Raw genomic sequence first — 57,671 nt, 5'->3', positions numbered from 1 at the left:
AATTAGAAAATTAAAATCATGAAAAAAAGCGCAACAATCTTCTATATGTCTTTTATCTTTTTATCCTGTCTAGGATTAAGCTCCTGCAAAAAGGATAACAGCAAAACAATACAAATTAATAGTGTATGGAGCAATGAAATTAATGTAGAAAGTAAACAGATACATGCTGCTTATTTTAACAGTTGGATACGATTACACGGAGAGGGATTAACAGGTCTTCAAAAGATTTATTTCAATGGAACTGATATTCCTTTTAACCCTAACTATGTTACTGATAATGATATTCTTGTCAAAGTGCCAGGCATTGCCACAGGAGTTGCAGTGCAAGATCAGCAGCAGCTAAATACGGTACGAATACTAACCTTGAATGGAGAAGCGATATACCATGATTTTATTTTTAAGGATCCGAATAAAATACCTAGTGTAGCGAGCGTTTCTAATACAATGCCTTATCCCGGAGAGGTAATCGAAGTTTCGGGGGGGAATTTAGATAATGTTACGAAAGTATATTTTCCAGGAAATATTGAAGCAGAAATAAAATCTGTTACGAGTAAAATAGTAAAGGTAGGGGTTCCTAATAATGTTGACCGAAACCTTAGTGGTGCAATGAAAGTCGTTGCGGACGGAGATGAGTTCCTATCTCCTCCTTATATGTTTTATCAAAAAGGTATTTTCTTAAAAACGTTTACCGAAGATGTGATGAGCGTTAATGGTAGCGCAAATATTAAGATTTATAGTACCCCTTCAAGCATTTCAACGATCACGAACTTATCCATTAATCCAGATGTTATTTTGGCAATACCGGAAGTTTCAAAAAACGTGGCGGTTTCCAGCGCTTGGACAGGTTACTTTAAATATAATCCTTCTGCTGCATTGCAAAAAATAATTAATGATCCATCAAGTGGAATTACAGGATCATCATCTTTACAAAATCTGGCATTTCAATTTGATTTATATATGAATCAATCATGGAGTTCAGGATATATTTCATTTTGTATAAATAAAAATGCAGGTGCAACAACAGCGGCTTATCGCTACAATATTTATTCATCGGCAACTACTGCATCATTTGATTTTAATGGGGGATGGAAAACCATAACAGTACCTTTTGGAAATTTTAAAAGTTTAGCTTTAGGATCATTGGCAGATTACATTGGTGTAATTACCAGTAATAATTATGAAGCATTGATAGGTTTTTCTAACTATAATCCTGAGAATGATGGTCACACTGCAAAAGCACTTAGTAACTTTCAAATGTTCATAGCAAACGTCCGTATTGTGCGTACCAAATAAATCATTAATTAAGCACTATTCATGCTGAAAAAATTAAAAAACAATGATAAGAATATTTATAACTGCAATATTTACAGTATTGCTTAACTCCTTCCTTTTTGCAAAAGTAAAATTGCCTAAACTGGTTAGTGATGGAATGGTACTACAAAGAGATACTCCAATAAAAATTTGGGGTTGGGCAGATAGAAGTGAAAAGATTGATGTCCGGTTTCAAGGAAAGCAATATAATGCCATTGCCAATAATCAAGGCGAATGGGAGATAACATTACCTGCCCAAAAGGCTGGTGGTCCCGTTCAGATCCAGATCAATAACATTATTGTAAAAGATATCCTATTTGGAGATGTATGGCTATGTTCAGGCCAGTCTAATATGGATTTGCCAATAAACCGGGTGTTGGATCTTTATAAAAAGGAAATTGAAAATGTAGAAAACAATCAGATCAGGTTATTTCTTGTACCCACAGCTTATGACTTTCAGAAAAAGCAAAGTGATTTGAAAAGTGGAGAATGGAAAGCTGTAACTCCGAAAAATGTATTGGATTTTTCTGCAACGGCTTATTTCTTCGCTCAATCTTTATATGAAAAGTATAAAGTTCCAATAGGCTTATTAAAATCCAGTCAGGGGGGCACGAGAATAGAATGTTGGGTAAGTGATGCTATCATCAGAAAATACCCTGCACCTTATGAAACATTTAAAACACTGAATAGACCAGGGTACATTGATAGTGTTCAGAACGTTGATAAAATGAATGTAGAGGGATGGAACAGGCTGTCTAAACAAAATGATGAAGGCATAAAAGGAGGGTGGAAAGGTAATGAAACAGATTTTACCGGTTGGACTAACTTTAAAGTTCCCGGTTTCTGGGCAGAAACAAATATCGGTGCAAAAAATGGTGTTTTCTGGTTGAAAAAGGAATTTGAAGTGAATGCTCCAATGATCGGTAAAGAAGGGATACTAAGGCTGGGCACAATCGTAGATAGTGATTCAGCCTTTGTGAATGGGACTTTTGTAGGAACAACTTATTATCAGTACCCTCCACGTATTTATAAAGTACCGGCTAATGTACTAAAGCCAGGGAAAAATATCCTGACAATCAGGATTGTAAACAGCAAAGGAAAAGGTGGGCTCACTGCAGGTAAGCAATATAGTTTAGAGGTAGAGGATAAGATCATTGATTTAAAGGGTGACTGGAAGTTGAAGATTGGTACACAGATGCAGGAAATGCCTAATACTACCACTTTTCAAAACGGACCGGTTGGATTATATAATTCAATGATATCACCACTTGAAAAATATTCGATAAAAGGATTTGTATGGTATCAGGGGGAATCCAATGCTGGAAATGCTAAAGCTTATGCACCAATTTTCAAAGATTTAATATCAAGCTGGAGAGTGAGCTTTAACAATGAAAATCTACCATTTTTATATGTTCAGCTTCCGAATTTTGGAAAAGCTCAAACAAGTCCAGCAGAAAAAAATTCCTGGGCGGATTTTAGAGAAATGCAAAGGAATGCACTGGAAATACCAAATACTGCTATGGCTGTTACGATTGATGTTGGAGAATGGAACGATATACATCCACTTAATAAAAAGACTGTAGGTTCCCGTTTGGCTTTATTGGCGCAAAAAGTAGCATATAATGAGAAGAATATAGTTAGTTCCGGACCATTGGTTGAAAAGATGGAAGTTAAGGATGGCAAATGTGTGTTGCAGTTCCAGCAAGTGGGTAAAGGATTGACATTTAAAGATGAATTGAAAGGATTTGTTATTGCCGGTGAAGATGGCGTGTTTAAGTGGGCTCAAGCTAAAGTTATAGCTACAAATAAAGTGTTGGTTTGGAGTGATGATGTTAAAAATCCGACAATGGTAAGGTATGCCTGGGCAGGAAATCCGGTAAGTGCGAACTTAAGGAATGATACTGGTTTACCTGCATCGCCATTTGAAATAAAAAACTAAATAATTTTTCAGAGATGATATTTAATTACTTGTCAAAAAGTACGCTGCTCTTGCTATGCCTATTATTTATGTGCTTATCGAGCTGTAAGGTCCTTCATTCGGATAAAGAAAAGGGACTAAAAGATTACTATAAAAACTACTTTCCTATAGGGGTTGCTATTAATGCAAATACGTTGAAGGATGTTAAGGAAGTAAATTTAATACGTAAAGAATTTAATAGTATAACTACTGAAAATGAGATGAAAATGTCATCCATAGCGCCAAAAAAAGATGTTTACAATTGGAAGAATGCAGATGCTCTTGTGAATTTTGCCGGGGAGAATAAAATGAAGGTCAGGGGGCATACCTTATTATGGCATAAGCAGACACCCGATTGGATGTTTCTTGATGACAAAGGCAAGCAAGTTACACGCGAAGTGTTGTTGAACAGGTTAAGGGACTACATCTTTACCGTTATGACCAGGTATAAGGGAAAAGTATATGCCTGGGATGTTGTTAATGAAGCTATTGATGATGACAAAAGTAATTTTTACAGAAAGTCTAAATGGTTAGATATTATTGGAGAAGATTATATCGAAAAAGCATTTGAATATGCACATGAGGCTGATCCTAAAGCATTATTGTTTTATAATGATTACAATACCGAGTACGCTGCCAAACGAGATAAAATCTATCAATTAATAAAGAAACTAAAAGAAAAAAATATTCCTATTAACGGATTAGGTCTACAAGCGCACTGGTCAATTTTCGAGCTATCAGAAACGCAACTAAGAAAATCAATAGAATTATTCTCTTCATTGGGTATACAATTGCATTTTACAGAGCTGGATGTCTCAATTTATAAATGGGAGCCCGATGAGCGGAAAAAAAGAGCTGACGAAAATGACAAGCTAACTCCTGAATTGGAGGAAAAACAGGCTGAAAAATATGCGATGTTCTTTAAGGTATTTAGGGAATATCAAAAAAATATAACCAGTGTAACTTTTTGGAATTTATCGGATAGATATAGTTGGCTGGATGATTTTCCCATAGCAGGAAGAAAAAATTATCCAACCATATTTGATGCCAATCTGATCCCGAAAAAATCGTACTATAAAATCAAACCTTAATTAATATGAATTTAAAAATCAGAATTCTTTTTGTGCTGTTCCTTTTATGTTTTTTCCAGAAGTTTAGTTATGCTGTTGGGTATGAGGAGCAAGATTATTTGTCGACCAAAAAAGCTGCTTCGGATTTTTCCCTATTTGAAAAAGGAAAAGTAGCTCCTGTTTTTTCTGGTTCTAAAGAAAATGAAGGCGTTAAAATCGCTTTAGAAAATTTACAAAAGGACCTTAAAAGAGTAACAAATGTTGAAACTAAACTATTATTCGATCAATCTACATATGAAAAAAATATAGTCATTGTAGGAACTATAGGGACTAGTCCAATAATTGATGAATTAATTAGAAATAAAAAAATTAATATTTCTGCAATAGAAGGGAAATGGGAAGGCGCTTTAACGCTAGTTGTAGAAAAGCCTTTTGAAGGAGTAGATAAAGCCTTAGTAATTGTTGGGAGTGATAGGAGAGGTACTATTTTTGGTATTTATGAATTGTCATCACAAATCGGGGTTTCGCCATGGTATTGGTGGGCTGATGTACCTATATCGAGAAAAAATGAATTGTATATCAAGAAGGGGCCTTTTGTCCAGTATCCTGAGGTAAAGTATAGAGGGATTTTTATCAATGATGAAGCACCTGCATTGACAAGATGGTCTAAAAAAACATTTGGAGGATTAAATTCGGGTTTATATCAAAATGTTTTTGAGTTATTGCTGCGTTTAAAAGCAAATTATATATGGCCTGCAATGTGGGGCAATGCATTTTATGTGGATGATCGAAAAAATGGAATGTTAGCCGATAAAATGGGAATTGTTATGGGTACTTCTCACCATGAACCCTTGACAAGAGCACAGGCTGAATGGAAAAAATATGATGGTAAAGAATGGGACTATAAGACCAATAAAGAGCAGCTACATAGTTTTTGGAATGATGCAATTAAAGAAAGAGGTAAATTTGATAATCTATTTACTATAGGTATGAGGGGCGATGGAGATGAGCCCATGAGTAAAGAAAATAATATTGGTTTACTAGAGAATATTGTAAAAGACCAAAGATCAATACTTGAAAAAAATATAAAAATGCCGGCTGCTGAGATTCCTCAAGTTTGGGCTTTGTATAAAGAAGTTCAGGAATATTACGATAGTGGAATGAAAGTTCCGGATGATGTAACATTATTATTCTGCGATGATAACTGGGGAAATTTAAGAAGATTGCCAGCCTTAAATGAAAGAGATCGTAAAGGCGGATATGGAATTTATTACCATTTTGATTATGTTGGGGTACCAAGAAACTATAAATGGATAAATACCAATCCAATTCCTAAAGTTTGGGAACAAATGAATTTAGCATACCGATATGGTGTAAATAAATTGTGGGTCGTAAATGTTGGAGATATTAAACCGATGGAGTTTCCAATTAGCTTTTTTATAGATATGGCTTGGGACCCCAAAAGATTTAATGAAAGTAATTTACAAGAATATACCAATAGCTGGTCTAAAAAGCAATTTGGAGAGAAATATGCCGTCGAAATTGGAGAAATTATAGCCAGGTATTTAAAGTTTAGCGGAAGGGTTAAGCCAGAGTTACTAAATGAAAAAACATATAGTTTGGCCAACTACAGGGAGTATGAAACCGTTGTAGAAGACTATAAGAATTTGTTAATCGCGGCAAATAGGTTAAGTGGTTTATTGCCCGCAAATTATAAAGATGCATATTTTCAGTTGGTATCGCATCCGATTATGGCAAGTGCTAATTTATATGAAATGTACTATGCTGTAGCAAAAAACAGATTATATGCAAATCAGGGGAGAGCATTAACCAACTTTTATTCACAAAAGGTAGAAGAACTATTTAAAAAAGACGCTGATATCTCCGGAATATATAATAAAGAGCTTTCGAATGGTAAATGGGATCACATGATGGATCAGGTTCATATAGGTTATACGACCTGGAACGATCCGAAAGAGAACATGATGCCAACAACTCAAAAGATAACGCTTCCTGAAACAGGAGAGTTGGGAGTTGCTATTGAAGGGTCTGAGAGATGGTGGCCAAATTCGGAAACAGAAGCTGTTTTGCCTGTTTTTAGTTCAATTTACCCTAAAGAATATTATATAGAGCTATTTAATAGAGGAAAAAAGCCAGTAAATTATGAGGTGAAAACGGCTCAAGATTTTATTAAAATAAGTAAAAATACAGGAATACTAAAGGATGAAGAAAGAATAGTAATTGCTGTGGATTGGGAAAAAGCTCCGGATGGGGAAACAAAAGTTCCTGTAACAATTGTATCAGATAAAAAGGTGATCACGGTTTATGCTACTGTTAAAAAGAGCTTCACAGCATTTCCGGTAAAATTTAACGGATATGTTGAAGATAACGGTAACGTGTCTATTGAAGCCTCCAATTATCAAAAGGCATTCAATACGCAAGGTATTGAGTGGAAAATTTTAAAAGATCATGGCCGTACAGGCTCAGCCATTTCTACTTATCCTGTTGATCTGGATAGATTAAGCCTGACCAAAAAATCTCCATATTTAGAATACGATATATACGTTACCTCAACAGGAAATTTTAAAGTAGATACTTATGTATCCCCAACTATAGACTTTAAAAATCACAAAGGGCTGCAATTTGCTATTTCTGTGAATGATGAGGATCCTAAAATTGTAAGCCTACATAGAGATAAATTTAACATTGCAGATCATACCAACCCGGAGTGGTCTAAATCTGTAGCTAATAACATTAAAATTTGTAACAGTACAATCAAAGTAAGTAAAGCCGGAGTCCAAAAATTAAAGATTTGGATGGTTGATCCTGGTGTTGTGTTTCAAAAAATTATCATAAACACCGGTCAAGAAAAAAATAGTTACCTGGGCGCACCTCCTACATTTGTGAATAAATAAGAGAAATATAAACTGGTTGCATTATACAGCCAGTTTTTTTATATTTAAGATATGGGATTTTTGATTCCAATACCAAAGTAAAACCAAATAGTAATGCATTTCATTTTCATGCGGCAGTTGATCAGGGGCTTTGTTTATTCCTTGATATTCTTACTGTTTTCTTTTAAAGGAAACTTATACGGACAGCAGAATAAACTGAAGTTTATTTCACTGAATGTTAAAAATGGATTGTCTTCAAATATTGTAAACGATATCGTGAAGGATAATTTAGGTTATTTATGGTTTGCTACTGAGGATGGATTAAATAGGTTTGATGGTCGGAACTTTTATGTATATAGGGCGAAGCAAAATGATATTGAGAGTTTACAATCAAATGAAATATCATGCATTTATAAGGATAAAAAAGGAGTATTATGGATTGGGACGTCTGGAGGGGGATTGTCCAGGTATGATCAGAATAAAGATAAGTTTTACAATTATTTTTATAATCCGAATAAATTAGAAGGGTTAAATAGTGCTATTCGTACGATCTGTGAAGATTATCTGGGGAAAATGTGGATAGCAAGTTTTGGCCGCCTACATGTATATGATACCAAAACAAATAAGCTGGAAAAGTTTTCTAATAAAGCGCTTTTTGGTGCCGAATTGAATAATCCTACAATAAATGTATTGTCTCTTTTCGAGGATAAGCACAAAAGAATGTGGATTGGAAGTAATGAAGGTCTTTTATTATACGATAGGGAGAGAAATACATTTAAGAAAATTGTAATCAATGGTGCCAATCCGAATAGAAAATATATTGTAAGGACGATTAATGAAGATTATACCGGCAATATTTGGATTGGTACAACTGAGGGGATCATTAAAATAGTCCCTTCCTTATCAGGTGAGAATTATCAAACCCGGTTTTTTTTGAGTAAAACAATTATTTTTACAATAAAGGTTGATAAAAATTTTTTGTGGGTAGGTACAGAAAATGGACTATATGTTTATAATGTTGATAACAATAGTCTCCAACATTATAAACCCAATTTAAGAGATAACTATAGTTTAACATCCGGGTCCATTAGATCCGTTTATTTAGATAAAGAGGGATTGGTATGGCTAGGCACTTATCGTGGAGGAATTAATGTCTATGATAAGAACTTAAGCCTTTTCAATATTGGAAAAATTCATTCTAAAGATGACCTCAGCTTGTCTGGCTCCATCATTACTTCATTTGCTGAAAACGATAATTCAACAGTATTTATTGGTACAGACAATGGAAGCCTGAATTTATTTGATAAAAATAAGGAAATGGTCTATCCAGTGGAACTTCCCAATCAGCAGAATCCAGCGCAGCATAAATTAACTATTTTAAGCCTCTTAAAAACCAAAAACAACAAACTTTGGATAGGAACTTTTTTAAATGGATTGCTCATTAAAGATCTTCAAACAAATAAGATTGAACAATTTTTAAAAGGAGAGAATCAAAATGATGAAGATAATAATGATGTTTTTTGTTTATTGGAAGATAGCAAAAACCGTATCTGGATTGGTACCAATGGAGGTGGTGTAAAGATCTATGATCAAAATGAAAAACATCTTTATAACTCTAAACAGTTTTTTAAAAATAAGGAGTTTGCATTTCACTGGTATGTGAGAGCAATAGTTGAGGACAAAAAAGGGAATATTTGGATTGCCTCTCAAGGTGTTGGGGTAGCAAAATATAACCCTGAAAGTCATTTGATTAAAATTTACAATAAAAACAACTCGAATTTAACGTCCAACTCTATACAGAGCCTTTATGTTGATTCAAAGAATAATCTATGGTTAGGAAGCGTAGGACAAGGTTTTTATCGTTTTAATGAAGAGCTGGATTCTTTTGAAAATTACTCGGAAAAAGAAGGACTGAGTAATCCTGAAGTTTATAAAGTTTTAGAAGATAATAATGGATTGATTTGGTTAAGTACCAATGTGGGGATTAGCAGTTTTTCACCTAAAAATAAAAAGATTAAAAACTATACTTACCATAATGGTTTACAAAATAACAACTTTGTTAGAGCTTCTGGGTTAAAAACTACTGATGGAACACTTTTCTTTGGAGGAATTGAAGGGTTTAATTATTTCAGCCCTTCTAATATTAAAACTAATTATAATATTCCTCCGATTGTTTTTACAGAACTAAAAGTCAATAATAAATCTATCATTGTCTCAGAAGATTCTACATTTTTAAAAAAGCATATATCAATCGCGGATAAAATAGATTTATCGTATAAACAAAACTTTTCTATTAGCTATGTGGCTTTAAATTTTACTAGTTCACAAGAAAATAAGTACGCTTATCAACTGGAAGGATATGATAAAGAATGGAATTATGTTGGCTCAGCCAAAGTTGCTTCTTATACCAATTTAAGCCCTGGAACATATACCTTCAAAGCAAAAGGAAGCAATAATGACGGGATATGGAATGAGCAGGGAAGTTCTATAAAGGTGGTTGTACATCCTCCTTTTTGGTTAAGTCCTATAGCTTATATCTTTTATGCTTTAAGCATAGTCGGATCGGTATTATTTATCAGGTATTTAGGGATAAAAAAGATAGAAAGAAAATACCAAAGGGAACAGGAGATTTTAAAAGCCAAGCAAGTATTTGAACAGGAGAAACATGAAGTACAAAGACAGTATGAATTAGATAAAATGAAGCTTAAGTTTTTAACAAATTTGAGTCATGAGTTTAGAACTCCAATTTCGTTAATAATGGCTCCGGTTGACAAAATATTAAATGGAGGTTCTATTGTAGATGTGATTGAACAAGCTTCTACCATAAAACGGAATACGAGAAGGCTACTAAATCTGGTGAATCAGTTATTGGATTTTAGAAAGATGGATGAGAAAGAGCTTACCCTTCATTTGCAAAAAGGAGAACTCGTTTCTTTTCTCCAGGAATTGATAGATTCATTTAAAGACCTATCAGATAAGAAGAAGGTTAGATTATACTATATAAGTGAATTGGAGGAGTTTTATACCTTTTTCGATACCGATAAGATGGAACGTATATTGTTTAATTTATTATCCAATGCATTTAAGTTTACGAATGAAGGTGGTTATGTAAAGGTGGAGTTAGAGCGAAGTAGAAAAACATATTCAGGTGGAGATAAACAGTGGTTTACGATAAAGGTAAAGGATAACGGAGTTGGTATTCCGGCCGAATACCATGAGAGCGTCTTTGCGAGATTTTTTCAGAATGAGGTGAATACATCTATTCTGAACCAAGGAAGTGGCATAGGCTTATCTATTACCAAAGAGTTTGTGGAGTTGCATGGGGGGACTATTACTATAGAAAGCGAAGTAGGTAAAGGAGCGACTTTTATTGTAGAGATTCCTTTAATAGCAGGAGAAGAAGAGATCGCAGAATTAAAAGAAGATTTAGGTACAGTCGCTACGGATGAAAAGATTACTATACCACAGGAGCTTGCAGATGAAAAAGTAAATGGCTTAGTTAAGGTATTAATTGTAGAGGATAATGAAGAGTTTAGATATTACTTAAAAGATAATTTACAAAACAGGTACAAGGTAATTGAAGCATCTAATGGTAAAGAGGGGTGGCAGCAAGCTTTGTACCATCATCCGGAAGTGATCATCAGCGATATTAGTATGCCATATATGAATGGGATAGAGTTAACTAATAAAATAAAGTCTGATAAACGAACCAATCATATCCCAGTAATACTTTTGACGGCCATAACAGGTGAGCAGGAGCAATTAGATGGCTTAGAAACCGGAGCAAATGATTACATGACTAAGCCCATTAATTTTGATATCTTGAATGTTAAAATACGTAATATTTTAAAACTGAATCAGAAATTTAGAGAAACCTATAGTAAACAGATTAAAGTTTTATCGCCGGAAATGGAGATTACATCTGATAATGAGAAGTTTTTAAATAAAGTTATCTTGTATATAGAGGATAATTTAACAGACCCTATGTTATCTGTTGAAAATCTAAGCAAAAGTATAGGTATGGGTAGGGGGACATTGTATCGTAAGATATTAGAAATTACAGGCTCTACTCCAATAGAGTTTATTCGTACTGTAAAATTGGAAAAGGCTTTAGTTTTATTAGAAAAAAGCGATATGAATATTGCGCAAATTGCTTATTGTGTAGGTTTTGCTACGCCTAATTATTTTTCTAAATCCTTCAAGGGAAAATATGATATGTTGCCTACTGAATATATCAGTTCGAAAAAGAAACAAACTTAAAGAAAATCAACTTTGCCGGTTTCCATTTTATAAATACCACCAACAATTTTAATCTCTCCTTTTGTTTCCATCTCCTTTAAGATAGGACTCTTTTCCCTGATATTCCGGATACTGAGCTTTACATTTTCGAGGCAAATGTGATGAACATAGGCTTCATTTTTAGTGTTTTTTTCTCCTTTGAATTGAGTATCGGAAATTACTACGGGACGGATTTTTGATAGTAAAGCTGTAATGTTTCCAAGCTTGACATCTTCAATTGCTGATTTTATCGCTCCGCAATGTTCGTGTCCCAATACAACAATGACCTTCGCACCTGATACCTTGCAGGCATACTCCAGGCTTCCTAAAATATCCTCGTTTACAATATTTCCGGCTACCCTGGCCACAAAAAGGTCTCCAATTCCCCGATGAAAGACATCTTCTACCGGTACACGGGAATCCAGGCATGATAGAATTACAGCTTTAGGGTATTGTCCTAGTGCTGCTTCACGAATTCTACCTGAATTATTACGAATTGTTAAGGCATCGGAAACAAAATCTTCATTTCCTTTTTTGAGGATGGTTAAGACCGTATCCGGGGTCAATGCCGCCTGTTGCTCAGCAGTTAAAACTTTTTCAGAAAGTACATCAGTACTGTCTATTTCAATTGTTTCACTAATTTCTCTCCTGCTACTTAGGGGAAGGGGTTTATTATGACATGCAACTAAACCAGTTACTCCGAAGATCAGAGAGGTCATAAGTAGTTTTGAAATGCTCATGATGTTATGGGTTAAAATTTATTTTATGAAGTTATTAACTGCATATAAGTAAAATGGTTTTTTATTTCTAATAAAATGTTACGTTATATTTATGTTTCCAGCACAATAATTGTAGTCGTAGTTTAATATTCAGTTTTTTACTTAAATTCAAATTGATGAACAAAAAATTACCACTACCCTTATGGACCATTCTATCCCCAATCGTAGCCTGGCTAGCCTATTTTGGTATTTCATTGGATTTGGGGATTTTATACACATTCTTTCTTGCTGCTGTACTTATTGCTGCAGTACTTGCTGCAGTGCATCATGCTGAAGTTATCGCTCACCGTGTTGGGGAGCCATTTGGTACTTTACTGCTCGCACTTGCAATTACGGTAATTGAGGTTGCACTAATTGTTTCGCTAATGCTAACCGGTGGCCCGGATACGGCTGCACTTGCCCGTGATACGGTTCTGGCTGCAGTGATGATTATTTTAACCGGAATTATTGGTTTGTGCTTATTGGTGGGGGGCGCTAAGTTTAAAGAACAGGTATTTAGTTTGCCGGGGGTAAGTGCAGCTGTGGTGACCCTTACAGCGATATTGGTGTTGACGTTAATTCTTCCAAATTATACGACAAGTAAGGTTGGCCCTGAATACACTCCGGCTCAGCTTATTTTTGTGGCTGTAGTGTGCCTGGTATTGTATGGTGCTTTTATAATGGTCCAGACCATCAGGCACCGCGATTTCTTTTTACCTCCGGGGGATGATGGGAATGAGGAGGTACATGCTGAGCCACCAACTACTAAAGTCGCATTATGGAGTACTTTTTTATTGATTTTATCTCTTGGGATTGTGGTGTTGCTTGCAAAGGCCCTGGCACCGGATATAGAAAATGCAGTAGTTAACTTAGGTGCGCCAAAATCATTGGTTGGGGTAATCATTGCTGCGGTAGTATTGTTACCTGAAGGGCTTGCGGCCTATCGTGCAGCGAGAAAGAACCGTTTACAAACCAGTCTGAACCTGGCTTTGGGGTCTGCATTGGCCAGTATAGGTTTGACTATTCCGGCCGTTGCAATTGTATCTATGGTAACAGGAATGACCATTACCCTGGGAATTGATATGAAGGCGACCGTATTGTTGCTCCTGGCACAGTTTACCATCATGCTTTCGCTGGCAACTGGTCGTACCAATATATTGCAGGGTATCGTACTGATGGTGATATTTATGGTTTATCTTTTCACCATTATAGCCCCTTAATTTATTACTTTACATAAACTGCAGCTTTTCTTCTTCCAGATCGAGATATTTCAAATGCTTACGGATAATTTCTTCATCTAGCACTGCTTCATCTCTGTTTTTGTTCATCAGCCATTGCCTTTGCTGGTTAAGGATATCAATGTATATCACCTTGCATTCTTCAGCCATGAATTCATCCTCGCCTATGGCACTATTTTGTTCCCATTTAAGCGCCATTTGCTGCAGTGCAGGTTGATGATTGAGCTGTTTACTATAATTGGTTCTTAAATGTAACAGGGCATGTTCGGCCAATTGCTTTTTTATGGTATGATACACTTGCTCTTCCGGCAAGGTTTCATCAAGATTGGGAATTTGTATTTTTCTGATTAAATATGGTAAGGTTAATCCTTGTAGCAATAAGGTTAACAGGATAACAATAAATGTAATAAAGAGAATGAGGTTGCGCTGTGGAAATGCAGAACCATCAGCCAATTGTACAGGAATCGATAATGCAGCAGCTAGAGATACCACTCCACGCATACCAGTCCAGCCAATAATTATAGGAACTTTGTAGCCTGGATTTCTTGCATCAGCAACGGTGATAAAATTACGCGCAATGAGGGTAACAATCACTGCACCATAAGCCGATAATATTCGTCCCAATATCAATACGACTGTAATTAGTACACCATAGCCAATTGCAGATGAAATGCTTACACCTTCCAGTCCTGCAGTAATTTGGGGCAGGTCCAATCCTATAAGCATAAATACTAATCCGTTCAATACGAAACAAAGGCTTTCCCAAACATTTACCCCACGCAGGCGCGAAGTACTGCTTAGAAATAGATGCCGCTTGTTGGAGAGCAGCAAGCCGCCACTTACGACAGCAAGTACACCTGAGCTGTATACCTCTTCAGCGGCAAGGTACATCAGATAAGGTGTGACAATTGTCAATACAATATCGGTATTGGCATCAGTGGGCAAATATTTATGTGCCTTCATAAAAATCCATCCAACAAGCAAACCGATAGCCACTCCACCAATCAGCATCCAGCTAAAGCTTAGTGCAGCTTCTTGCCAGATAAATTGACCTGTAGCCACAGCTATTAACGCAAAGCGAAAAATAATCAGTGACGAAGCGTCATTCAGCAAACTTTCACCCTCTAAAATAGAGGACAATCTTTTAGGTACTTTTACAAATTTCAATATGGCTCCCGCACTTACTGCATCTGGTGGAGATACTATGCCGCCAAGCAGGAAGCCTAAAGCCAGAGAAAAACCGGGTATAAAATGATTGGCCGCAAATGCTACCGATAGTGCGGTAAGAAATACTACGATAAAAGCAAAGCTCACGATGATGCGTCGCCAACGCCACATTTCTTTCCAGGAAACAGCCCAGGCAGCTTCATATAACAATGGCGGTAAAAAGATTAAGAAGATGAGTTCAGGGTCAATATGTAAAGCCGGTATGCCTGGAATAAGACTGATAGCCAATCCTGCCACTACCAGTAAAACCGGGTAGGCTACTTTTATTTTATTTGCCAACATGATCAGCAATACAATAGCTATAATTAAGCTCAGATAAAAAGGGAAATTTGCTATCATATTATATCTAAATATTTAAATAATATACAAAAGTATAGGCTGAAAATAGCTACCCATTTGTATTTTATTTTGAAATTTTCAATTGTCTGTCTGAAATTCGTAATTTGTATCTTACAAGCAAGACGAAAAAGCCTACATAAAATTTTACATTTTGAAACACGCAGAAAAACATTTGGAAAGCTCGGATTTCATCACAGATATGGTGATTGGAATGAGTGATGGATTAACGGTGCCATTTGCACTTGCAGCAGGTTTAAGCGGGGCTGTTAGTAGCAATACCATTGTAATCACTGCCGGAATCGCTGAGATTGTTGCCGGTTGCATTGCTATGGGATTGGGTGGCTATTTGGCCGGGAGAACGGAGTTGGAGCATTATGAGAGTGAATTGAAGCGGGAGTATCAGGAAGTACAGGATATGCCGGAGGAAGAGCGGGCGGAAGTAAAAGCTATTTTTGCAGATTATGGTATTGATGAAGCAGGGCAGGAGCTGATTGTGCAAGCCCTAAGCAAGGATAAAAAGAAGTGGGTAGATTTTATGATGAAATTTGAACTGGGCCTGGAGGAGCCTAATCCCAACCGGGCGAGAAATTCAGCCATCACCATTGGACTGGCTTATGTGGTAGGCGGAATGCTGCCTTTATCTGCCTATTTTTTTACTGACCATCCGCATAATGGATTAATGCTTTCGGCGGTGATCACTACAATTTGCTTGTTCGTATTCGGTTATTTTAAAAGCAAGGTTACCGGGCAGCCACCGTTGATGGGTGCTTTGAAAGTGACAGCTATAGGATTGATTGCTGCTGCTGCTGCCTTTGGGATTGCAAAAATAATTAGTTGAGATAAATTGAGTTTTTCAGGTCAAGTTCGCTTTATTTTACTTTTAAATTTAAGGTAATGATGTTAGAAACCAATCCTGTTGATCTGTTATAGTGTCCATATCTTAATTCCAACATGTTTAAATGTTGCCATCCAAAAACACCATGTGGTGGGGCAAGACGGATACCGGCTCCATAAAAATTACTATTTAGTGCCGACAGATCATAATCACTGGTAAAATATTCTGCAGAGGGAGCATGTTGCCCATAAGGAGCAAAATACCGGGTTCCGGTTTGTTTGTTGTAACGATAAAATGGGCTTATGGATATAAAGGAGGTTAATTTTACCGGAACTTCCAGTTCTGCTGTATGTGCCCTGATTCCCCAGTTATCTATATAGTAACGGTAATAACTGCGGATGATGATCTGGTCGGTTGCAAAATAATTTACCCTTGCAGCAATGGGTAATTTATAACGTTGATCAGGAAGGGTCTCTGCCCTTAAAGAGCCATCTGTAAAGTAAACACGCTGGTATTTGGTAGCTAGTAAGCCCTCCTGATAAGCGGGTTCAATTATGAGCTGTGCTTGTAATCTTTGATTAATAACCTGTGAAAGTGAGAAGGAAGCACTGAATGAATTTCTCGGACTAGAACCTTCGTCCTTAGGTGCTCTACCATTAGTAAGACTGGTGGCAGCCCTTAGTTCAATAGGTAGAATTACTTTCCAGGTATCCAAAAATGCCTGCAACTTAAGATCGAACTGTGTATTTTTATCTTTAGATAAACGGGTAAGGTTAAATCCTGCTCCTAACGAATGATAATCGTATTCAGTTGAAAAGGAGCCCGTAAAACCAAAGGCATTTCCTGTTTTCTCGTTACTGTGTGTCCAGTTTAAGGATGGATAAATGCGTGTATCGGACATGGATGCAGAAGAAATCGTACTTGGATCGATCTTGTCTGATGATGCGGAAGTATAATGATCTATCCCCAGTTCAAAGAAAAAGGTGTTTTTGTTCCCTGCTTTGTTAAATTTAGACAATTGCAAATCTATAGTATTTGCAAAATCAGTTAGTTTTTCAGTCCCAATGCCACCTGTAACAGCGGAGTTGTTACCATCCTGATGGTAATAGGCTGATACCAGGTTAATCTCATCAATTTTGAGTTTCCTGCTTTGGTAGTTACTGGTGTCGGAAGGAGTGGGTTTAATTTTAATTTGCCCATTGGCACCTAAAACGCCTAAGAATAGCATGAGTACATGCAGATAGATCTTTCTCATGATTTAATTAGTTACAACCACAGCCACCACCGCTTTTGCCGCCATTAGCACCAGAACCACCCTCACGATATAATTGGAAACTCTGTTCAAATTTCTGCACAGTTCTGGAGGATAGCGCCATTTCGGCATCATTTAGTCGGTTTTTTTGATAGGGTTTAACTGCAGTGCAAGCTTCGAATAGGCTAAGAACAAAAATGCTTGCACTCAGAAGTACAGATAGTTGAATGGACGTTTTCATATCAGTGTTTTACATTAATATTTTTGGAAGTATACAACTGGTCATTATCATCTATGATGATGCAGGCTATTTGTTCCAGTTGGTTAATCAGATCAAGACCTACCTCAACACCCATTACAATTATAGGTGTAGCGAGTGCATCAGCCAGTTCAGCACTGGGACAAATGATACTTACACTTTTAATTCCACTCACAGGTAAGCCTGTTTTTGGATCAATGGTATGTGAGTATTTCCGGCCCTTTATAGTTGCATATTTTTCATAATTTCCGGATGTGGCAATAGCCATATTGCTAATGTTTAATGCCGAAAAAGGGCGGTCGCTTTGATTTGGGTCTGCAATGCCTATTGTCCATGGTGTATCCGTCAATTGGCGGCCCCAGGTAATTAAGTCGCCGGCGGCATTCACTATTCCATGCTCAATTCCCAGGTTTTGCAGTATTTGTTTAGCTTTATCGGCTGCATATCCCTTTCCTATACCTCCAAATCCAATGCGCATTCCTTCGTTTTTTAGCATCACGGTTGAACTTTCAGTATCTATCATTACGTTCTGATAATTGATCAGGCTTACCGATTGTAATGCGGTTTCGAAATCGGGTAGAGAAGTCATGTTTACATCAAAGTTCCATAAGCTTTTATCAATGGAACCATAGGTAATGTCAAACGCACCCTGGGTAATGTCAGATATCTTTACTGAACGCTGAATGAGCTTTATGACTTCCATATCGACTTTTACCGGCTTTATCCCTGCATATTTATTGATCAGGCTGGTTTGACTGGCATCTTTAAAGGTGCTGAGTAATGTTTCAATCCGGCTAACCTCCGCTATGGCTGCATCAATTGCATTTTGTCCCGTAGCTTCATCGTCAGTAATTACGGTAAACTCAAAACGGTTGCCCATCAGTTTTAAAACACGATTATAAGTAGCCTTCGTTTTCATATGTGGCTTATTTACCAGACTGATAAGCGTTGATTTCCTGAACAAATTTTTCAGGTGTCATATTGCTGGGATATCCATCCCATGATTTTAATACTTTACCATTTTCATCTATCAGTAGGGTATATGGGAATTTACCATCAGGGTTGTATTTTTCTGCCAGAGCCTCATTTTGTTTAACCTGGTCAGCAGGTAATTGGTTTTTCTTTTGTCGTGGGAAATCTGCACGCACCAATACCAGGTGTTCTTTAGCATAGGTTTCAAAGGCTTCCGATTCCAGAATTTCTTTTCTTAAACGGATACAAGGGCCACACCAATCAGATCCTGAAAAATTGATCAGGATTTGATGATGTGAGGTTTTAGCTTGTAGCTGTGCTTCGTTGAAATTTATATTCCAGATTAAGGAGACAGGAATAAAGCTAAGTAATGCGATTAATAATAATTTCATCTTGTTAACTATAAATTCTTAATGAAGTGCCTGTTAGTTGCGTATGGTAAGTTGTTAAAGGTCTTGAAGTAGGGCCATTAGTTACCGTTCCGCTCTCTGAAAAAGTGGCACCATGATTGGCACAATAAAATCTGCTGGCACTACCCTGATAAATTAGTCCGTAGTTTTCATGAGTACAGGACCTTTGTACTGCAATGTAGGTTCCGGACATGGTACGGGCAACAATAACGCCATTAGCAGTCAAATATCCACCATTATTGTTCAGTGCTGCATTTGCTCCCGCTGTTAGATCTAAGCTGAAGTCTACATTCATTGGGCCTGAAGTACCATTTGATGGTGAGTTTGAACTTTTTGAACAACCTATACAATTGATTAAGGCAAAGGTTGTTGCTGATAATCCAATACTGGCTAAAAAATCTTTCCTATCCATATACTTGGTTGATGGTTAATGCAATAACGGATTGAATTCTGAAGAAATTATGAAGTTGATTGTTAAAATATGTTAAGTTTATTTTTATATTTCACGCTCAAAAAAAAACTATATTGGTTTCTTAAACTTTATATAAATCATGAAGACTTATTTAACGCTCTGTTTCTTATTTTACTCACTTCTTTCCTGCGCACAAAAACCAATCTATAATATAGATGCAGAAGAACTTAATCCGGTTACTAAAATGCCGAAAGGTTGGAGCTTTTCATTTAATGACAAGCAAAAGTTGGCTTACGCTGTGAAAATAGACAGCGCAGTTAAGCAGTCTGGCAAATATTCAATTTCTATTCTAAAATCAGGCAATCAATCTGAATTTGGCGTAATTGACTATGTAATTGACAAAACGTTCATCGGCAAAAGTATCGAGCTTAAGGGCTATATAAAAACTGAACAAGTAGACTCTGGCTATGCAGGTCTGTGGATGCGTATAGATGGTAAAGACGGTGTTGTTGCTTTCGATAATATGGCTAAGGAAATGAAAAATCTTAAGGGAACTAAAGATTGGAAAGCGTATTCAATAACTTTACCTTATGATAGTGAGGCGGCAAAGGAAATTCATATTGGAGGATTACTTGTAGGTAAGGGTAAGGCATGGTTTGACAGTTTTCAACTTTTTATTGACGGGAAAGCAATCAGCGAAGTGCCCATAAAGCAAATGGTTTTATCAAAAGCTGATTTAGATACCGCATTTAGTAAGTCATCTGGAATTATGCCTTTTAAAATTACACCCCAAATTATGAATAATTTAACGCTTGCCGGCCAGTTTTGGGGCTTTCTTAAATACCATCATCCATCAATTGCCAAAGGTGATTATAATTGGGATGCAGAATTATTTAGATTTTTGCCACAGGCTATTAAAGCAAAAGACAACACCGAGCTTAGCAAAGCATTAGAAGCTTATCTGGATAAGCTGACCATTCCTTTACCAAATAAGGAGAAACCATATACAGACAATAAGATTATTGCAATAAAACCCGATTATGGTCAGTTATTTGACAGTTCTGTTTTCTCAAAATCATTGACAGAGAAATTGCTTTCTGTTAGAAATTGCACAAGGACATCAACACATTATTACGTTTCCTTTATGGGAGTGGTTGGGAATCCTGAATTTAAAAATGAGAAGTCGTATGTAAAAATGGCTTATCCGGATGCCGGTTACAGGATACTAAGTTTATATCGTTATTGGGCGATGATCAATTACTTTTTCCCTTATAAAGATATAATTGGAACAAATTGGAATAATGAGCTAAAAGCCTCGATTCCTGATTTTGTGGAAGCTAAGGACACCCAGGCTTATGTTTTAGCAACTCTTAAAATAATAGCTAAGATAAACGATACTCATGCTAATATCTGGAGTTATAATGAAAGTTTAAGTCAATTTAAGGGAAAGTATAAACTTCCATTCAAAGCTGATTTTATTGAAAATAAATTAGTCGTTACTGGTTATTATGGAGATACGCTTAATGTAAAACAGAAATTTTTAATTGGCGATATTATTTCAAATATCAATGGTAAATCTGTAGATCAGTTGATAAAAGAATTTTTACCTTACACGCCAGCCTCAAATTACGACACCCAATTAAGGGACTTGCCAGAACGATTTTTACTTCGAGGGAATACAGACGTTTTTACAGTTGAACTAAATCGAATGGGGAAAAAGCTTATTGAAAAGTCAAATGGTCTTGATATAGCTTACTATCCGAAATTTAACCCTCTTTCAGAAACTAAGGCATTTAAGTTGTTAAATAATGAGATTGGATATATTTACCCGGGTAAATATAAAAACAGTGATCTGCCAGCGATAAAGGAGCTTTTTAAAAACACGAAAGGTATGATAATAGATATGCGTTGTTATCCTTCTGATTTTATGCCATTTACTTTCGGTAATTACATCAAATCATTATCGAGTCCTTTTGTGAAATTTACTAAGGGAGAATTATCTCAACCAGGGCGGTTTACCTATACTGAGCCCTTAAACAACGGAGCCTTAACTGGTGGCATTTATTCGGGTAAAGTAGTGGTAATTGTGAATTCGACTTCACAGAGCCAAGCTGAATACACAACAATGGCTTTTCAAAGCGCTCCTTATGTAAAAGTGATTGGTAGTACAACCGCAGGTGCAGATGGAAATGTATCAAGAATCGTATTACCGGGAGGCATTTCTACCATGATATCTGGTATAGGCGTATTTTATCCGGATGGTAGGCCAACACAGCGGGTAGGGGTCAAGATTGATTATGTTTTAAAACCAACGATAAAGGGCATTATAGAAGGTCGGGATGAATTGCTTGAAAAAGCAAAAGAAATGCTTGGCGATTTAAGCAAATGATTTGATAATGCTAAGAAAGGATTCTACATCGAGAGCAATACAGCCACATAATGACAGATGGCTGCTGCCAGTGACAGCGAATGCCAGATTGCATGGGAATAAGTTCGTTTGCCAAATGTATAAAAAACAGTCCCTGCCGAATACAAGCCTGCACCGATAAATAGCATAATCACTACCGATGCCGGGAGCACGGCAAAGAATTTTTTTCCACCGATTAGCATCATCCAGCCCATTAACAGGTAAATGACAGTGGATATGATGTTGAACTTGCCTGTATACCAAATCTTAAAAAATGCACCCAGAAGGGTTAATCCCCATAATACTGAAAGTAATGTAATTCCGAAAGTATTGTCCATGTAGATCAGTAAAAAGGGGGTGTAAGTCCCTGCAATCAGAAAGTAAATACTGATGTGATCCAAAATTTCGAAGAGTCTTTTTACCCTTAGTTCAATCGCCAGATGGTATACCGTAGAACAGGTGAATAACATGAGGAAACAAAATCCATATATTCCGGCACCAACTATGGCAGGTACATTGTTATGGGCCGTGGCGATGCCAACTAATACCGGTAAACCACTAATACCGAACAGTACACCAATACCATGAATTAATCCGTTGATGAGCTCCTGTTTTCTGGTAAATTTGGCCTTAATTTCCTTCATTATCTTAATAACAATTGAAATCTGTAAAGGTTAACCTTACGCAAAAAAATCAGTATCGAAGCTATTCATCGAACCTTTTCAAATACAAACCTGGGATTTTGATAATTGATTGGAACGTTCTTTTTGAAATAAGGCATGTTCATGTATATTTCAAGCGCACCTTCACCCATAATCAGTTTACCATCTTTTTTTAATAGGGCTATTGGGGTGATATGCCAGGTCTCTATCCCATAATGTTGAAAACGGTAAGTCCCCTTTAAAGTGTCTCCCTTTACTGCTCCTGTTACATCCCCGGAATCTTTATACGCTCCGTGGTAATTTATTTCAAATTGTCCGTAAAATTCTTTGTCTGTCAATTTTATTTTAAGGGTAGCCGTATCATCTTTATTGATACTGCGATATAATGTTTTAGCCGCATTGCTGTCTGCAGCATTATTGTCGCAACCGGATAGGATAAAAATCATTCCTGAAAACAGCAATTTTATAACTTTCATTGGGCTTTTTTCAAATATAGCTATAGGTAGGTGAAATCTTTTCTAATTTTGGCCCAAAGAAGATATTTATCATTATGCTTGGATTAAAATTATTGACAGACCCGCGTTGGGCAAACATTGCTGAATCAAATTTGGAGGAGATCTTGACCGATCATGCCTGGTGCGAACAAAAAGCAGCAACGAATGCCATTACCCTGATTGCCAATAATTCGGAACATATGGACTTGGTGGAAGCGCTTACCGCTATTGCCATTGAAGAAATGCAGCATTTCCAAATGGTGGTGGATATTATTAAGCAGCGGGGCTATACCCTTGGTCGTGAACGTAAAGATGATTACGTAGGCAAACTGGTTAAATTCAGCCGTAGAGATGGTAGCAGGAATTCAGCTTTTATTGATCGTCTTCTATTTGCAGCAATGATTGAAGCGAGAAGCTGCGAGCGATTCCGTGTATTGTCGCAAAATATCAAAGACCAGGAATTGGCAAAATTTTATCACGATTTAATGGTTTCAGAAGCAGGGCACTATACCATCTTTCTAAACTTTGCCCGTAAATATACCATTGATATTGATGTCGAAAAAAGATGGAAAGAATGGCTTGAATTTGAGGGAGAACTGATCCAAAGCTTTGGAAACAAAGAAGCAATTCACGGATAATTATAAAAAACAAACTATATCAGTTATATAAATGTTGTAATACTGAATTTAAACATAACTAAAATGAAAAAGATCTTTAGTATTACAGCATTAGTGGCCGTTTTTACATTTACCCTGAGTTCATGTGGTGGCGGTGGTAATGAAAACAAAACAGAAACACCAAGCACTCCTGTTGAGGAGATGGCTCCACCGGCAGAGGAAGCAATCAGCAATACTTTAACCTTGACAGCTCATGATGAGATGAAGTATGATCAAACAGAGTTAAAAGCGCTTGCAGGAAAACCAATTACATTAACATTTACGCATATTGGTACAATGGATAAAAACGCAATGGGTCATAATTTTATCCTCTTAAAACAAGGTACAAACATCGACGATTTTGCTAAAAAAGCTTTAACAGCAAAGGACAACGATTACATTCCTAAATCTGAAAGCGATAAAATTATTGCGCATACCAAACTACTTGGAGGCGGGCAATCAGACACAATTGAGTTTACTGTCCCTGAAAAAGGTACATATGATTATATCTGTTCTTTTCCTGGACACGTTGCTACAATGAGAGGTAAACTGATTGTAGAATAGGATTGATAGTGCAGACTATGTTCCCGATTTTAAATCTCCGGGAACATGGTTTGCGCTCTTTCACCAATTAAAGGCATTGGTTTTTTCTCTCCATTTAAAACGCCAATAAATCCAACGATCCAGATAATAAATAGACCTACATATACAATGTATGCAAGGTAAATAATACCAAACATGCCTGTCATGGCGATTAACATTCCCAGAAAAAAGCTGAGCGCAAAATAGATAACTGTTGAAATGATGGCGAATAGTAAAGTTTGTCTTAGATGATAACTACCAAAATCTGTTTTCTTATCCTTGTGAAGTGCAAAATAGGCGATTAACCATAAAATTATACCGAAATAGCTCAGTATAGCAGCTGTTTTCCCACTGTCTGAGGTTACAGGCGCTGGCGTTAAAGGATTGCTTGTTTCCATTTTGAAGATGTTTTAAGGGTGTAAAATATTGGTATACTGTAAAATACATTCCAATAATGATGCCACATAAATTCTAAATCAGTTATAGGAAGGAGCTTCTATTCCCATCCGTTTTAGTTTTTGGAACAGATGATGTGGATCGAATGGTTTTGAAAGATAGTCGTTCATCCCGGATTTTTTTACCCTATCTGCTACATTATGATTTACACTTGCTGTAAGGGCAATAATATGTATCCCGGCTTTTCTTTTGTTACTTAGACTGCGAATTGTCTCAGCTACCTCATAACCATCCATCTCAGGCATATAAAGATCCATCAGGATTACATCAAAATCTCCCTCTTCTAACTTTTGCAGGGCAAACAGGCCATTTTCAGCAATTGTAGGGACAATATTCCACTGTTCCAGTGTCTTTTTAATGACAAGAATATTTACTGGATTATCCTCTGCGACCAAAACTTTCAGATGTGCCAATTCGTTCTTTGTATCTACAGGTTTATGAATGATCGTTGCATCAGCAATGAAATACGGAAAGGTGATATCGAAAAAGAATTTCGCTCCTGTATTCACTGTGCTTACCACCTTAATATCACTATTAAACATCTTTAGAACTTTCTTAACAATAGGAAGTCCAAGACCGGTACCTCCATAATGGCGACTTGTACTTGTTGATGCCTGGATAAATGGTTCAAAGATATGTTGCTGTTTATCGGGCTCTACACCTATACCCGTATCTTCGATTGTAAACCGAATGGTGATCTGATCTTCAGTTGTATCAATGGTATGGGTAGACAAGGCTACATATCCGGTTTCTGTAAATTTAATAGCATTGTTTAATAGATTAAGCAATACCTGAGTTAAACGGGTAGGGTCACCTACTATAATTTTACCTTCCAGCTCCTCGGCAATCGTAAGTTTTAAATCCAGCATTTTTTCCTGAGCCTTTAATTTAAGGCTGGAGTGGTTATTCTTTAGCAAGGTGATGAGATCGAACGCGATGTGTTCCATTTCAACCTTATCGGAGTCAAATTTATTGAAATCAAGAATGTTATTCACAAGTAACAATAGGTTTTCGGCGGAGAATTTAAGCACAGAAAGGTTTTCTTCCTGATCTTCACGCGGGTCCTGGAGTAAGAGTGCATTGGATATACCAATCACGCCATTTAAGGGAGTACGTAATTCATGCGACATTGTTGAAAGAAACTCCATTCGCGCATTGGATACTTTTTTAAGGTCAGACAATGTTATACTAAGCTTTTCATTCAGCTCATTTAGCTCGTTTTTTGTTTTCGTTAGATTGATGAAGTTGCGGTTAAATGCTTTAAAGAAGTAATAATGGAGGTAGATGATCAATAGAAAATTATAGGCCGTAACAAAAAGATAAGTAGCCTGGTTAACTTCATGTGGACCTGAGCCTAAATAGAAATAGTTTTTACTGTCTATCCCCGTATATATGATTACTGGTAAGACATTAATTGCCGAATAGAACCATCCCCACTTTAAACCATGCATATAAAAGCTAAGTGCGCAGGCAAACCAGATAAATTGCAGGGTCTCTACGTTAATTCCTTGTACATATATGGATAAATTAGTCCAAACGGCCAATGTGAGTAAACAAAGTGATATATGTGAAGCTAATCTCCAGGCACGGGTATAATAAATGGCGGATATGAGTACTAAGCTGGCTATAAAAACCGTACTCACTCTTATCAGATGTGGGGTCTGGCCGCCTATAGAATAGGCAACAATTAATATACCTGTAAATGGTAAATATAAAATCAGGATATAAAGCAGCATTTTAACCCGAGCCTGATTTATAGGATCAGTTTCGGGTTTTGCTAATTTGATGACAAAATCTTCAATAGGTTGAAATAGATGAATCATGATTATTTTATTTAGCAAAAAAAAAAATTGGATGTGGGGCTTTTAGAAAAATGCTGGGTGGAACCTGAGTAGGATTAAGCTGGAAACGGGGTTTTTTAATGTTCCCGGATAACAATAACAAAAGTTAACGTTCAATGTTTTTTCTAATTAATAATAATAAAATCAGGCGTTAAAGAGTTTTTTACAATGCTGAGATTGTTATTCAGCATTTCTTGTAGCTAAAAATTCTTCAATTCTTTGAATGGTGTCCTCGAAAAATATCTGATAAGTGTCTTTTGTTACATAGCCAATATGGGGTGTGGCTAGTAAATTGGGTAAGTTCCGGAAAGGATGATTGGTTGGTAAAGGTTCTATATCATAGACGTCTAATGCTGCCCCGGCAATTTTTTTGTTCTGCAGCGTGTTGATCAGATCGGCTTCATTTACCAGCGGCCCTCGCGAAGTATTGATAAAATAGGCTGATGGTTTCATTAAAGAAAGCTCTTTTGAGGTAATGATATTTCTGGACCTCGCACTTAATATTAAATGTACGGTTACAAAATCAGCTGTTTTAAACAGTTCTTCTTTACCAACTAGTTTTACTCCATGTTCATGCGCCTTTTCTAAGGTCAGATTTTCACTCCAGGCAACCACCTCCATTTCAAAGGCTTTAGCATATCTGGCGATTACGCTGCCAATATTACCTAAACCTATAATTCCGATAGTTTTGCCTTTCAGATCAACACCAATTCCTTTTTGCCAATTCCCTTCCCTTAAAGAAGCAGATTCAGCAACAATGTGCCTTGATATGGCAAGCAGCAAAGCCCAGGTCAACTCTGGTGCTCCGCTTCCATGATAACCGGTCATTGAAATGGAAATGCCTGATTCTTCGGCAGCCTGTGTATCTATAGAAGCATTGCGTTGTCCGGTAGAGATAATTAGTTTAAGGTTAGGTAAACCAGAGAGAATTGCTCTGGTTAATGGGGTGCGTTCACGCATTACACAGATCACATGAAATGGCATTAACCGTTGTATAATTGCATCCTGATCTGTAATGTGGTCGTTAAAAGTAACCACCTGAGCTTTTTTGAGTATGGTAGACCAATCGCCAAATGAGAAGGCTACATTTTGATAATCATCTAATATTGCAATTTGAAGGGATGTATTCATTTGCTTTGTTTTTTACAAAGAAAACAAGTTGTGCCAGATTAAGTTTAGCAATAAATCAGTTATCTTTATCCTTACCAAATATTTTAATTCCTGAAATCTGTAACAAAATCCCAATTGATACTGAAAAAAATACAGAAGCATGCTTTTTTAAGCCTGATACTGCTTGTGCAGATCAGTCAGTTATTTGCCCAAAAAACGCTTGTATTTAAAAGGTTAAATGTGGATAATGGCCTGGCTCAAAATACCGCCATGAGTATTTTGCAGGATAAAAAAGGTCAAATCTGGATAGGCACATTTGATGGTTTGAGCAAGTTTAATGGAACTGAATTTAATACCTATAAAAATGATCCCGGAAACTCCGGAAGTTTAAGCAATAACCAGGTTAACAAATTGATAGAAGATAGGGAGGGCAACCTGTGGATTGGTACATTAAATGGTATAAACCGTTACAATAAGGCTACAAATCAGTTTGTACGCTATAAGCTCGAAGGATTATCAAAAAGATATGCGGTTTTTGATATGGTGCAGGATAAAACAGGTATGATTTGGGTGGGGACAAGTGCCGGTTTATTTATTTATAACCAGCACCATAAGAAAGAGCTGATCTATGCCAAAACCAATATATGTAGTGATAAAGTTCAATATTTATATTTTGATCAACAAGAGCATTTATGGATAGGTACAGCTAAAACTTTAAAAATTTACGATTTGAAAAACCGTAGATTTTTAGCAATTCCGCCAGCTTTAAAAGCATATCGTAAATTACCTGGCGCTGTTATTAGAAGCATCATTCAGGATCATTCTGGTAATTACTGGATCGCTACCGAATCGGAAGGTTTGTTCTTTTACAATGCCCAAACTCAAACTTGTATAAACTATAACAAGGATAATGGACTGCTGAGTAATACGGTAAGAGCATTGATAGAAATTGATAACAAGGTAATTTGGGTTGGAACTAAAAATGGATTGAATACAATTGGTCTAACCAATCATCAGATCAAGGCGTATAGGCATGATCCTGACTATCCAACTTCACTTAGCCAAAATTCTATACGCTGCATATTGAGAGATAAAGAAGGCAGCATATGGTTGGGTACTTATAATGGAGGGGTTAATGTGGTTTATAATCAGTCGGATAACTTTTACAATTTAGGCCGTAAACAAGGTCATAACAATGGATTGTCGTCCGAAATTGTAAATGCCATTATGGAGGATAATGACGGCTCATTATGGATAGGTACAGATAATGGATCTGCAGATTTGAATCATGTGGATAGCACATTTACAATTTATCATACCTATAGGAATGATAAAAAGAAGGCTGAGTTGTTAAACACCAGTGTTAAAGCCATTACAAGTCATGAGGATGATACAAAACTTTGGATAGGTACAGGAAGTGGCTTGAAAATATTTGATAAAAAAAATCACGCTTTTTATGATGTCAACCTCATCGCTAAACCATTGGTGCCCGGATTTATCCAAAATTATGTTTTATTGAGAGGTAAGGATGGATTGTGGGTGGGGACAAATTTCGATGGTTTGTATTATATCAAAAATGATAAAGTTGTTAAGCATTATCTGCCTTCTCCAAACTCCGGTAATTCAATTAATTCGGTCAACATAACTTCACTCTTATTGGATGGGGAGCGCTTGTGGATAGGTACCAAGTCTTCGGGAATCAGCTGTTTAAATATACATCATCAAACTTTTGAAACTTATCAGTTTGACGAGGCCCGAAGCAATGGCCTCACCAGCAGTTCTATTTTGAGTATTTATAAAGATGCTCAAAATAGGTTGTGGATAGGTACGGATGGTGGAGGAATCAATTATATGGACATTGCTGCGAAAAAATTCTATGCAATTACTGAATCCACAGGTATTTATAGCAATACCATTCATAAAATAGCTGAAGATAGTAGGGGGCGACTTTGGTTCAGTACAAATAAGGGAATATCTTGTATTGCATTTAAAAAATTTGAGCTGCCATTTAATGCCCGTCAATTAAACATTATTAATTATACTGTTCAGGATGGTTTACAAAGTAATCAGTTTTTGACCGGTGCGGGAACTAAAACTAAAAAGCAACAATTGATCTTTGGTGGTATTAATGGAGCAACCATTTTTGATCCTGATCACATCAAAACCAATCATGTAAAACCAGCTGTTATATTCACCGATTTTTTAATTTTAAATAAACCCGTTCAATTTGGTATTAAGGATTCACCTTTGGCGAAGCCGATTGAGGAGACGAAACAGATTACTTTAGCCTATAACCAGGCATTTTTTAGTATTGGATTTGCCGCTCTCAATTATATCAATCCGGAAAAAAATCAATTTGCGTTTAAGCTGGAGGGGTTTTCTGATGATGCCTGGCATTATGTGGTTAACCAGAGAATGGCCACCTATACCAATCTTGATCCGGGCACCTACCTGTTTAAAATAAAAGCTGCGAATAATGACGGAGTATGGAATGAAACACCGCGTACTTTAAAAATAGTGGTGTTGCCACCATGGTATAAAACCTGGTATGCCTATATAGGGTATGCCCTGATAATCCTTACTTTATTATACTTGTTTAACAATTATTCGAAAAAAACTGAACGCCTAAAAACACAGCTGGAGTTCGAATCTATTAGTCATTTAAAGGACCAGGAGCTGGCTCAAAAAAAGCTTAGCTTTTTTATGAACATATCTCATGAAATTAAAACACCTTTGACCCTCATCATGGCTCCGATAGAGCGGCTTGTTAAAGCTAGTGCCGGTGATAATAGAGTTCAGCATCAGCTGATGCTGATACAGCGCAATAGTGAACGACTCGTAAAACTGATCAACCAGCTGCTCGATATCCGGAAGTTTGACTCTGGTAACATGCATTTGGAGGCTGCAAAAGGGAATGTTGTTCATTTCCTTAAAGAGATTTCACTGGCATTTAGCGGGCTTTCCATTTCAAAGAATATTAACCTGGTTTTTAAAACCGAGACAGATGAATTGTGGGCCTGGTTTGATAAAGACAAACTGGAAAAAGTAGTTTATAATTTGCTATCCAACGCTATAAAATTTACGCCTGTTCATGGTAAAGTTACACTGTCTGTGAAACAGGAAGCTGACGAAAAGGGTGATCACATGGTTATTGCTGTTGAAGACAATGGATGTGGGATTGCTCCGGAAAACATGGATAAACTCTTTACTCAGTTTTATCATGATGAGCGGGACCAATCTAATGTACAGGGGACTGGTTTGGGATTGGCATTCTCTAAAGAATTGGTCGAATTGCACCATGGAAGTATAAAGATTGATAGCAGGCCGGAGCAGGGAGCTGAACGTGGGTACACCCGTGTTGAGGTAAGGATGCCTATAGGCAACGCATATTTTAAGTCGGAAGAAGTTATTGAAAATTTTAAGAGTAGCGAGGATATAACTGAATATTTACCGGCAAGACAATTGTTACCATCTCAATTTTCTTTGCGTAAAGCAGAGATATTAAAAAACGCAGGAAAGGAAAAGATCTCTATTTTGCTTGTGGAAGATAATGAAGAAGTCCTAAACTTTGTTAAAGAAGGATTTGAAGACGATTTTGAAGTTTATACTGCCGTTGATGGATTAGCGGGCTGGGATTTAGCTAAGGAGAAGATGCCCGATCTGATTATCAGTGATGTGATGATGCCAAAGATGGATGGGATAACACTTTGCAGGAATTTAAAATCGGATATTGTCACAAGCCACATTCCTGTAATACTTTTAACAGCCCGTACACCTTTGATCTTTAAGATGGAAGGACTGGAAACCGGGGCCGACGATTATGTAACAAAGCCCTTTAATTTTGGTATTCTGGAAGCCAGGGTTTGGAATTTAATTGAAAACCGGCAGAAATTAAGATCGAGGTATCAGAAAGAGATCATGCTTGAGCCTCAAAATATTGCAATCAGTGAGGCCGACGGACTGTTTTTAACTAAAGTTTTGGCATTCATTGAAAAACACATTGGAGATGAAACTTTGAGCGTTGAACAGCTTAGTGAGGCAGTGGCTATGCACAGGAATACTTTTACAAAGAAAATAAAAGCCTTAACCAATCAGACCGCTGTGGAGTTTGTCAGGAGCATTAAACTAAAGCGCGCTTCACAATTGTTGTCTAACGGAGAGTTGAATGTTAATGAAGTCGCCTATAGTGTTGGGTTTTCAGATGTAAATCATTTCAGGAAGTGCTTTAAAGAGCAATTTGGTTATACCCCAAAAGAGCAGGTTTAAGTGAAAAAGTGCATTACCCATGCATTTTTTTGTCAAAACCCATGGCTTTGTGTACCTGGAGGTGCCTAGTTTTGTAGGTAAGCCGCAAGGGATTTTGAGCTGCGGGTTAACCACCAAATATTAAACAACTATGAGCAAACTTTACTTAAGGGGTCTAACAGGCCTTTTCCTCTGTTTTATTTTTTACGGGCAAAATGCTTTTTCTCAGCAGACCAATCCTGTAGCTAAAACAAGCCAAAAAACAATTACCGGTGTGGTAAAGGATGATAAAGGCGAAACAATTCCAGGCGTAACAATTAAGGTCAAAGGAACGACAAAAGGAACAACTACTGATGGGGATGGAAAATATAAAATCGGTGTATCAGCCAGTGATGAGGTATTGATATTTAACGCCATTAGCTTTGACACTCAGGAAATAGCGATTGGTTCCAATAAGGTGATCAATGTAACCTTAAAAACCAAACTAAATGATTTAAGTGAAGTGGTCGTAATTGGGTATGGACAGGTTAACCGACGTGACCTTACGGGTTCTGTTGGAACTGTTAATATAAGCGACTTAAACAAAGCGCCCGTAAAATCATTTGACGATGCTCTGGCAGGTAGGATTGCCGGAGTTCAGGTAACTTCTCCTGATGGACAGCCTGGTGCCTCGCCCGAAATTATAATTCGTGGTGGTAATTCCGTTACTCAGGATAATTCGCCACTTTACGTTGTGGATGGTTTTCCAATAGAAAACTATACCAACAATGCCATCAATCCGGCAGATATTGAATCCATAGAAGTGTTAAAAGATGCATCTTCTACAGCAATATATGGTGCGCGTGGAGCCAATGGGGTAATCATCATTACTACGAAAAAAGGCAAGACCGGACCGCCTGTATTAACCTATAATGGTTATTACGGTTTACAAACAAATACTTCAAGAGTTAAAGTTATGGATCCCTATAACTTTGTAAAGTACCAACTGGAAATTGATAACGCAAAAGCTACTGGTTTATACCTAACGAATGGACAAACATTGGATAGTTATTTAGATCAGCCTGGATTGGATTGGCAGCAACAGGTTTTTCGCACAGCGCCCATGTCCAATCATAATATCTCTTTAAGAGGTGGTACAAAAGATACCAAATACACTGTTTCCGGATCTATATTTCAACAAAAGGGAACTATCATTGGCTCAGATTTTAAAAGGTATCAAGGCCGGATGAGTTTAGATCAGCAGATCACTAAAAAACTGAAAGGTGGGATAATGGCTAATTACAGCAGTATTATATCTAACGGGACTCAGGTTGGTGGTAACTCGCAAACAGCTTTTAATTATTTAATCAATGTTTGGCAGTACAGACCGGTAAATGGTACCGGTAACCTGGATGCTTTGTTGGAAGATGCGCAGGATGAGGATGTCATTACCGCTTCTAATTCTAATTATCAATGGAATCCAATTTTAACAGCTTACAATGAGATACGAGGTAAAATTGGGAATGTATTAACAACCAATGCTTATCTGGAATATAGTATCTTACCTAAGTTAAAGTTGAAAGTTACGGGTGGTTATAATAATAACTTTACTGAGGCTGATGTTTTTAATACTTCAAACTCTCGTTTAGGAAGTCCGGGCAGCAGTTTAGGCTCAGGTGGACCAAATGGTTCAGTCACCTATACTTCGCTTTCAAATTATGTCAATGAGAATACCTTAACTTACAGTAATGTCATCCATAAAGATCATGCTATAAATGTGTTGGCAGGTTTTACAATGCAGGGGAATAGTTCGAAGCTTTTTGGTTCCAGGGCCACATTGGTTCCAAACGAAAGTTTAGGTGTTGATGGTTTGGGACAGGGGACACCGTTCAATATCAAAACAACAAAATCAAAAAATACACTTGCATCTTTCCTTGGCAGGGTCAATTACAATTATAAATCGAAATATTTGGCAACAGCTAGTTTCCGTGCTGATGGTTCTTCAAAATTTGTCGGTGATAACATTTGGGGTTTCTTCCCTTCAGGATCATTGGCATGGCACATGAGTGAGGAAAACTTTCTTAAAAATAATAAGATCATATCTGATGTTAAAATCAGGACCAGCTATGGTGTAACTGGTAATAACCGGGTTGATGACCGGGCTGCATATGCCTTGTTGACTCAGGGAGGTGCTGATTCATATTCCTTTAACAGTACATTTTTAAGTGGTGCTTATGCCTCTTCTTTGGCAAATCCTGCATTGAAATGGGAAAGTACTGCTGAAACTGATATAGGTCTTGATTTGGGATTCTTTAATCAACGCATCACTTTAACAACAGATGTTTACAATAAGAAAACCACGGATTTGTTGTTAAACGCGCAATTACCGGGCACAAGTGGCTATGCTTCTGCATATGAGAATATTGGTGCCGTACAAAACAGAGGTCTTGAATTTACTTTGGGAACGACCAATATTACCGGAAAGAATTTTAACTGGTCAAGTAGTTTTAACATTGCATTTAACCGCAACAAAGTGCTGGCATTGGCTCAGGGGCAACAGACGTTATTAACAACAGTAAGATGGTATGCTACGGGCCTGGGACTAACCCCGGATTTTGCTGCACAAGTTGGACAACCGGTGGCGATGTTTTATGGTTATAAATGGGCTGGGGTGTACCAGTATAGTGATTTTGATGAAAATACACCCGGTGTTTTTACTTTGAAAGCAAATGTGCCGAATAATGGTAACCCACGTGCGAATATCAAACCCGGCGACATTAAATATGTGGACCTGACCGGAGATAATATTGTTGATGGTAATGATCTGACTGTTATTGGTAATCCCAATCCTAAGTTTACCGGCGGATTTTCTAACAACTTTAGTTACAAAGGTTTTGATTTGAATGTTTTCTTTCAGTTTGTTTATGGCAACCAGATTCAAAACATCAACAAATATTTAATGGAAGGTTCAACTGTATTTGGATCAAATCAGTACGCAACTTATCAGGATCGATGGACACCGACCAATCCAAGCAACACGTACTTTAGAACTGGAGGGGGCGGACCGGCTGTGTATTCATCGCGTTTGTTAGAAGATGGTTCTTATCTAAGGTTAAAAACAGTCAATCTGGGCTATACATTTGACCCAAAAATACTTAGGAATATCAAATTATCCAAAGTTCGTTGTTTTGTGTCTGCACAAAATTTACTCACATGGACAAAGTATTCCGGTCTTGATCCGGAGGTGTCATCCTATAGTTCTGCTTTAACACCGGGAATGGACTATTCGGCTTATCCAAAAGCCAAAGTGATCACCTTTGGTTTAGATGTGTCACTGTAGTCAATTTGTATTATCAAGGTTAATCTTAAAAGATCATGAAAAGAAATATTATTTTATTAAGCATATTGGTCTTTACAGGACTTACTTCCTGTAAAAAATATCTTACCCAGCTTCCTGAGGACAGTATTGCACCGCAAACATTTTATAATACTGAAGCACAGTTAAATTCTGCTTTAGCAAGTGTGTATTCAGAATTAGGAAATACCGATGAGTCTACTTACTCTCGTTTTCTTTCCCTGGAAGCCCCGGGAGCCAATGATGAGGATTATTTTAGAAGTTCAAATACCATTGCAGCAAGCTGGTACAACGTAAACTCATCGTATGGAAACTTTAACAATTGCTGGAGAAATTTATATGCAGGCATTGAAAGAGCAAATTTATTACTTGCTAATATTGATAAAGCCCAGGTGTCTCAGTCTGTAAAGAACTATGTACAGGGTGAAGCATTGTTTTTACGCGCTTATTATCATTTTATCCTGGTGAGCTATTGGGGAGATGTTCCACTGAAAATAACTATCACCAATTCAGTTACTGAAACGAGCTTTCCACGTGTTCCTGCAAAGCAGGTTTATGAACAGGTAATTCAGGATATGACCACAGCCGAAGGTTTGGTAAAAGCAACAACAGAATGGGGTGCCGCAAATACCGGAAGGGTATCAAAAACTGCTGTAGAAGGTATTTTAGCACGTGTTTGTTTATATGCGGCAGGCCGCCTGTCTGATCCAACCTATTATCCAAAAGCTGCCGACTGGGCTCAAAAAGTGATGAAATCACAGCTTCACTCTTTGAATCCGGACTATAAACAAATATTTATTAATGAAACTGCTGATATTAATGAGCCGAAAGAATGTATTTGGGAAGTTGAATTTTACCGTGATGCAGGAGGTGTATATTCAGAATATGAGCGTTTTGGGTCGACAGTTGGGATTAATAACAGTAATCTTTCTTATGGCTTTATGCAAGGAAATTACTTAGCTACAGGGACATTGTTTAATTCCTATGCAGCAGGTGATACCAGAAGGGATTGGAATATGACACCTTTTTATTACAGTGGTAATGATGCCAGCAAGGGAAAAATCAACTTTGCTTCGACCTATATTTGGGGTCGTTCTGTTGCCAAATGGAGACGCGAATACCAAAACAGTGACATTATAACCAATAAGAATTTTGGAGGGACCAACTGGCCGTTATTAAGGTATGCGGATGTATTGTTGATGTTTGCTGAAGCGACCAATGAGGTAAGCGGACCAACAACTGATGCTATTGCAGCTGTTAATGCAGTTAGGGCAAGAGCTTACAATAGTCTTAAAACCATTAATCTAACTGGTGCAGGATCAGGATACACTACAGCACCTACAGTTACCATTACAGGCGGCGGCGGTACCGGTGCTGCGGCCACTGCAAAAGTATCAGGAGGTAAGATTACCGGTTTTACGATTACTAATGCTGGCTCTGGTTATACCAGTGCACCAACTGTAGCTTTTTCGGGTGTGGGTACAGGTGCTACCGCTGATGCAGTTTTATATACAGCAGCGGATGCAAGTTTAACTTCTGCACAAACGGCATCGCCTGCAGCTTTCAAACAAGCCCTCCAATTGGAGCGATCTTTGGAATTGGCTTTCGAAGGACATCGTAAACTCGACTTGATCAGGTGGGGGATATTTTTAAAAACGATGAAAGATATGATTCCGATCATCACAACTCAGGCCCCGGTAAATTCTAACAATACATTAGGGTACTCCGGTCAGGCTAATGCTTTGGCTCCTTACAATAATGTGTCTGAGCGGGATATTTTGTTTCCAATACCGATTCAGGAGACTACGCTTAATCCTGCTATTACAGTAAACAATCCCGGTTGGAATTAAGAATGGATTAGCATTTATAAATGGTTGATTTTGCTTAGATTTTAAAATAAAATGGTTAGAATACAATTGGTTATGGTTACAAGAGTAGTTTTGTTGGTGGCAATTTTATTGCCGCCAGCAATTACTGCTAAGGCTCAATATCTAAGTCTGAACAAAAGCGAGCTACAAAAGCTGTCAACACTGATCAACACAGATCAAAATGTTAAAATGGCTTATCATGAGTTGGAAAATTTGGCTGATGCTACTTTAAAGCAACATCCTGATCCGGTAGATACGATCATTTCTGAAGGCCACCTGGCAAATGATCCTAAGAAACTAAAAACACAAAAGTCCCTTGCTGATTTAGACAAAATATATGCTTTGGCCTATACCTATAGCATCAGCAATAAACCCGTTTATTTAAAGAAATGTATCGAATATATCTTGGCCTGGGCCAAGATTAACCACGGTGCGGGTAATCCGATAAATGATACCAAGCTAGATCCATTGTTTGATGCTTATGATTTGATTAAGGATGAAATGACTGTGTCGGAGAGAAATACTGTTGATAAGTGGCTTGTTGAGATTGCAGATGCCGAGATGGCCAGTCCACGCTTTAAGTCGGGCAAGAAAAGTGTCTATAACAATTGGAATTCCCATAGGATAAAGGTTGTTGGAAACATCGCATATCTACTTAGGAATAAAAATTACGAGTTATTTGCAGATACTGCCATAAAAACACAGATACTAAAAAATCTGTATGCCGATGGTTCGGGTATGGATTTTGAAGAAAGGGATGCACTCCATTATCATATCTATACTTTAGAACCATTACTGAAAATAGCAACTGTAATTAAGCGTGCCACAGGGATCAATTATTTTAATTATGTATCCCCGTCGGGCTCCTCTATTCAAAAATCAGTTGAGTTTTTGGCTCCATTTGTCACTGGCAGGCAAATTCATCATGAGTTTGTAAATAGCAAGGTCCCATTTGATAAAAAAAGAGCCGACAATAAAGAACCAGGTTATATAATAGGTGCAAACTTTAAACCGAAAACGGCGATAGAGGTGCTTTCTTATGCAGCATATTTTGAGCCGGCCTATAATGTTATGCTTAAAAAATTGTTGGGTTCAGCCGATATTTATTCCGATTGGCAATCCGTCTTAAACGTGGTAAAGGATTAAAATGTAAATTGTGGAATAAACTTTTATTATGGTAAAGAATTTAATCGCACTGGCCTGTTGTCTGTTATGCTTATTTACTGCTGCAGAAGCTAAAGTGTATAAGGTATCAAATCCGGATGAATTTAAAAAAGCGGTCGCTGTGGCGGTACCGGGTGACGAAATTGTAATTGTTGATGGTCACTATAGTGGTTGGGAATTAACTGTTCCCACGATGGGTACAGTCGGGAAAGCTATTGTGATCAAGGCCGAAACAGCTGGGAAGGTGGTGTTTTCCGGGGATGTAAACAAGCCAGTATTTCAGTTGACCGGGAGCTTTACAGAAATTTCAGGTTTAGCTTTTGAAGGTTGTAACTTATTTAAGGTACCGGGAGGTACAGGCATTTTGATTGAATTGAAGGCTACAAAATATTGCCGGATTACTGATTGTACATTTTCTAAAAATACTGCGAAAAATCAGTTTATGCCAATTGTTGTGATTTCGGGCAAAGCCGAACACAATCGGGTAGACCATTGCAATTTTATAGGGAACATTGATAATCAGGAATTGCAGGTTAAAATTGTTTCGGAATCGGTACCTCTTTATACACTGATTGACCACAATGTGTTTAAGGATAAGGATAAAGTAAGCTGGAAAGTATTTAACGGTGGCGAATGTGTGCAAATAGGACAAGATCCGGTACTGTTAGGTACTAAAACTGCCGGGTCCATTGTACGAGATAACCGATTTGTCCGTTGCAATGGTGAAGCAGAAGTGATTAGTAATAAAAGTTCTGGAAACAGCTACATCAATAATTATTTTGAAGATTGTGTAGGAGAATTGGTAATGCGTGGCGGACATGATTGTTTAATAGACAGCAATATTATTAAAGGAGGGACTGGCGGAATCAGGGTTAATGGAACGCATCATACGATTACCAACAATACATTTAGCGGGTTGCCCGTAGCGATCAGGTTAATGTATGGTATGGCAAAAGGGAAGACCGAAATTGGTTTTTACATCGCAGCTAGTGATTGTCTGATTAAAAATAATCGTATCGGCAATACGACCACGGGTATTTTAATTGGTGACAGTAAAAATGCAGATTGGACCGGGAAATTTGATACAGCAAGATATCCTTCTCCTACCATACAGAGTGTTGCACCTTTTGACAATTTGCTGGTAGATAATGTGATAAGGGACACTAAGGTGCCAGTTAAACATAATGAAAATTAGTTGTAGCATGATTGAATAATCGAGTTTTCACTCATTTGTAGTAAATGTAAATAAGTTATATCTTGTCATCACAAATGATAACCGAAAATTAATTATTCTATGCGTAAAAATCTTCTTGTATTTGGTATGAGCTGTCTGCTGATGACGAGTTCTGCAGAATGTTTATTTGCATCAACCGGTAAGATAGCTGTCGAAGCACAAACTGCGGCCCCAAAAGATCTGATAGGCCGCTGGGACATTACTGTTGACGAGAATGGTAAATCAGCACCATCATGGCTGGAAGTAAAGCTTTCAGGCTTCCGTACACTGGTAGGTTCTTTTGTTGGTGCCTCGGGCAGTGCTCGTCCGATCGCTGAGGTAAAGTTTGACAATGGTAAGTTCAGGTTTGAGATCCCACCGCAATGGGAAAATGGAAACCAGAATTTTGTGATTGAAGGGGAATTACTAGGATCTGGAATTGAGGGGACTATGATAACCAGTGATGGTAAAAAGTACAAGTGGAAAGGCGTAAAGGCCCCTTATTTAAAGAGAACGGCGGCTCCGGTATGGGGTAAGTCAATCAATTTGTTTAATGGAAAAGATTTAACTGGTTGGAAGGCTACAGGCGAAAACCAATGGGTGGTAAAAGATGGTATTTTAACTAGCCCAAAAGCCGGATCTAATTTAATAACGGATGAAAAGTTTAATGACTTTAAATTGCATGTTGAATTCAAATATAAAAAGGGTGGAAACAGCGGTGTGTATTTGAGAGGTCGTTATGAAACACAAATAGAAGATAGTCCGAAAGATGCGCATCCAAACTCTGTTTTGTTTGGTGGAATCTATGGCTTTTTGCCAGCCAATGAAATGGTAACCCTTGGCCCTGATCAATGGCAGACTTATGATATTACCTTAGTTGGTAGAATGGTAACTGTGGTGGCCAATGGTAAAACAATAATCAACAATCAGGAAATACCTGGCATTACAGGTGGCGCTTTGGATAGTAATGAGGGTGAACCCGGACCAATTTATCTTCAGGGTGATCATCAACCCATAGAGTTTAGAAAGATAATCATAACGCCTGCCAGGTAAAGGCAATCTTATTAAAGCGACTAAGCCTGTATCATAAATCATGATCAGGCTTTTTTATCCAAAACATTTGGGGTGTAAAAAGGGTTTTATAGAAGAACGGGTTACCATAATGTAACGCTACTTTCTAAATCATCCCTATGAATAAAACAATTACTAAAGCAAAAAAAATAGTAGTTCTGCTTTTTATTGGTTGTTTGCTGTTGGCCGGACAGGTGCAGGCACAGTTGATTAAATATGAGAGCAAAGATTCTCTAAACGGAAAACCTAAAATAAGCTCTTTCCTGATAGGCCGTTTAAAATTGAACGGTATATATGACATTAGTGGGAACTTACATGGAAACAGTTCTTTTCTGATCCATGAAAATGATGTGTTTGGCCGAAATAAACCCGCATTTTGGGTAGACATGCGTCAGAGTCAGCTTCGTTTTGCCACAACAACACAGTTGCCTAATGGTAAGGAAATAAAAGCCATGCTGGAGGGAGATTTTGAAGGTGGCCCCAACCGTACTTCACTGTTCAGATTACGCCAGGCCTGGATCAAGTATGCGCACTTTACGCTGGGACAAAACTGGTCTACTTTTGGCGACCCTGATTTATGGCCAGCTAGTTTGTTGGACTGGGATGGCCCAACCGGAATGGTACTGAGCCGGAGAATACAGCTTAATTATAGGAATAAATTTAGTGAAAAAGGTAGAGCTGGTTATGAATTAGCTATAGAGCAGATGGAACCCAGACGGTTATTTGATTACACAGCAAATGTAGATTTTGGCGTGGATTATGCCCCTCGAAGGATTCCTGATGTAATAGGTGCTTTAAGATATGATTATGACAATGGCGGATTTTTAAAGGTCGCAGGGATATATAGAAATATCGGTTACGATTCTAAAAATGTGCAGGCAGCTGATCCTGGGTTTAATTATAGAACAGCGAATGGCTGGGGCTTTACGGGCATGGCGAGCATATTTTTTAATAAAAAGTCAGGACTAGTAAATAACCTGCAGGCACAATGGAATATTGGAAAAGGCATTTCCGACTATTTTCTGGCCATTGGTGGCTCCGGTCTGGATGGCTTTGCTAACGAAGATGGGCAAGGGATATTAAATCTCCTGGATGTACATTCAGGCTTTGTTTCTTATCAACGTTTCTGGACAGCAAAGTTTCACACCATGGTAATCGCCTCTTATAACCACTTTTCCGGTGGGCTGGGAACTGTTGCCCCATGGAATGAAATGACCAATTACCACTTTACTTTAAATCTTTCCTATAATTTATTGGATAACCTAATGATTGGTTTTGAGCCTCAGATTGGTTACAAAGAACTTAAAATGGATCGGGATATAACCAAAGGGAAAAATGCGGTACGTATAAACTTTGGCATGTTGTATAATTTTTAAACGCCTTAAACTAAATGATGATGAAAAGAATACTGATATTTTTAATGATGGTGCTGTTGCTACAGGTTGCTTATGGCCAGAAACCTAGAATTATTATCCTGGCCACAGGTGGTACTATAGCAGGGCAGGGCGCTTCGGCTGATCGCGCGGGTTACACAGCGGGTAAAATTCCGGTATCTGACCTTATTGGTTCAATACCATCCATAAAAAACATAGCTGAGGTAAGTGGTGAACAGATTTCTGCTGTTGGCAGTCAGGATATGAGCCTGGAAATCTGGAAGAAACTTGCGATCAGGATCAATGAAATCTTCAGCAAAAAGGAAGCGGATGGAATTGTGATTACTCATGGTACTGATACACAGGAGGAAACTGCTTATTTCCTGGATTTGGTAGTGGCGTTCGATAATCCTGTGGTACTTACAGGGGCTATGCGGGCATCAACTGCAATTAGTGCAGATGGACCAAAAAACCTCTTTGATGCCATTACGCTCGCAGCTGACCCTAAAGCTAAAGGACGAGGGGTGTTGGTTTCCTTTAATGAGTCTATCTTTAGCTCAAGAGATGTGACTAAATTGAATACAACTAAGGTAAATGCATTTGGCTCGCCAAATAGCGGACCTGTTGGACAGGTGTTTGATGGAAAGGTGGAGTTTTATAAAAGCTCCGACCGTCAGGTATCTCCATTGGCGCCATTTAAAATAGATAACAATACTGTTTTTCCTAAGGTGGAGATTGCTTACGCGTATGCTGATGCATCTCCGGCATATCTTGACCTTTTGGTTAAAGACAAGGCTGCGGGTATTGTAATTGCCGGAGTGGGCAATGGAAATTTTTCGAAAGCATTTACGAGTGTAGTTAAGAAAGCCGTGGCGGCGGGAATTGCTGTCTGTCGTTCAAGCAGGTGTGTATCAGGACGGGTAGTGGAAGATGGAGAGGTAAATGATAAAGAACTGGGGACGATTGTTTCTGATGACCTGAATCCACAAAAAGCGCGGATACTACTGATGCTGGGTTTATTGAAAACCCACAATACTGCTGAACTTCAGCGATATTTTCTGCGCTATTAAAAGATTTTAAACTTTTAACATTTATATTATTTAAATCAAATTATTATGGGATCTTTTCGAATTGAACACGATTTTTTAGGGGAAAAAGAAATTAGTAATGATTGTTATTATGGCGTTCAGACAATGCGCGCTAAGGAAAACTTCGACATTACCGGTATTCCAATTGGTAGTGAACCACTTTTCATAAAAGCTTTTGGGCATGTTAAAAAGGCTGCTGCATTAGCCAATAGAGATTTGGGAATTTTGGATGCTAAAAAAGCGGAGGCCATAGCTTATGCATGTGACAGGTTGATTGCCGGAGAGTTTACAGATCAGTTTGTGAGTGATCTGATACAGGGTGGTGCCGGAACTTCAACCAATATGAATGCAAATGAGGTTATTGCAAATCTTGGACTTGAATATATGGGTCATAAAAAAGGCGAATACATTCATTTGCATCCCAATAATGATGTAAATCTTTCACAAAGTACGAACGATGCTTATCCTACCGCATTTAGAATTGCGCTTTATCTTAAGATAGATTCTTTTGCTGATGCCTTAGAGCAATTACAAAAGGCTTTTTTTGAGAAAGGAGAGGAGTTTGCTGATGTTTTAAAAATGGGAAGAACACAGCTACAGGATGCTGTGCCTATGACTTTGGGACAGGAATTTAATGCTTTTGCGACTACCTTAGGGGAAGATGTAATGCGGATAAGAGAGGCAGAGAAATTGATTACTGAGGTAAATATGGGGGCAACAGCTATAGGTACTGGCGTAAATGCTCCTGAAGGCTATTCGGCACTGTGTGTAAAATACCTTGCGGAGATTAGCAAAGTACCGGTAATTCTTTCTGCCGACTTGATTGAGGCAACTTACGATACAGGTGCTTATGTACAATTGAGTGGCACTTTAAAGCGTAGTGCAATTAAATTAAGTAAGATTTGCAATGATTTAAGGTTATTGAGTAGTGGCCCGCGCTGTGGTTTAAACGAAATTAATCTTCCAGCTATGCAACCGGGTTCATCTATTATGCCGGGAAAAGTAAATCCAGTAATACCGGAACTGATGAACCAAACGTGTTTTTATGTGATTGGAGCAGATTTGACGGTTACGATGGCTGCCGAAGCTGGACAATTGCAGCTAAATGTGATGGAGCCTGTAATTGGTATGGCCTTGTTTACTTCGTTGCAGTACCTAACGAAAGCCTGTCATGCGCTTAGAAAAAAATGCGTTAAAGGTATTACCGCTAATGTTGAGCACAGCAAAAATCTGGTGATGCAAAGTATTGGAATTGTAACGCAGTTGAATCCAATTTTAGGTTATGAAGAATGTTCTTCTATCGCTAAAGAAGCACTTAAAACAGGTAAATCAATTTACGAAATAGTAGTAACCGAGAAGAAGCTGATTACCCAGGCCAAATGGGATGAGATTTATTCCATTGAGAACCTAATCCATCCTAAATTTATTGCGCAATGATATTCGTTCAACTGGGCATATTATTGGCCATGATCCTTATTGGGTCAAGAATGAAAGGTATTGGGCTCGGGGTGATGGGAATGGTAGGTTTGCTGATTTTTGTACTGGTGTTTAAAATGACACCTGGAGAGCCACCTATACCCGTACTGTTAATTATTTTAGCCATTGTAACTACTGCTGCTACTTTACAGGCGGCAGGTGGTTTGGATTATCTGGTCAGTATTGCAGAACGGATCATCAGAAAAAATCCCAGTCAGATTACCTTTATTGCCCCTTTTACCACTTATTTTCTCTGCTTATTTGCGGGAACTGCGCATATTGTGTATTCACTTTTACCTATTATTGCAGAGGTATCGGCTAAACAACGAATACGTCCTGAAAGGCCATTATCCGTTTCCGTAATTGCTTCTCATCTGGCCATTACTGGTAGTCCGATGAGTGCAGCTACTGCTTCATTAATTACAATACTTGCTTATTCTTCTGCTTCAATAGATATCATGAAGATTTGTATTCCGGCTGCGCTTTGTGGAATCCTGGCCAGTATTTTAGCGGTGCGGAAAAAAGGATTGGAATTGGATCATGACCCCGTGTTTCTGGAGAAAATGAAAGATCCGGAATTTGCTCGTTCGATGAGTACAAGGAGTACTGAAAATGGAAAGTCAACCTATAAACCTGAGCCAGGTGCTAAAATAGCGGTGGCCATATTTGGTCTTGCCATCCTGCTCATCATCTTTTTCGGTGCGTTTCCAGCTTATGTACCTTATGTTGGTGGTGAAAAAAGTTTTAGTGTAAATGCTGATGGAACCATTAATTTGACCACTTTGATCATTATGATCACGTTGACTGCTTCAGCATGTATCATGCTGATCACCAAAACCTCTGCTGTAAAAGTTGCAAAGATGAGTTTATTTACTTCGATGGCTACTGCTGTGGTTTCTGTACTTGGTGTGGTGTGGATGAGTGCTACTTTTATGTTAGCCAATGAAGCTGTAATTGAGCATACCTTCAGGGATATAGTTACAGGTCATCCCTGGACTTTTGCAATCGCTTTGTTCTTGATGGGGGCTTTGACCTTTAGTCAGGCTGCAACAACGAGAACGCTTATGCCAATGGGCGTGGTGCTTGGAATCACCAATCCCCATTTATTAGCGATGTTCCCGGCAGTAAACGGTGATTTTTTGTTACCCGGATATCCAACACTTGTTGCTGCAATAGATTTTGACCGAACGGGAAGTACAAAAATCGGAAAGTTTGTAGTAAACCATAGTTTTATGCTGCCCGGGCTGGTTGCTATAACGGTAACGATTATTGTAGGTTTTATTTTAAGCGGGGTACTATTGTAAGTTATAAGTAATGGTTAATTTATTTAAAATGCCCAACTAAGCTCAGTTGGGCATTTTACGTCATTACAATTTGCTGCCTTCAGTTAATTCCTCTGATCCAACTTTTACAATTTGATCTTTGGGGCTGATTTCTCCAAATACTTCCTGAAGTTCACCTTTGCGTATACCTATGCTGACAGGTATTCTTTTGGCCATCTGGTTTTCGGCTTTGATGACAAAGACTCCAGATTGCGCATAGACAATACTGCTAGCCGGTAACCACATCGTAGGATAAGTCCTCCGCATTGTTAGTTTTACCTGGGCAAATTCTCCACCACCAAACTGATTGTCATTGTTGGGAACATCAAATTCGGCGGTTGCCGACCTTGATTCCTGCTGTAATAAATTGCTTTTACGTGAAATACTCGATTTAAAAACCTTTCCCGGATGATCACTAACCGTAAAGGAAATTTTAGTGTCTTTACCCAGGGATTGGGTATGTTTCTCAGGAATGGCTACAGTTAACCTGAGGTGATTGGTCTGTGCAACTGAAAACAGCGCAGCTTGCGAATTCTCGCCCACTAAGGCACCAACTGATACATTTTTGTCAGTAATTACACCATCAAATGGAGCCGTTATCCGTAGATATTGCTGTAATTGGGCTGAGGCACCCGTATTGGCTTTTACTGAAGCATAGGCTGCACTGTCGCTTCTAAATTTGCTTTTTGCTTTGTCCAATTCAATTTCTGCTACTGCACCTGATTTGGCAGCAGCTTTCTTTAACCTTTCGTAAGCCTGACGACTGTACAGGTAATCCTCATAGGATTTATTTTCATCTGATTTTGCAGCAAGGTATCGTTGATTAACTTCAGGAGCTTCAAGTAAGGCAAGCAGTTGGCCCTTTTTAACGTGACTACCACGATCTACGAGGATTTGCTTTACAAAGCCTTTAATTTTTGGATAAAGTGTAACGACTTCATAAGGCTTAAGCTCACCTGGAAGTTCTAATGAATAAACAGGCTGATCAGTTTTCGGATTCACAAATTGAACCTTCGGGGCAGTAACAATCTTTTTAGTAGTGTTTTTTGGTTTCTCCTGTCCACAAGAAGCAAGGATAAACAGCAAAGGAATCATTAAAACAACGCTTTTAAAATTAATAGGTTTCATAAAATATTTTTGTTGGTTTATATTTTCCGGATCATCAGGATCAAGTGTTGGACTGTTTCTGTTGCGGTTTTTCATTACCGTAGCATACAAATGAGGCAATACCAGCAGCGCTGTAAGTGTAGATAAGATCAATCCACCAATAACTGCTTGCCCTAATGGCGCAACTTGTTCGCCACCTTCACCCATACCTAGCGACATAGGTATCATACCGGCAATCATGGCCAGGGAAGTCATGATGATTGGTCTCAATCTGGATGATACGGCTAAAAATGCGGCCTGTCTGGCAACCATGCCACGTTTTAAACGGTTAACTTCGGCTTGGTTGATCATCAGCACTGCATTGGACACCGAGACACCTACCGACATGATGATCCCCATATAGGATTGGAGATTTAAAGTACTTCCGGATAAGGTTAACAAAATCAGACTTCCGCCAATAACTGCAGGCACAACAGATAAGATTAAGCCAGACACCACAAAGGATTGATAATAAGCAGTAAGCATTAGGAAAATGACCACGATTGCTACCAACAATCCGGTTTGAAGTCCGGAAAGTGTATCGTCTAATAACTGCATCAAGCCCTCAGTAGAAACCAACACGCCACGTGGTGGTTCTCCGGCGGCTTTAATCACTTCTTTAATTGCTTTAGAAGCCATACCAAGGTCAGACTGATAGGTATTAGCCAATAAAGTTACATATCTGTTTGGGCCCTGTCTGTTTACCTGTGCAGGAAGTTTAACCATGCGTAACTCTGCCACATCTTCCAATACTGGTCTGGCTTGCCCTGCTTTTAAAGGCAGTGAACGTAGTTTTTCGAGCGATTGCATAGCTGATTCAGGGATTTGGATCTGTACCTGGAATACCAGACCCGATTTAGGGTCTACCCAAAGGTTTTTGTTAGTGAAACGGGTAGAAGAAGTCGCCATGGTTAGTGCGCGAGACACATCTTCCATGGTTAATCCAAATTGGGCACTTAACTCTCTGTTTACATTGATCTGCAAACTCGGCGCATTGATGGGTTCTGCAATTCTAACATCCCTTAAATAGGGGATGTTTAAAAGTTCTGTTTCCAGCTTTTTAGCAAATTTTTCAGCTCCTTTTAATTGTGCAGCGGCAACTTTAATCTGTATTGGTGTCATGGCACCCTGGCTCATGATTTTTTCAACAAGTTCAATGGGCTCGAAATTGATTTTAAGTTCTGGTAGCTTTTGACGAATAGCTTCGCGGATACTTTCTTTCAATTTGGCAATAGAACCTTTATACAAGTGCTGATCAATGGAAACCTGGAGTACCGATTCATGTGGCCCACTGGTGAATAGGAAGATTGGGTTTATGGCAGTTGCAGAAGGTTGTAAGCCTACAAATGCAGAGCTGATTTTGATGGCATTGTCTGGAAGTTGATTCTTTACAATGGCGGTTACTTTTTTGAGGTAATCCTCAGATTTTTCCAGTCTGTCTCCTTCGGGTGCGATAATCCTAAGCTGGATGTCACCGCTGTTACTTGCTGGTAAAATATCTGTTCCAATAAGCATTCCTCCGGTGATGATCAGGGTAAGCACCACTACCAAGTATAGGCCAATTACTTTTCCTGTTCTATTTTGACCGTAACGTGTAAGAATCAGGTATTTGCGTTTAAATTTTTCAAATCTGCTAAGCTTCTTTTTATGGAAGCTCACCTTTTGATGCACCAGGAGTTCTGGCTTCATCAGCCAGTTGGCCAGTATGGGTACAAAGGTTTGAGATACGATAAAAGAAGCAATCATAGCAAAGGCAACGGCCATGGATAGGGGCATAAACATATCTCTCGGGATCCCGCTCATCATAAATGATGGAATCAGTACGGCAAGAATACAAAACAGGATCAGTATTTTTGGGATGGAGATTTCCAGCAAGGCATCCAAAATAGCTCGTTGCTTTGGCTTTTCCATTTCAAAGTGTTGGTGTATGTTCTCTATCGTAACAGTAGCTTCATCTACCAAAATTCCGATAGCCAGTGCTAATCCGCTTAGGGTCATTACATTGATGGTTTGACCAAAAAGGTAGAGCATAATCACTGCCGAAAGAATGGCGATAGGAATGGTGAGGACCACAATTAATGAACCTCTGACGTCGCCAAGAAATAGAAACACCATGATTCCGGTAAGGATTGCGCCAAGGATCCCCTCATGAATCAGATTTTCCAGGGATTGTTCAATATAACCCGACTGATCAAACACATATTTCAAGTCTACATCTTCGGGCATAGCGGCTTTTAATTTAGGGATTGCCGCTTTTAAGTTTTCAACTACTTTTAAGGTAGAAGCATCGGCTTTTTTAATTACAGGTAGATAAACTGATCTTTTACCATTAATGATAGCATATCCTGTAGTTGCATCGGCTCCATCCTCTACTGTGGCAATGTCTTTGATAAAAATCGTGTTGTCAGGGGATGATTTTATGGGAATATCTAAAAAATCATCCGGCCCGTTGGCAATAGAGTTTAAGGGGGTCATTAGACTTTGATCTCCAATCCGGATGTTTCCTGCCGGTGCAGGGAAGTTATTTTTAGCGATAGCCATCGTAACCTGTTCCGCAGAAAGTCCATAGGATTGCATGAGCTGCGGGTTCACTTTTACCACCATGGTTCGAACGTTTCCACCAAAAGGAGCGGGGGCCGTTACACCAGGAATAGTGACAAACATGGGCCTGACTTTTGTTTGAGCAAGGTTTTGAAGCTCAGTAATGGAACGAATGGGGCTTTCAAAGACCAGTTGTCCGATAGGTAGTGAACTCCCATCAAAACGGACTACCTGTGGTGGTACAGCCCCAGGCGGCAAAAATCCCATAGCTCTGGATACCTGAGCTGAAAGCTCACCCGATGCTTGTGCCATATCTGTTCCGGGATAAAAACTTAGCTTCATGAGTGTAAATCCCTGAACGCTTTTAAAATCAATGTCTTTAACTCCACTCACAAAAATCAGTACCTTCTGAAATTCATTGGCCATAAAACCATCCATATAAGCGGGCGTTAATCCACCATAGGGCATAGCTATATAAATGACCGGAAGTTCTACTTTTGGAAATATGTCAACATTGATGTTTCGTATTGCGGTAATCGAAAAGTAGGCAATTGCAATAACCGCTACCATAATCGCAATTGGTTTTTTTAATGCAAATCTGATCATAATTATGGTTTCTGGTTAAATTGGTTAGACAAAATGTTAAAATCGCCCGAAATTTCGGATTGCGTGATCAGCAGATCCCATAGTACTTCCTGAGCCTCGATAGCTTCTTTTTCAGCTTTTTGAAGGATAGATTGGATTTGCAACAATTCCGTAAGGTTAATTAACCCACTTTCATATCTGGAAAGGTATAGTGTATAGGCCTCCTTTGCGGTATTGACAGCGATATGACTTTGCTCAATTTGTTGCTTTTGTTGTACAATTCTGGTAGTAACAGCATTTAATGAGGTATTCATTTGCAACTTCTGTTGCTCGTATTTTGCCTGCTGCACCTGTATCGTTTTTTCAACGCGTTTCTTTTCCAATGAACTGGTAAAAGCACCACTGATGTTCCAGCTTAATCCAACACCTACCAGGTAATTATTGGCATAATTGCGGTAGCCTGAGGCAATTCCGCTTTCGATGGTTCCATCTACATTGATGCCAGTGCCCCTTGATGATAATCCACCAAGAATGGATAGGGAAGGCAATGCTTTTCGGGCTGCAATGTCTTTTTGTGTTTGCTCATATAAAACCTGATTGTTTAGCACTTGCAGATAGGGATGATCAGCCGAAATAGTATCCGCAATAACCTCTAAATTTTTAGATGACATAAAATATTGGTGTGGAATAACGAAATTATTTTGGGGTACAACTTCTGTAAAATTAACTCTGCTGGCATTGTATTTCCCTCGCCATTCATTCTGATAGGCTTTGGCTTGAGCATAGGACGAGCTAGCTAATAACGTATCTGCACCAGGTTTTAAGCCAGCTTGCGTAAGACTTTTGGTAAGCTCAAGAATTTCCTTTACACGGTTTAAATTCCGGTCAGTCCAGTCCAGATTGGCATTGCTGTACATAACATCGAAGTAAAGCCGGCTAACTTTAACCTGTAAAGAGATTTGTGTGGCATTGTAGCTGCTTTTCGCAGCTTCAACCTGGTAATTAGCACCCTTAATTGCATTATGTTGCTTGCCAAATTCGAATACTTTCCAGTCCATCAACACGGATCCAAAGGTGTTGGCCGCTGTTTTTGGTTGAGTACCATTGGGGACAGCATTTCCTGTGACATTAAATACCCCAGGTACAGGAAAAAAGGCCCCTGTACTTCCGGCAAAGGTGCCGAAGGAGTTTTGTAGCTGAAATTGCAGTTGTGGTAAAGAGTGGCTCTGTACTTCCTGTTTACGCATTTGGTACTCACCGATGAGCGCCTGCTGTCCGGCAAGTGCAGGGTAAGTTTTGTAAGCCTGATCCCAGGCTTGTTTTAAAGAAAGGGTATCTGGCTGCTGTGCCTTTAATTGCATACTAAAAAGTATGCCCAACAGGCATGGCAGCTGAAGAAAATACTTCATGGTCATGAAAATTAAAATGATTGAATTGTTGAAATAGACATTAAAAGCGGGCTATCCGCTTAGCGATAATTCTATATCAATAGCAATCTGTTCTGTAAGAACAAAGGAAGGCAAGACCATTGCAGTCTTGAATAGGGGACAGGAAGTCCGGGTTTGTCTTTAATCGTCCGCAGTGAAAGCAGAAATCCAGGTAACAGTAAAAATAGCAATGGCATCATTGCCTTTTTAGATGAATCTTGCTTTGTTAAAGACTGTTGTAAATCCAGGTTTTGACCTGCAGTACTACACTCAGCAGCAACATATTCAACGCTCTTGTGCTGGATAACAGATTTCCCCGGTTTGCCATTGATATGTTCAATTGCGTTACCGGTAAAAATGGCTTGTATACCTTTTCTAATGCTGCAAGACGAAATCAGACAAAGTACGATCAATAAACTCATTGCAAAAGGTTTGAAGCCTTTAGCAATTAGCCGATCAATAAAAGGTCTGATTGAATTGTTCATAAGCGCCTAAAATACAACTTATATATTTAAATACGGAATTGCCGTTGTAGAAATGGTGATATTGTAATTTTTGTGCCATTTGTGGCGCATAAAATGACGCTCTGAAGTGATTTACGCAAAGAACTGTATAAAGTGCATAGAACGCATATCAACAGTTTTATTCGGGCTAAATTTAGGTTGTCAAAGTAAAAATAGCACTAAAAAAAGTTTTTTTGATCGTTTTGAGATCTGTATTGCCATTATAGAAACGGTGTACCATGCTCCTTAATATAGTCGTATTTAAGTCGACTCTGGTTCGACTCCGGTTCGTCTCTGGTTCGGAATAATTGAATTGAAGCCAGACATCCTGACGAATAGGAGTAGCACATTATTAATGAGTCCTATCCGGGCTGAGAAAGGGCCGCAAGAAAACTGAAAAAAATGTAAAAAGGGAGTTGCGACTAATATGTCACAACTCCCCATCTCATAGGTAGAAAAAGAAAAATTAATTACTTGTTAATTGCTCAGTAATCTGAGTCTTTTTACCATTAATAGTTAAAGTTAAATCAACAAAGCCTTTAGCAAGGTTATGTTTTGAACCTTCTTTTACACTAATTTCCGGAGCTTTGCTGCCTTCAAAAGGGTATAGTACAGTCGTAAAACTTACTGTATTGTTGTCGTTTTTAGCTTTTTCAAATGCAAAAGCTGGGCGGGCAACTTCTTTACGGTACGAATAAGATACTTTACCTTCCTCTTCTGTCAATACAGCACCTTTGTTTAAGGTTTGGATCAACAGGTTGTTACCATCTTTATAACCGGTTTGTACGCTGTTTTTTGACTTGTTAAAAGTAGTACCACTTTCTTCAGCGAGTTGGAAGTGAATACCTACATTGCCTTTTGCAGCACCAATGGCCTCATCAATGATCACAAAGTACTTTTTATCGATGAACAGCACGCTACGGCGATGGTTCAGTTCTTTATAACTCTGGTTGCTGTATACCAATAAATCAACAGCCGGGCTGGTTTTCCAGGTGATCAATTTTGCATTACAGCTATCCATATTGATATTATCAAGCGTTAAGGTTTTGTGTACCTTAGTCTGACGGTATTCATCTCTCAATTTCTGAATTTCAGGACTACCACTATAAACGTAAGCTCCTGCATCCGGCATAAAATTGCGGCCTTTTACCCAAAGGTCAAATGTACCATTGTCAGGTTGACTGTGGAAGAATGCCGGTGGACTGGCTCTTAACACCATTACTGTCGCATCGTTTTTCCAACCGTTTCTAAAAGTATAGAAACCACCTGTTTTCAAAGCACTTGACAAATATTCCGGTGCAGTGCCTTGTTTCCCATCGGTTGCAAAATATTTAATGACCTGATTGTGGGGGAAAACTTGCAACCAGCTCTTGTATTCTTTCTGCATTTCGTCCTTACCAGTTAATTTGGCGTCACCAAACATTGGGTAGGAGTAGTCAGGGAAAGAAAAATCAGCTAAAGCGATGATCATTCCTTCAATTGTTTTCTTGTAGCTATCAGGGAACTCATTAGACATGCCAGTTAACTGGGTCATGCGCAATGCTTTTAAAAATATGTTGATGGTAGCTACATGATAGTTTGGCGAAAGCTCGAATTGTAATCCATCAGGATAGATTTGTTTCTTGATCTCTGTATTTAAGATTTCAATACCACTTTTTCTCCAGGTATCAGCTGCTTTCAACTCAGGGAAGAAACAACCTGCATAAATAATCCTTTGGGCCTCAAACAACAGGTGATTTCCTTGATTAGAGTAATTGTTTAGGATATGATCAGCTTGTTGGTTATAAATATTAAGGAACTCCAGCAAGAAGTCAGGGGTGAAGTTAGGAGAGTTCACAAACATATTGAACGTTCCTGTTTGATCCTGAATCCTCGTAGATACTTCTAGTGGACGCCAAGCAAAGCGGTCATTCTCTTTAGATAAGCCTTTTGGGTTCTTTTTTACCCAGTCACGGAATTGGAAAACCCATTCTTTAGCATATTTCTCATCACCAGACGACCAGTAAGCCAGTCCCATTGGTTGCCACCAATAGGTACGGTGCAATTGCCAACGAATTTCATTGTCCTTAATTGGCCAATATTGCCAATCGATATCTTTACCATAATCTATAAAACCATATCCGGGATGTACATAGAATTGGTGTAGCATACCTTTATCAGCTTTTTCCTGTACACCTGCAGCTAGTTTTTTACCAGAAAATTGGACTTTGTCTTCCATATTATAGTCAGGATGTTTAATGTTATCCCTTTTTCTATAATACTTTAATAAGGCTTTGGCAGCATTTTCATAGTCTTTAGCAGCTACGAGTTTGTTTACCTCTTCCAGACCGGGATAATTCAGATTCAGGTTATTGAAGCTGTCTTTATTTACCGGCGTACCCTGCTGCTGCGCAAATAGGAGCGTAGGTGCAAGGGTAAGTAAGAGGATGATTTTTTTTACGTTCATCATTATTTGGTTTTAAATTAAGACTGGGCGATTGTTTTCAAATCAATTTTTTTAAGCTCTGCGTATCTTTTTAAAGCTTCCATGAAGTAATAGTCTGCATAGTTTAAAGGGGTGTCAATTTCCGAATTGTAAAGGAAAGCACCTACGCTGTGTTTAAGTATGAAAAATTGGTTTTCTCCCGGCTTAGCTAAATACTCATCTGTTGACAAGGTTTTTAATATATCCTCGGCAAATTTAAAATATTTATCGCCGTCTTTTACCTGAGTACTCAAATCTAATAATGCAGAAGCGATTACAGCAGCAGCAGAAGCATCTCTTGGCGAGCGGTCTGCATTATGCACATCAAAATCCCAAAGAGGAATTTTATCCTTAGGCATTTTTGGATGATTCATGATGAATGCAGCAATGTGCTCAGCATGTTCAATGAATTTTTTGTCTTTAGTATCTTTATAGCTCATGGTATAACCATATAGACCCCATGCTTGTCCTCTAGCCCATGCCGAATTGTGTGTAAGGCCCTGGTGGGTTTCCCTTTGCAATACTTTACCGGATAAAGTATCATAGCTAATCACGTGGTATGAGCTATAATCTTTTCTGAAATGGTTTTTCATGGTTGTTGTTGCATGTGTTTTTGCGGCTGCAAACCATTCCGGTTTATTGAATTCTTTTCCTGCCCAGTATAAATATTCCAGGTTCATCAGGTTGTCAATAATTACAGGGAACTGCCAGTGACCAAAATCCCATGAACGGATAGCACCTACTTTCTTATTGAAACGTGCATATAAATTGGCTGCACCATTTTCTAATGGTTTAAGGTAAACTTTATCCCCCGTTAATCTGTAGGCATTACCATAAGAACAGTACAGCATAAAACCTACATCGTGTGTATCCTTTACGTATTGTACAGAATCTAAACCAAGGGTAAATCTTTTAGCTTGCTCTGCTAAATTTTTATCACCTGACAATTCATATCCGTACCATAAAGTCCCCGGAAAAAATCCGGTGGTCCAATCGCGTACAGGAGCAAATCTTACGCTTCCATCAGGATTGATAGATCTTGGGTTCATTCCCGGTGTAAAAGTTTGCGCTGCTTTTGTCAACTGGTATACCGCAGTTTTTGCCGATTTCCTTAACCAATCATCTCCGTTGTTCTTCGTGACTGCCATACTGCTTGTTGATCCCATCAATGCGATAGAAGTAACAAATGCACCTAGTAGTGTTTTCATAATTATGTTTTTGTTTTTAATGCTATTGGAGCCATCAATTTTAGATATTAATGATTTTATGAAGGTATGGCGCAAAAAAAACAGAGGCTTTAGAAATCGGATATATTCATTTTGAAATTGATGAATGTGGTGAAATTTTTAATGATTTATTGTAACATAATTAGCGTGTTAACCAAAAGTGATAGGATTTTAAACAATACCTAAATCTATTCTTGGAAGACTCCTATACTTTCGTTTTTGTCGAGAAAACCAAATTGTGTAAATCAAAAACTGTTATGAAGCGATTTTTACTGCTATTATATATTGTGACGGGGGGGCATATGCTCTATGCTCAAAGTAAAAGACCGAATATTGTGTTCATCATGACAGATGATCACACCATTCAAGCTATGAGTGCTTATGGTAGTAAGTTAATTAAAACGCCCAACCTGGACAGGATTGCCAGCGAGGGTATTTTGTTTAATAACTGTTTTGTAACCAATGCCGTATGTGGCCCTTCAAGGGCTACAATTCTGACAGGTAAATACAGCCATATTAACGGTTTGACAGATAATTCTAAAGTGTTCGATAGCACACAAGTGATTTATCCTCAGTTGTTAAAGAAAGCAGGTTATCAAACTGCAATGATTGGTAAATGGCACCTGGGCTCAACCCCAATGGGGTTTGATTATTACAGCATTTTGCCTAATCAGGGACAGTATTATCAACCTGAATTTTTAGAAAATGGTAAACGGATTAAAGAACAAGGTTATGTAACGGATATCATTACGGATAAGGCGATTGGTTTTTTGGAAAAAAGAGATCATAACAAGCCTTTTATGATGATTTATCAGCACAAGGCACCGCACCGTAACTGGCTGCCAGCACCAAGACACTTGGGTATGTTCGACAATACTGTTTTCCCGGAACCTGATAATCTGTTGGATGATTTTAAGAATAGAGGTAGGGCTGCTAAAGAACAATTGATGAACATTTCTACGGATATGTGGCCTGCATGGGATCTTAAAATGCTTTCAACTGCGCAGTTAGATTCTATGGCTAGATTGCCGGATAACGAAAAGTTTAAAGATGCTAAGGGCGATGATTATAAGCAAGCCAATGATCCATCACTAGATAAAGCTCGTTTTTTTGAAGTGTATAACCGTATGACGGATAAGGAGAAAGTAAACTGGAGAAAAGTATATGACAAGCGTGTCGCTGAGTTTAAAAAGCTAAATCCTAAAGGTGCTGATCTTGTGCGTTGGAAATACCAACAATACATGCGAGATTACCTTGCTTGTGTGGTTTCTGTAGATGAAAACGTAGGTAGATTAATGGATTATCTGAAGAAAATAGGGGAGTTGGACAATACCATTATTGTATATACTTCCGATCAGGGGTTCTATTTGGGTGAGCACGGATACTTCGACAAGCGTTTTATGTACGATGAATCATTCAGGACGCCTTTATTGGTAAGGTATCCGGCATCTATTAAAGCTGGCTCAGTAAGCAATGCTTTTGCAATGAATCTTGATTTTGCACCAACTTTATTGGATTATGCAGGCGTTAAAATTCCTGATGATATGCAGGGTGTATCGCTGCGTCCGGTAATGGATAATGCAGGCAAAGCTCCTGAAAACTGGCGTAAGGCAGTGTATTATCATTATTATGAGTTCCCAAGCTGGCACATGGTGAAAAGACATTATGGTATTAGAACAGAGCGTTATAAGCTGATCCATTTTTACAATGATATCGATGAATGGGAGCTTTATGATATGCAAAAAGATCCAAAGGAAATGAATAATTTGTATGATAATAAAGCATATCTACCAGTCATAAAAGAGCTAAAAGAGCAGCTTAAAAAATTACAGGTGCAATATAAAGACACGAATCCAACAGAAACTATTTCAAAATAAACGATAAAGATGAAGTTTAACAATTTTAAATACATCCCGGCTGCACTCATGATGGTGCTTACCTGGGCTTCCTGCTCTCCTAAAAAAACAGAGACAAGGCCCAACATATTAATTCTAATGTCTGACAACCAATCCTGGAACCACGCAGGTGTTTATGGAGATAAAGTAGTTAGAACACCTAATACGGATAAAATAGCCAGCGAAGGGGTAAGATTTACCAATGTATTTTGTAACTCACCATCGTGTACACCAGCGCGCGGAAGTATATTAACAGGTAAAGATATCTGGAGTCTTGAAGAAGGTGCCAATCTGTGGGGCACATTGCCAA

General features: G+C 38.2%; 40 protein-coding genes (2 of these 40 running past the window's edge). 23 read left to right on the top strand and 17 right to left on the bottom strand.

What is annotated here, in order from left to right; translation table 11 throughout:
• The 6 genes from P0Y49_13300 to P0Y49_13275 all read left to right on the top strand — a co-directional run.
• On the top strand, window position 1 holds a 1-nt sliver of the coding sequence (locus P0Y49_13300; GenBank protein ID WEK17774.1) for a RagB/SusD family nutrient uptake outer membrane protein. Its footprint begins 1,778 nt before the window's first position; a 1-nt sliver of its 1,779-nt coding sequence is all that appears in the window; the start codon falls outside the window, past its left edge; its stop codon straddles the left edge of the window (only 1 of its three bases is visible, at window position 1).
• 17 nt (window positions 2-18) lie between these two features.
• On the top strand, window positions 19-1,293 hold the full coding sequence (locus P0Y49_13295; protein ID WEK17773.1) for a glycan-binding surface protein: 1,275 nt from the start codon (window positions 19-21) through the stop codon (window positions 1,291-1,293).
• Between the two features lie 43 nt (window positions 1,294-1,336).
• Complete coding sequence (locus P0Y49_13290; protein ID WEK17772.1) at window positions 1,337-3,250, top strand: sialate O-acetylesterase; 1,914 nt, start codon at window positions 1,337-1,339, stop codon at window positions 3,248-3,250.
• Window positions 3,251-3,264: 14 nt separating this feature from the next.
• Window positions 3,265-4,359 (top strand): endo-1,4-beta-xylanase, encoded by a 1,095-nt coding sequence (locus tag P0Y49_13285; protein ID WEK17771.1) that lies wholly within the window; start codon window positions 3,265-3,267, stop codon window positions 4,357-4,359.
• 5 nt (window positions 4,360-4,364) lie between these two features.
• A complete protein-coding gene (locus tag P0Y49_13280; GenBank protein WEK17770.1) occupies window positions 4,365-7,253 on the top strand; it encodes a glycosyl hydrolase 115 family protein in 2,889 nt (962 codons plus the stop codon).
• A 93-nt stretch (window positions 7,254-7,346) separates the two neighbouring features.
• Window positions 7,347-11,492: a two-component regulator propeller domain-containing protein gene (locus P0Y49_13275; protein ID WEK17769.1), complete on the top strand. Its 4,146-nt coding sequence runs from the start codon at window positions 7,347-7,349 to the stop codon at window positions 11,490-11,492.
• Here the strand turns inward: P0Y49_13275 and P0Y49_13270 are convergent.
• Entirely contained in the window at window positions 11,489-12,250 is a 762-nt protein-coding gene (locus P0Y49_13270) for a carbonic anhydrase family protein (protein WEK17768.1), read from the bottom strand. The genes P0Y49_13275 and P0Y49_13270 overlap by 4 nt on opposite strands.
• Before the next feature lie 155 nt (window positions 12,251-12,405).
• Between P0Y49_13270 and P0Y49_13265 the strand changes: the two genes are divergently transcribed.
• A complete protein-coding gene (locus P0Y49_13265; protein WEK17767.1) occupies window positions 12,406-13,488 on the top strand; it encodes an ionic transporter y4hA in 1,083 nt (360 codons plus the stop codon).
• Window positions 13,489-13,497: 9 nt separating this feature from the next.
• Here P0Y49_13265 and P0Y49_13260 read toward each other — a convergent pair whose 3' ends face one another.
• On the bottom strand, window positions 13,498-15,072 hold the full coding sequence (locus P0Y49_13260; GenBank protein WEK17766.1) for a Na+/H+ antiporter: 1,575 nt from the start codon (window positions 15,070-15,072) through the stop codon (window positions 13,498-13,500).
• Between the two features lie 151 nt (window positions 15,073-15,223).
• On the opposite strand from P0Y49_13260, the gene P0Y49_13255 reads away from it, so the two are divergent.
• Window positions 15,224-15,910 carry a VIT1/CCC1 transporter family protein gene (locus P0Y49_13255; protein WEK17765.1) on the top strand — a complete coding sequence of 229 codons (687 nt, stop codon included), beginning with the start codon at window positions 15,224-15,226 and terminating at the stop codon, window positions 15,908-15,910.
• A gap of 31 nt (window positions 15,911-15,941) precedes the next feature.
• On the opposite strand, the gene P0Y49_13250 is transcribed toward P0Y49_13255, so the two are convergent.
• The 5 genes from P0Y49_13250 to P0Y49_13230 are packed head-to-tail and all read right to left on the bottom strand — an operon-like array spanning window position 15,942 to window position 19,212.
• The gene (locus tag P0Y49_13250) at window positions 15,942-17,162 is read right to left on the bottom strand and encodes a DUF3570 domain-containing protein (GenBank protein ID WEK17764.1); all 1,221 of its coding nucleotides are present in this window, start codon (window positions 17,160-17,162) and stop codon (window positions 15,942-15,944) included.
• A 7-nt stretch (window positions 17,163-17,169) separates the two neighbouring features.
• Window positions 17,170-17,400 carry a DUF4266 domain-containing protein gene (locus P0Y49_13245; protein WEK17763.1) on the bottom strand — a complete coding sequence of 77 codons (231 nt, stop codon included), beginning with the start codon at window positions 17,398-17,400 and terminating at the stop codon, window positions 17,170-17,172.
• Between the two features lies 1 nt (window position 17,401).
• The gene (locus P0Y49_13240) at window positions 17,402-18,337 is read right to left on the bottom strand and encodes an FAD:protein FMN transferase (GenBank protein ID WEK17762.1); all 936 of its coding nucleotides are present in this window, start codon (window positions 18,335-18,337) and stop codon (window positions 17,402-17,404) included.
• 7 nt (window positions 18,338-18,344) lie between these two features.
• Complete coding sequence (locus P0Y49_13235; protein ID WEK17761.1) at window positions 18,345-18,782, bottom strand: thioredoxin family protein; 438 nt, start codon at window positions 18,780-18,782, stop codon at window positions 18,345-18,347.
• A gap of 4 nt (window positions 18,783-18,786) precedes the next feature.
• The gene (locus tag P0Y49_13230; protein WEK17760.1) at window positions 18,787-19,212 is read right to left on the bottom strand and encodes a Rieske 2Fe-2S domain-containing protein; all 426 of its coding nucleotides are present in this window, start codon (window positions 19,210-19,212) and stop codon (window positions 18,787-18,789) included.
• Between the two features lie 139 nt (window positions 19,213-19,351).
• Between P0Y49_13230 and P0Y49_13225 the strand changes: the two genes are divergently transcribed.
• Window positions 19,352-21,601: a S41 family peptidase gene (locus tag P0Y49_13225; GenBank protein ID WEK17759.1), complete on the top strand. Its 2,250-nt coding sequence runs from the start codon at window positions 19,352-19,354 to the stop codon at window positions 21,599-21,601.
• A 23-nt stretch (window positions 21,602-21,624) separates the two neighbouring features.
• On the opposite strand, the gene P0Y49_13220 is transcribed toward P0Y49_13225, so the two are convergent.
• Together P0Y49_13220 and P0Y49_13215 are read right to left on the bottom strand one after the other, a co-directional pair.
• Entirely contained in the window at window positions 21,625-22,263 is a 639-nt protein-coding gene (locus P0Y49_13220) for a hemolysin III family protein (protein ID WEK17758.1), read from the bottom strand.
• Window positions 22,264-22,328: 65 nt separating this feature from the next.
• Window positions 22,329-22,757 (bottom strand): hypothetical protein, encoded by a 429-nt coding sequence (locus P0Y49_13215; protein WEK17757.1) that lies wholly within the window; start codon window positions 22,755-22,757, stop codon window positions 22,329-22,331.
• A 74-nt stretch (window positions 22,758-22,831) separates the two neighbouring features.
• Here P0Y49_13215 and P0Y49_13210 point away from each other — a divergent pair, with 74 nt between their 5' ends.
• Both P0Y49_13210 and P0Y49_13205 read left to right on the top strand, forming a co-directional pair.
• Entirely contained in the window at window positions 22,832-23,413 is a 582-nt protein-coding gene (locus P0Y49_13210) for a tRNA-(ms[2]io[6]A)-hydroxylase (protein ID WEK17756.1), read from the top strand.
• A 63-nt stretch (window positions 23,414-23,476) separates the two neighbouring features.
• Window positions 23,477-23,995 (top strand): azurin, encoded by a 519-nt coding sequence (locus tag P0Y49_13205; GenBank protein WEK17755.1) that lies wholly within the window; start codon window positions 23,477-23,479, stop codon window positions 23,993-23,995.
• A gap of 29 nt (window positions 23,996-24,024) precedes the next feature.
• Here the strand turns inward: P0Y49_13205 and P0Y49_13200 are convergent, their stop codons facing one another.
• The 3 genes from P0Y49_13200 to P0Y49_13190 all read right to left on the bottom strand — a co-directional run bounded on the left by P0Y49_13200 (window position 24,025) and on the right by P0Y49_13190 (window position 27,441).
• Entirely contained in the window at window positions 24,025-24,411 is a 387-nt protein-coding gene (locus P0Y49_13200) for a DUF4870 domain-containing protein (protein ID WEK17754.1), read from the bottom strand.
• Window positions 24,412-24,489: 78 nt separating this feature from the next.
• Window positions 24,490-26,292: a response regulator gene (locus P0Y49_13195; GenBank protein WEK17753.1), complete on the bottom strand. Its 1,803-nt coding sequence runs from the start codon at window positions 26,290-26,292 to the stop codon at window positions 24,490-24,492.
• A 198-nt stretch (window positions 26,293-26,490) separates the two neighbouring features.
• A complete protein-coding gene (locus P0Y49_13190; GenBank protein WEK17752.1) occupies window positions 26,491-27,441 on the bottom strand; it encodes a D-2-hydroxyacid dehydrogenase family protein in 951 nt (316 codons plus the stop codon).
• A 114-nt stretch (window positions 27,442-27,555) separates the two neighbouring features.
• Between P0Y49_13190 and P0Y49_13185 the strand changes: the two genes are divergently transcribed.
• The 10 genes from P0Y49_13185 (at window position 27,556) to P0Y49_13140 (ending at window position 45,556) form a co-directional block, all read left to right on the top strand.
• Entirely contained in the window at window positions 27,556-31,686 is a 4,131-nt protein-coding gene (locus tag P0Y49_13185; GenBank protein WEK17751.1) for a two-component regulator propeller domain-containing protein, read from the top strand.
• A 130-nt stretch (window positions 31,687-31,816) separates the two neighbouring features.
• Window positions 31,817-34,984 (top strand): TonB-dependent receptor, encoded by a 3,168-nt coding sequence (locus P0Y49_13180; GenBank protein ID WEK17750.1) that lies wholly within the window; start codon window positions 31,817-31,819, stop codon window positions 34,982-34,984.
• Between the two features lie 35 nt (window positions 34,985-35,019).
• Window positions 35,020-36,849 carry a RagB/SusD family nutrient uptake outer membrane protein gene (locus P0Y49_13175; protein WEK17749.1) on the top strand — a complete coding sequence of 610 codons (1,830 nt, stop codon included), beginning with the start codon at window positions 35,020-35,022 and terminating at the stop codon, window positions 36,847-36,849.
• A gap of 51 nt (window positions 36,850-36,900) precedes the next feature.
• Window positions 36,901-38,013, top strand: coding sequence for an alginate lyase family protein (locus P0Y49_13170; GenBank protein ID WEK17748.1), 1,113 nt, complete (start codon window positions 36,901-36,903; stop codon window positions 38,011-38,013).
• A gap of 28 nt (window positions 38,014-38,041) precedes the next feature.
• A complete protein-coding gene (locus tag P0Y49_13165) occupies window positions 38,042-39,226 on the top strand; it encodes a chondroitinase-B domain-containing protein (GenBank protein ID WEK17747.1) in 1,185 nt (394 codons plus the stop codon).
• A gap of 99 nt (window positions 39,227-39,325) precedes the next feature.
• Window positions 39,326-40,297 carry a DUF1080 domain-containing protein gene (locus P0Y49_13160; protein ID WEK17746.1) on the top strand — a complete coding sequence of 324 codons (972 nt, stop codon included), beginning with the start codon at window positions 39,326-39,328 and terminating at the stop codon, window positions 40,295-40,297.
• Between the two features lie 137 nt (window positions 40,298-40,434).
• A complete protein-coding gene (locus P0Y49_13155; protein WEK17745.1) occupies window positions 40,435-41,691 on the top strand; it encodes a porin in 1,257 nt (418 codons plus the stop codon).
• 14 nt (window positions 41,692-41,705) lie between these two features.
• Complete coding sequence (locus P0Y49_13150; GenBank protein WEK17744.1) at window positions 41,706-42,758, top strand: type II asparaginase; 1,053 nt, start codon at window positions 41,706-41,708, stop codon at window positions 42,756-42,758.
• Window positions 42,759-42,803: 45 nt separating this feature from the next.
• Entirely contained in the window at window positions 42,804-44,213 is a 1,410-nt protein-coding gene (gene aspA / locus P0Y49_13145; protein ID WEK17743.1) for an aspartate ammonia-lyase, read from the top strand.
• On the top strand, window positions 44,210-45,556 hold the full coding sequence (locus P0Y49_13140) for an anaerobic C4-dicarboxylate transporter (protein WEK17742.1): 1,347 nt from the start codon (window positions 44,210-44,212) through the stop codon (window positions 45,554-45,556). Before aspA ends, P0Y49_13140 begins: the two co-directional genes overlap by 4 nt.
• 63 nt (window positions 45,557-45,619) lie before the next feature.
• Here the strand turns inward: P0Y49_13140 and P0Y49_13135 are convergent, their stop codons facing one another.
• From P0Y49_13135 to P0Y49_13115, 5 genes are all read right to left on the bottom strand, one after another.
• A complete protein-coding gene (locus P0Y49_13135) occupies window positions 45,620-49,867 on the bottom strand; it encodes an efflux RND transporter permease subunit (protein WEK17741.1) in 4,248 nt (1,415 codons plus the stop codon).
• Window positions 49,868-49,869: 2 nt separating this feature from the next.
• Window positions 49,870-51,255 (bottom strand): TolC family protein, encoded by a 1,386-nt coding sequence (locus tag P0Y49_13130; GenBank protein WEK17740.1) that lies wholly within the window; start codon window positions 51,253-51,255, stop codon window positions 49,870-49,872.
• Between the two features lie 71 nt (window positions 51,256-51,326).
• The gene (locus P0Y49_13125) at window positions 51,327-51,758 is read right to left on the bottom strand and encodes a hypothetical protein (GenBank protein WEK17739.1); all 432 of its coding nucleotides are present in this window, start codon (window positions 51,756-51,758) and stop codon (window positions 51,327-51,329) included.
• 484 nt (window positions 51,759-52,242) lie between these two features.
• Window positions 52,243-54,225, bottom strand: coding sequence for a heparinase II/III family protein (locus P0Y49_13120; protein ID WEK17738.1), 1,983 nt, complete (start codon window positions 54,223-54,225; stop codon window positions 52,243-52,245).
• A 14-nt stretch (window positions 54,226-54,239) separates the two neighbouring features.
• Window positions 54,240-55,448 (bottom strand): glycoside hydrolase family 88 protein, encoded by a 1,209-nt coding sequence (locus P0Y49_13115; GenBank protein WEK17737.1) that lies wholly within the window; start codon window positions 55,446-55,448, stop codon window positions 54,240-54,242.
• Window positions 55,449-55,723: 275 nt separating this feature from the next.
• Between P0Y49_13115 and P0Y49_13110 the strand changes: the two genes are divergently transcribed.
• Window positions 55,724-57,343 carry a sulfatase gene (locus tag P0Y49_13110; GenBank protein ID WEK17736.1) on the top strand — a complete coding sequence of 540 codons (1,620 nt, stop codon included), beginning with the start codon at window positions 55,724-55,726 and terminating at the stop codon, window positions 57,341-57,343.
• 9 nt (window positions 57,344-57,352) lie between these two features.
• On the top strand, window positions 57,353-57,671 hold the 5' end (the start) of the coding sequence (locus P0Y49_13105) for a sulfatase (protein ID WEK17735.1). 1,199 nt of this gene lie beyond the right edge of the window; the window shows 319 of its 1,518 coding nt (coding positions 1-319); it begins with the start codon at window positions 57,353-57,355; its stop codon lies off the right edge, out of view.

Source organism: Candidatus Pedobacter colombiensis (assembly GCA_029202485.1).
GTDB lineage: Bacteria > Bacteroidota > Bacteroidia > Sphingobacteriales > Sphingobacteriaceae > Pedobacter > Pedobacter colombiensis.
The sequence above is the reverse complement of the archived record's forward strand: the minus strand, read 5'-3'. Positions and strand labels throughout refer to the sequence as shown.

Bases quoted from the DNA above. Each gene is read 5' to 3' on its own strand.
- P0Y49_13195 (WEK17753.1), bottom strand. From the start codon at position 26,292: ATGATTCATCTATTTCAACCTATTGAAGATTTTGTCATCAAATTAGCA.
- P0Y49_13160 (WEK17746.1), top strand. From the start codon at position 39,326: ATGCGTAAAAATCTTCTTGTATTTGGTATGAGCTGTCTGCTGATGACG.
- P0Y49_13240 (WEK17762.1), bottom strand. From the start codon at position 18,337: ATGAAAACGAAGGCTACTTATAATCGTGTTTTAAAACTGATGGGCAAC.
- P0Y49_13200 (WEK17754.1), bottom strand. From the start codon at position 24,411: ATGGAAACAAGCAATCCTTTAACGCCAGCGCCTGTAACCTCAGACAGT.
- P0Y49_13170 (WEK17748.1), top strand. From the start codon at position 36,901: ATGGTTAGAATACAATTGGTTATGGTTACAAGAGTAGTTTTGTTGGTG.
- P0Y49_13140 (WEK17742.1), top strand. From the start codon at position 44,210: ATGATATTCGTTCAACTGGGCATATTATTGGCCATGATCCTTATTGGG.
- P0Y49_13155 (WEK17745.1), top strand. From the start codon at position 40,435: ATGAATAAAACAATTACTAAAGCAAAAAAAATAGTAGTTCTGCTTTTT.
- P0Y49_13135 (WEK17741.1), bottom strand. From the start codon at position 49,867: ATGATCAGATTTGCATTAAAAAAACCAATTGCGATTATGGTAGCGGTT.
- P0Y49_13210 (WEK17756.1), top strand. From the start codon at position 22,832: ATGCTTGGATTAAAATTATTGACAGACCCGCGTTGGGCAAACATTGCT.
- P0Y49_13125 (WEK17739.1), bottom strand. From the start codon at position 51,758: ATGAACAATTCAATCAGACCTTTTATTGATCGGCTAATTGCTAAAGGC.
- P0Y49_13215 (WEK17757.1), bottom strand. From the start codon at position 22,757: ATGAAAGTTATAAAATTGCTGTTTTCAGGAATGATTTTTATCCTATCC.
- P0Y49_13285 (WEK17771.1), top strand. From the start codon at position 3,265: ATGATATTTAATTACTTGTCAAAAAGTACGCTGCTCTTGCTATGCCTA.
- P0Y49_13265 (WEK17767.1), top strand. From the start codon at position 12,406: ATGAACAAAAAATTACCACTACCCTTATGGACCATTCTATCCCCAATC.
- P0Y49_13225 (WEK17759.1), top strand. From the start codon at position 19,352: ATGAAGACTTATTTAACGCTCTGTTTCTTATTTTACTCACTTCTTTCC.
- P0Y49_13250 (WEK17764.1), bottom strand. From the start codon at position 17,162: ATGAGAAAGATCTATCTGCATGTACTCATGCTATTCTTAGGCGTTTTA.
- P0Y49_13245 (WEK17763.1), bottom strand. From the start codon at position 17,400: ATGAAAACGTCCATTCAACTATCTGTACTTCTGAGTGCAAGCATTTTT.
- P0Y49_13270 (WEK17768.1), bottom strand. From the start codon at position 12,250: ATGAGCATTTCAAAACTACTTATGACCTCTCTGATCTTCGGAGTAACT.
- P0Y49_13115 (WEK17737.1), bottom strand. From the start codon at position 55,448: ATGAAAACACTACTAGGTGCATTTGTTACTTCTATCGCATTGATGGGA.
- P0Y49_13205 (WEK17755.1), top strand. From the start codon at position 23,477: ATGAAAAAGATCTTTAGTATTACAGCATTAGTGGCCGTTTTTACATTT.
- P0Y49_13230 (WEK17760.1), bottom strand. From the start codon at position 19,212: ATGGATAGGAAAGATTTTTTAGCCAGTATTGGATTATCAGCAACAACC.
- P0Y49_13180 (WEK17750.1), top strand. From the start codon at position 31,817: ATGAGCAAACTTTACTTAAGGGGTCTAACAGGCCTTTTCCTCTGTTTT.
- P0Y49_13280 (WEK17770.1), top strand. From the start codon at position 4,365: ATGAATTTAAAAATCAGAATTCTTTTTGTGCTGTTCCTTTTATGTTTT.
- P0Y49_13235 (WEK17761.1), bottom strand. From the start codon at position 18,782: ATGAAATTATTATTAATCGCATTACTTAGCTTTATTCCTGTCTCCTTA.
- P0Y49_13130 (WEK17740.1), bottom strand. From the start codon at position 51,255: ATGAAGTATTTTCTTCAGCTGCCATGCCTGTTGGGCATACTTTTTAGT.
- P0Y49_13220 (WEK17758.1), bottom strand. From the start codon at position 22,263: ATGAAGGAAATTAAGGCCAAATTTACCAGAAAACAGGAGCTCATCAAC.
- aspA (WEK17743.1), top strand. From the start codon at position 42,804: ATGGGATCTTTTCGAATTGAACACGATTTTTTAGGGGAAAAAGAAATT.
- P0Y49_13175 (WEK17749.1), top strand. From the start codon at position 35,020: ATGAAAAGAAATATTATTTTATTAAGCATATTGGTCTTTACAGGACTT.
- P0Y49_13275 (WEK17769.1), top strand. From the start codon at position 7,347: ATGCATTTCATTTTCATGCGGCAGTTGATCAGGGGCTTTGTTTATTCC.
- P0Y49_13190 (WEK17752.1), bottom strand. From the start codon at position 27,441: ATGAATACATCCCTTCAAATTGCAATATTAGATGATTATCAAAATGTA.
- P0Y49_13150 (WEK17744.1), top strand. From the start codon at position 41,706: ATGATGATGAAAAGAATACTGATATTTTTAATGATGGTGCTGTTGCTA.
- P0Y49_13120 (WEK17738.1), bottom strand. From the start codon at position 54,225: ATGATGAACGTAAAAAAAATCATCCTCTTACTTACCCTTGCACCTACG.
- P0Y49_13295 (WEK17773.1), top strand. From the start codon at position 19: ATGAAAAAAAGCGCAACAATCTTCTATATGTCTTTTATCTTTTTATCC.
- P0Y49_13290 (WEK17772.1), top strand. From the start codon at position 1,337: ATGATAAGAATATTTATAACTGCAATATTTACAGTATTGCTTAACTCC.
- P0Y49_13165 (WEK17747.1), top strand. From the start codon at position 38,042: ATGGTAAAGAATTTAATCGCACTGGCCTGTTGTCTGTTATGCTTATTT.
- P0Y49_13110 (WEK17736.1), top strand. From the start codon at position 55,724: ATGAAGCGATTTTTACTGCTATTATATATTGTGACGGGGGGGCATATG.
- P0Y49_13260 (WEK17766.1), bottom strand. From the start codon at position 15,072: ATGATAGCAAATTTCCCTTTTTATCTGAGCTTAATTATAGCTATTGTA.